Origin of the sequence: Hahella sp. HN01, assembly GCF_018986435.1 — a bacterium.
Classification (GTDB): Bacteria; Pseudomonadota; Gammaproteobacteria; order Pseudomonadales; family Oleiphilaceae; genus Hahella.
The window spans coordinates 1-57,671 of the sequence record NZ_JAHMIN010000014.1 but is presented as its reverse complement, the minus strand read 5'-3'; the positions used below and the strand labels follow the sequence as shown (position 1 = coordinate 57,671).

General features: G+C 53.4%; 53 protein-coding genes (1 of these 53 running past the window's edge). 35 read left to right on the top strand and 18 right to left on the bottom strand.

What is annotated here, in order from left to right; translation table 11 throughout:
- Positions 1-348, bottom strand: the 5' portion of a protein-coding gene (pyrE, locus tag KP814_RS14970; protein ID WP_011400040.1) for an orotate phosphoribosyltransferase. It extends 300 nt beyond the left edge of the window; the window shows 348 of its 648 coding nt (coding positions 1-348); the start codon lies at positions 346-348; the stop codon falls past the left edge of the window.
- 81 nt (positions 349-429) lie between these two features.
- On the opposite strand from pyrE, the gene KP814_RS14965 reads away from it, so the two are divergent.
- Entirely contained in the window at positions 430-1,203 is a 774-nt protein-coding gene (locus tag KP814_RS14965) for an exodeoxyribonuclease III (protein WP_216737522.1), read from the top strand.
- Between the two features lie 88 nt (positions 1,204-1,291).
- Here KP814_RS14965 and rph read toward each other — a convergent pair whose 3' ends face one another.
- The gene (gene rph / locus KP814_RS14960) at positions 1,292-2,008 is read right to left on the bottom strand and encodes a ribonuclease PH (RefSeq protein ID WP_216737521.1); all 717 of its coding nucleotides are present in this window, start codon (positions 2,006-2,008) and stop codon (positions 1,292-1,294) included.
- 281 nt (positions 2,009-2,289) lie between these two features.
- On the opposite strand from rph, the gene KP814_RS14955 reads away from it, so the two are divergent.
- From KP814_RS14955 to zapE, 4 genes are all read left to right on the top strand, one after another.
- On the top strand, positions 2,290-2,670 hold the full coding sequence (locus tag KP814_RS14955) for a hypothetical protein (protein ID WP_216737520.1): 381 nt from the start codon (positions 2,290-2,292) through the stop codon (positions 2,668-2,670).
- Between the two features lie 260 nt (positions 2,671-2,930).
- The gene (locus KP814_RS14950; RefSeq protein ID WP_216737519.1) at positions 2,931-3,797 is read left to right on the top strand and encodes a YicC/YloC family endoribonuclease; all 867 of its coding nucleotides are present in this window, start codon (positions 2,931-2,933) and stop codon (positions 3,795-3,797) included.
- A gap of 154 nt (positions 3,798-3,951) precedes the next feature.
- Complete coding sequence (locus KP814_RS14945; protein ID WP_216737518.1) at positions 3,952-4,845, top strand: GIY-YIG nuclease family protein; 894 nt, start codon at positions 3,952-3,954, stop codon at positions 4,843-4,845.
- Positions 4,846-4,916: 71 nt separating this feature from the next.
- Positions 4,917-6,104 carry a cell division protein ZapE gene (zapE, locus tag KP814_RS14940; protein ID WP_216737517.1) on the top strand — a complete coding sequence of 396 codons (1,188 nt, stop codon included), beginning with the start codon at positions 4,917-4,919 and terminating at the stop codon, positions 6,102-6,104.
- Between the two features lie 12 nt (positions 6,105-6,116).
- On the opposite strand, the gene KP814_RS14935 is transcribed toward zapE, so the two are convergent.
- Complete coding sequence (locus tag KP814_RS14935; RefSeq protein ID WP_216737516.1) at positions 6,117-6,590, bottom strand: hypothetical protein; 474 nt, start codon at positions 6,588-6,590, stop codon at positions 6,117-6,119.
- 266 nt (positions 6,591-6,856) lie between these two features.
- Between KP814_RS14935 and eat the strand changes: the two genes are divergently transcribed.
- From eat to KP814_RS14910, 5 genes are all read left to right on the top strand, one after another.
- Positions 6,857-8,335: an ethanolamine permease gene (gene eat, locus KP814_RS14930; protein ID WP_253938396.1), complete on the top strand. Its 1,479-nt coding sequence runs from the start codon at positions 6,857-6,859 to the stop codon at positions 8,333-8,335.
- Between the two features lie 92 nt (positions 8,336-8,427).
- Positions 8,428-9,807, top strand: a complete 1,380-nt coding sequence (locus KP814_RS14925; RefSeq protein ID WP_216737515.1) for a glutamine synthetase family protein — start codon at positions 8,428-8,430, stop codon at positions 9,805-9,807.
- Positions 9,808-9,871: 64 nt separating this feature from the next.
- A complete protein-coding gene (locus tag KP814_RS14920; RefSeq protein WP_216737514.1) occupies positions 9,872-11,260 on the top strand; it encodes an aldehyde dehydrogenase family protein in 1,389 nt (462 codons plus the stop codon).
- Positions 11,261-11,319: 59 nt separating this feature from the next.
- A complete protein-coding gene (locus KP814_RS14915) occupies positions 11,320-12,483 on the top strand; it encodes an iron-containing alcohol dehydrogenase (RefSeq protein WP_216737513.1) in 1,164 nt (387 codons plus the stop codon).
- A 16-nt stretch (positions 12,484-12,499) separates the two neighbouring features.
- Positions 12,500-13,216 carry a GMP synthase gene (locus KP814_RS14910; protein WP_216737512.1) on the top strand — a complete coding sequence of 239 codons (717 nt, stop codon included), beginning with the start codon at positions 12,500-12,502 and terminating at the stop codon, positions 13,214-13,216.
- 158 nt (positions 13,217-13,374) lie between these two features.
- Here KP814_RS14910 and KP814_RS14905 read toward each other — a convergent pair whose 3' ends face one another.
- Positions 13,375-14,334: a LysR family transcriptional regulator gene (locus tag KP814_RS14905; RefSeq protein WP_216737511.1), complete on the bottom strand. Its 960-nt coding sequence runs from the start codon at positions 14,332-14,334 to the stop codon at positions 13,375-13,377.
- A 228-nt stretch (positions 14,335-14,562) separates the two neighbouring features.
- Between KP814_RS14905 and gmk the strand changes: the two genes are divergently transcribed.
- The 4 genes from gmk to KP814_RS14885 all read left to right on the top strand — a co-directional run bounded on the left by gmk (position 14,563) and on the right by KP814_RS14885 (position 18,310).
- The gene (gene gmk, locus KP814_RS14900) at positions 14,563-15,189 is read left to right on the top strand and encodes a guanylate kinase (RefSeq protein WP_216737510.1); all 627 of its coding nucleotides are present in this window, start codon (positions 14,563-14,565) and stop codon (positions 15,187-15,189) included.
- A 49-nt stretch (positions 15,190-15,238) separates the two neighbouring features.
- Positions 15,239-15,448 (top strand): DNA-directed RNA polymerase subunit omega, encoded by a 210-nt coding sequence (gene rpoZ / locus KP814_RS14895; protein WP_011400017.1) that lies wholly within the window; start codon positions 15,239-15,241, stop codon positions 15,446-15,448.
- A 161-nt stretch (positions 15,449-15,609) separates the two neighbouring features.
- Entirely contained in the window at positions 15,610-17,739 is a 2,130-nt protein-coding gene (locus KP814_RS14890; protein ID WP_216737509.1) for a RelA/SpoT family protein, read from the top strand.
- Positions 17,740-17,923: 184 nt separating this feature from the next.
- Complete coding sequence (locus KP814_RS14885) at positions 17,924-18,310, top strand: RidA family protein (RefSeq protein ID WP_216737508.1); 387 nt, start codon at positions 17,924-17,926, stop codon at positions 18,308-18,310.
- A 65-nt stretch (positions 18,311-18,375) separates the two neighbouring features.
- Here the strand turns inward: KP814_RS14885 and KP814_RS14880 are convergent, their stop codons facing one another.
- A complete protein-coding gene (locus KP814_RS14880; protein ID WP_216737507.1) occupies positions 18,376-19,257 on the bottom strand; it encodes a sugar nucleotide-binding protein in 882 nt (293 codons plus the stop codon).
- Between the two features lie 314 nt (positions 19,258-19,571).
- Here KP814_RS14880 and KP814_RS14875 point away from each other — a divergent pair, with 314 nt between their 5' ends.
- The 4 genes from KP814_RS14875 to KP814_RS14860 all read left to right on the top strand — a co-directional run bounded on the left by KP814_RS14875 (position 19,572) and on the right by KP814_RS14860 (position 24,652).
- A complete protein-coding gene (locus KP814_RS14875) occupies positions 19,572-20,510 on the top strand; it encodes a hydrogen peroxide-inducible genes activator (protein WP_216737506.1) in 939 nt (312 codons plus the stop codon).
- A gap of 27 nt (positions 20,511-20,537) precedes the next feature.
- On the top strand, positions 20,538-22,604 hold the full coding sequence (recG, locus tag KP814_RS14870) for an ATP-dependent DNA helicase RecG (protein WP_216737505.1): 2,067 nt from the start codon (positions 20,538-20,540) through the stop codon (positions 22,602-22,604).
- 160 nt (positions 22,605-22,764) lie between these two features.
- The gene (locus tag KP814_RS14865) at positions 22,765-24,171 is read left to right on the top strand and encodes an HDOD domain-containing protein (RefSeq protein ID WP_216737504.1); all 1,407 of its coding nucleotides are present in this window, start codon (positions 22,765-22,767) and stop codon (positions 24,169-24,171) included.
- Between the two features lie 229 nt (positions 24,172-24,400).
- Complete coding sequence (locus tag KP814_RS14860) at positions 24,401-24,652, top strand: hypothetical protein (protein WP_011400010.1); 252 nt, start codon at positions 24,401-24,403, stop codon at positions 24,650-24,652.
- A 74-nt stretch (positions 24,653-24,726) separates the two neighbouring features.
- Here KP814_RS14860 and KP814_RS14855 read toward each other — a convergent pair whose 3' ends face one another.
- Entirely contained in the window at positions 24,727-25,182 is a 456-nt protein-coding gene (locus tag KP814_RS14855) for a DUF2489 domain-containing protein (protein WP_216737503.1), read from the bottom strand.
- A 181-nt stretch (positions 25,183-25,363) separates the two neighbouring features.
- The gene (locus KP814_RS14850) at positions 25,364-25,558 is read right to left on the bottom strand and encodes a DUF6316 family protein (protein WP_216737502.1); all 195 of its coding nucleotides are present in this window, start codon (positions 25,556-25,558) and stop codon (positions 25,364-25,366) included.
- Positions 25,559-25,978: 420 nt separating this feature from the next.
- On the opposite strand from KP814_RS14850, the gene egtB reads away from it, so the two are divergent.
- Positions 25,979-27,274, top strand: coding sequence for an ergothioneine biosynthesis protein EgtB (gene egtB, locus KP814_RS14845; RefSeq protein WP_216737501.1), 1,296 nt, complete (start codon positions 25,979-25,981; stop codon positions 27,272-27,274).
- The gene (gene egtD, locus KP814_RS14840) at positions 27,267-28,247 is read left to right on the top strand and encodes an L-histidine N(alpha)-methyltransferase (protein ID WP_216737500.1); all 981 of its coding nucleotides are present in this window, start codon (positions 27,267-27,269) and stop codon (positions 28,245-28,247) included. The genes egtB and egtD overlap by 8 nt, the downstream gene beginning before the upstream one ends.
- Positions 28,248-28,283: 36 nt before the next feature.
- Here the strand turns inward: egtD and KP814_RS14835 are convergent, their stop codons facing one another.
- Positions 28,284-29,075 carry an RMD1 family protein gene (locus KP814_RS14835; RefSeq protein WP_164887397.1) on the bottom strand — a complete coding sequence of 264 codons (792 nt, stop codon included), beginning with the start codon at positions 29,073-29,075 and terminating at the stop codon, positions 28,284-28,286.
- 203 nt (positions 29,076-29,278) lie between these two features.
- Here KP814_RS14835 and KP814_RS14830 point away from each other — a divergent pair, with 203 nt between their 5' ends.
- Both KP814_RS14830 and KP814_RS33415 read left to right on the top strand, forming a co-directional pair.
- Entirely contained in the window at positions 29,279-30,172 is an 894-nt protein-coding gene (locus tag KP814_RS14830; RefSeq protein WP_216737499.1) for a M23 family metallopeptidase, read from the top strand.
- A gap of 417 nt (positions 30,173-30,589) precedes the next feature.
- Complete coding sequence (locus tag KP814_RS33415) at positions 30,590-30,697, top strand: PEP-CTERM sorting domain-containing protein (RefSeq protein ID WP_127973780.1); 108 nt, start codon at positions 30,590-30,592, stop codon at positions 30,695-30,697.
- A gap of 116 nt (positions 30,698-30,813) precedes the next feature.
- Here KP814_RS33415 and KP814_RS14820 read toward each other — a convergent pair whose 3' ends face one another.
- The 6 genes from KP814_RS14820 to KP814_RS14795 form a co-directional block, all read right to left on the bottom strand.
- The gene (locus KP814_RS14820) at positions 30,814-32,439 is read right to left on the bottom strand and encodes a methyl-accepting chemotaxis protein (protein WP_216737498.1); all 1,626 of its coding nucleotides are present in this window, start codon (positions 32,437-32,439) and stop codon (positions 30,814-30,816) included.
- 162 nt (positions 32,440-32,601) lie between these two features.
- A complete protein-coding gene (locus KP814_RS14815) occupies positions 32,602-35,274 on the bottom strand; it encodes a response regulator (protein WP_216737497.1) in 2,673 nt (890 codons plus the stop codon).
- A 327-nt stretch (positions 35,275-35,601) separates the two neighbouring features.
- Positions 35,602-36,072 carry a hypothetical protein gene (locus KP814_RS14810; RefSeq protein ID WP_216737496.1) on the bottom strand — a complete coding sequence of 157 codons (471 nt, stop codon included), beginning with the start codon at positions 36,070-36,072 and terminating at the stop codon, positions 35,602-35,604.
- Between the two features lie 119 nt (positions 36,073-36,191).
- On the bottom strand, positions 36,192-36,761 hold the full coding sequence (locus KP814_RS14805; protein ID WP_216737495.1) for a DUF924 family protein: 570 nt from the start codon (positions 36,759-36,761) through the stop codon (positions 36,192-36,194).
- The gene (locus KP814_RS14800; RefSeq protein ID WP_216737494.1) at positions 36,754-37,011 is read right to left on the bottom strand and encodes a hypothetical protein; all 258 of its coding nucleotides are present in this window, start codon (positions 37,009-37,011) and stop codon (positions 36,754-36,756) included. Before KP814_RS14800 ends, KP814_RS14805 begins: the two co-directional genes overlap by 8 nt.
- A gap of 98 nt (positions 37,012-37,109) precedes the next feature.
- Positions 37,110-37,898, bottom strand: a complete 789-nt coding sequence (locus KP814_RS14795) for an SDR family oxidoreductase (RefSeq protein ID WP_216737493.1) — start codon at positions 37,896-37,898, stop codon at positions 37,110-37,112.
- Positions 37,899-38,031: 133 nt separating this feature from the next.
- Between KP814_RS14795 and KP814_RS14790 the strand changes: the two genes are divergently transcribed.
- Both KP814_RS14790 and KP814_RS14785 read left to right on the top strand, forming a co-directional pair.
- On the top strand, positions 38,032-38,931 hold the full coding sequence (locus KP814_RS14790; protein WP_216737492.1) for a LysR family transcriptional regulator: 900 nt from the start codon (positions 38,032-38,034) through the stop codon (positions 38,929-38,931).
- 207 nt (positions 38,932-39,138) lie between these two features.
- Positions 39,139-41,112 carry a choline BCCT transporter BetT gene (locus KP814_RS14785; RefSeq protein WP_216737491.1) on the top strand — a complete coding sequence of 658 codons (1,974 nt, stop codon included), beginning with the start codon at positions 39,139-39,141 and terminating at the stop codon, positions 41,110-41,112.
- A gap of 26 nt (positions 41,113-41,138) precedes the next feature.
- Here the strand turns inward: KP814_RS14785 and KP814_RS14780 are convergent, their stop codons facing one another.
- The 3 genes from KP814_RS14780 to KP814_RS14770 form a co-directional block, all read right to left on the bottom strand.
- Positions 41,139-42,440 (bottom strand): amidohydrolase, encoded by a 1,302-nt coding sequence (locus KP814_RS14780; RefSeq protein ID WP_216737490.1) that lies wholly within the window; start codon positions 42,438-42,440, stop codon positions 41,139-41,141.
- 35 nt (positions 42,441-42,475) lie between these two features.
- Positions 42,476-43,903 carry an aldehyde dehydrogenase family protein gene (locus KP814_RS14775; protein ID WP_216737489.1) on the bottom strand — a complete coding sequence of 476 codons (1,428 nt, stop codon included), beginning with the start codon at positions 43,901-43,903 and terminating at the stop codon, positions 42,476-42,478.
- A gap of 187 nt (positions 43,904-44,090) precedes the next feature.
- The gene (locus KP814_RS14770) at positions 44,091-45,365 is read right to left on the bottom strand and encodes a Xaa-Pro peptidase family protein (protein ID WP_253938395.1); all 1,275 of its coding nucleotides are present in this window, start codon (positions 45,363-45,365) and stop codon (positions 44,091-44,093) included.
- Positions 45,366-45,576: 211 nt separating this feature from the next.
- Here KP814_RS14770 and KP814_RS14765 point away from each other — a divergent pair, with 211 nt between their 5' ends.
- A complete protein-coding gene (locus KP814_RS14765; RefSeq protein ID WP_216737488.1) occupies positions 45,577-47,013 on the top strand; it encodes a right-handed parallel beta-helix repeat-containing protein in 1,437 nt (478 codons plus the stop codon).
- Positions 47,014-47,033: 20 nt separating this feature from the next.
- Here KP814_RS14765 and KP814_RS14760 read toward each other — a convergent pair whose 3' ends face one another.
- The gene (locus KP814_RS14760) at positions 47,034-47,723 is read right to left on the bottom strand and encodes an AraC family transcriptional regulator (RefSeq protein ID WP_216737487.1); all 690 of its coding nucleotides are present in this window, start codon (positions 47,721-47,723) and stop codon (positions 47,034-47,036) included.
- Positions 47,724-47,787: 64 nt separating this feature from the next.
- Here KP814_RS14760 and KP814_RS14755 point away from each other — a divergent pair, with 64 nt between their 5' ends.
- The 10 genes from KP814_RS14755 to KP814_RS14710 all read left to right on the top strand — a co-directional run bounded on the left by KP814_RS14755 (position 47,788) and on the right by KP814_RS14710 (position 57,437).
- Positions 47,788-47,925: a hypothetical protein gene (locus KP814_RS14755; protein ID WP_216737486.1), complete on the top strand. Its 138-nt coding sequence runs from the start codon at positions 47,788-47,790 to the stop codon at positions 47,923-47,925.
- Between the two features lie 119 nt (positions 47,926-48,044).
- Complete coding sequence (locus KP814_RS14750) at positions 48,045-48,710, top strand: glutathione S-transferase family protein (RefSeq protein ID WP_216737485.1); 666 nt, start codon at positions 48,045-48,047, stop codon at positions 48,708-48,710.
- Between the two features lie 191 nt (positions 48,711-48,901).
- Positions 48,902-49,633 carry an ion transporter gene (locus KP814_RS14745; RefSeq protein ID WP_216737484.1) on the top strand — a complete coding sequence of 244 codons (732 nt, stop codon included), beginning with the start codon at positions 48,902-48,904 and terminating at the stop codon, positions 49,631-49,633.
- 184 nt (positions 49,634-49,817) lie between these two features.
- Entirely contained in the window at positions 49,818-50,042 is a 225-nt protein-coding gene (locus KP814_RS14740; protein ID WP_216737483.1) for a hypothetical protein, read from the top strand.
- A gap of 553 nt (positions 50,043-50,595) precedes the next feature.
- Complete coding sequence (locus KP814_RS14735) at positions 50,596-50,835, top strand: transcription factor (RefSeq protein WP_216737482.1); 240 nt, start codon at positions 50,596-50,598, stop codon at positions 50,833-50,835.
- A 56-nt stretch (positions 50,836-50,891) separates the two neighbouring features.
- Complete coding sequence (locus KP814_RS14730; protein WP_216737481.1) at positions 50,892-51,890, top strand: DNA adenine methylase; 999 nt, start codon at positions 50,892-50,894, stop codon at positions 51,888-51,890.
- Positions 51,891-51,914: 24 nt separating this feature from the next.
- The gene (locus KP814_RS14725; protein WP_216737480.1) at positions 51,915-54,077 is read left to right on the top strand and encodes a helicase HerA domain-containing protein; all 2,163 of its coding nucleotides are present in this window, start codon (positions 51,915-51,917) and stop codon (positions 54,075-54,077) included.
- Positions 54,077-55,474 (top strand): DNA double-strand break repair nuclease NurA, encoded by a 1,398-nt coding sequence (locus tag KP814_RS14720; protein WP_216737479.1) that lies wholly within the window; start codon positions 54,077-54,079, stop codon positions 55,472-55,474. Before KP814_RS14725 ends, KP814_RS14720 begins: the two co-directional genes overlap by 1 nt.
- Positions 55,475-55,523: 49 nt before the next feature.
- On the top strand, positions 55,524-56,501 hold the full coding sequence (locus KP814_RS14715) for a DGQHR domain-containing protein (protein ID WP_216737478.1): 978 nt from the start codon (positions 55,524-55,526) through the stop codon (positions 56,499-56,501).
- Between the two features lie 3 nt (positions 56,502-56,504).
- Entirely contained in the window at positions 56,505-57,437 is a 933-nt protein-coding gene (locus tag KP814_RS14710; protein WP_216737477.1) for a hypothetical protein, read from the top strand.
- Positions 57,438-57,671: the final 234 nt, after the last annotated feature.

Here is a 57,671-nt window from a genome sequence, read left to right as displayed (position 1 = left end):
CAGCGGAGCGCCAACGATGACGCCGCCTTCGCCATGGGCTTTGGCTTCTTTGCGGTTAAAGGCGTAGGGAACGTCCATGCTTTTTTCGTTGGCCAACGTAACGGCGAGAGCGGAAACCAGGGGAATGCCCTTGTAAGCCGGCCCGAACAGCATGTCGTATTGCAATGGGCTGGAAGTTAAGGCCGCCGCATAAAAGTGCCCGATTTGCGCTAACGTTGTGGATGTATTGAATAATCCGGCGTTAAAAAAGTACGGGCTGCTGCGGCCGGATTTAAGTGTAAATTGGCCGAATTTCAGCACTTCACGCTGAATGGCGAACTCAATAAACGCTTTTTGATAGTCGTGCATAAGAGTTTCTTTAGCCCTTGGATTCTTTTGCAGTAAATATGAATTAGGTATCATACACGCAAATTTTTATAGGTAACATCTATGAGGGTAGTAACAATCAGCGTAAACGGACTGAAGCGCGCAGTCGGAGAGGGATTCTTCGAGTGGATGGCGCGCCAGGACGCTGACGTCGTTTGCGTGCAGGACCACAGGATGCGGGTTTATGAGTTGGACGAAGACAAATATCGTCCTGAAGGCTATGAGCCCTATTTTCTGGATGCGGAAAAGCTTGAAGACGGTGGGGTCGGCATTTATACCCGACAGATTCCCAAAGCCATCATGATGGGCTTTTCCTATGCTCCGGCGGATATGAACGGCGCTTTTATTCAGGCCGACTTTGACGCTGTCAGCATTGCTTCTTTGATGGTTCCCTGCGCATTGATGGACGACGAAAAACAACAGGCTAAAGAAGAGTATCTGGAAGCTTTCGGCAATCATCTGCAGAAAACGTTGCGTAAGCGCCGGCAGTTTATATTCTGCGGTAATCTCCAGACTGCTCACCTGGTGACGGACGCCAATCCCCGCTATCACCGCTTGGAAGTGTCCGGCTTTCTGCCGCAGGAACGGGCCTGGTTTGATCAGGTGTTTGATGAAATGCAGTACGTAGACGCATTTCGCAAGATCAACCGGGAAAAGAACCAATACACGTGGTGGCCGGAATCAGCGGAAGGCTGGCGTAAGCATTCAGGCTGGCGAGTAGACTATCAGATCGCCACGCAAGGGCTACGCAGCTCTATCAAACGCGCCTGGATCGATACCGAAACCCGGTTCTCTGATCACGCGCCATTGATCGTCGATTACGACGTAGACTTCTAGGGCGGGCTTTGTCGGAGCCTTGCCCCGCTTATCTGGCGGGACGCGGTCAAGCAGTCGGCGTTGCGGCGCCGTCCGCCCTTTTCTCTATTTAGCTTTGTAGCACTTCTTCCTGGGCTACAAACAACTGGCGAATGCCCTTGCCAGCCAGATCCAGCATTGCCGTCAGCTCCGCGCTTGAAAATGGCGCAGCTTCCGCAGTTCCCTGCACTTCAATAAATCCATCCTGATCCGTCATGACGACGTTCATGTCCGTTTCCGCCTTGGAATCTTCATCATAATCAAGATCCACAACGGGGACGCCTTCGTAAACGCCTACGGAAATAGCGGCGACTTTGTGCAGAATCGGATTGTTTTTCAGCTGGCCTTTGGCGATTAGGTTGTTGATGGCGTCCGCCATCGCGACGAATCCGCCAGTAATGGAAGCAGTGCGGGTGCCGCCGTCAGCTTGTATGACGTCGCAGTCGATAGTGATGGAAATCTCCGGCATTTTCTTCAGGTCTACCGCTGCGCGCAGGGAGCGACCTATCAAACGTTGGATTTCCAGGGTGCGACCGCCCTGTTTGCCTCTGGCGGCTTCACGTTGGTTTCGAGTGCCTGTGGCGCGGGGCAGCATGCCGTATTCTGCGGTCACCCAGCCTTGGTCTTCACCGCGCAGGAAACGGGGAACGCCGTTTTCTACCGTGGCGGTGCAGATGACTTTGGTGTCGCCGAACTCGACCAGCACGGAGCCTTCCGCATGTTTCGTGTAGTTCTTGGTGATCTTGATGTCGCGAGTCTGGTCGGGCTGTCTTCCGCTGGGTCTCATAATGCATTGGCTCTCATTGATTCATGTGGGGGCGGATTGTAGCACGATAGGCCTATATGAATAAGTGAACGACATGGTTAGCAAGCCATTAAACAACGCCTGTTTTGGCTGGGAATCGAGCCCGGAGGCGCGTTGAAAAATAGTTGCGCCAGAGCCAATAAGCGCATGAATGGGGGCTGGATCTTGTGCTATTGTGATTGAGGAGGCGCCAAGTTTTTCATCTATTCCGTGGCGATTTTCCATTCCGAAAGATTCATTGAGTTAACCTTTCAGGAGGTTATATGCCGGTAGTTAAAATTAAGTCGCTACCGTTAGCTCATGACACTGATTTGCCGAGGGTGCTGGAGGGAATTAGTAAGGAGTTTGCGGAAAGCGTAAATATCAACGTCGATAATGTGTACATTACCTGGGAATATCTTTCGCCAGGACACTACGCTCATCAAGGCAGGGTGGCCGGTCTACAGGAAACCCACAGCCATCCAGTTCAGGTTCAGCTGCTGACGGCGGACATGATCGATACAGGTAAAGTTCACCAAATGTTCGAAGCGCTGGCGGAAGCGATCAGCAAGCGCACTCACGTTTATCGGGAAAATATATTTATTTGGCATTCGTCGGTGGCTAGCGGTAAGGTATTCGACAGGGGGCAGGTAGATAACTGGTAATCTGGTTTGCGCTAAAACGCCGCATATTCATTGCGGTCCGGCAGGATCGCCATCTCTGACTATCTGCATCTAACTTAAACGACTATTATTCAATGAGGCCGGCTCAGGCTCCGCGACGGCGTAAGGCGTCATGCCGTTCACCTATAGCTGCAGCAACCTGAACCGCCGAAAATAATATACCTGCCGCCGGCTGTATTGCTCATCACGGAAAGTCGGCGCGCCGTCTTTTTCAACATTCAGGAATCGCGATTGGAGACTTTATGATTCGTAGTATGACTGCTTATGCACGGCAGGAATCCAGAGGAGAATGGGGCGTGCTCACCTGGGAGGTGCGCTCAGTAAACCACCGTTATCTGGAGCCCATGTTTCGAATCCCTGAAGTCTTACGGGAAATTGAGCCCGCTCTGCGGGAAGCGATGCGTCAGTATGTGCAGAGAGGCAAACTGGAGTGTCAGCTTAAATTCCAACAGGAATCTCAGGCCACCCCTTCTTATCAGGTGAACCTTGGTCTCGCCAATGAGCTGAATCAGGCGGTCAATCAGATCAACCGCATCCTGGATAATCCCGCGCACATCAATGCTTTCGACTTTCTCAATTGGCCTGGCGTGCTGGTCTCTGAGGAGACGGATCTGGAGCCGGTGAGAGAAGAAGCCGTGAGTCTGTTCGAACAGACGCTGGAAAGCCTGGTGAAGACCCGTGAACGAGAAGGCGATCGCATTCGTCCCATGTTGGAAGACCGCTTAACCGCCATCACGGACATTGTTGGCCGCGTGCGTCAGAGAATGCCCATCATCCTGGAGCGCCAAAACGAGGCCCTGAAGGCCCGCTTCGAAGAGTTGGAGCTGGCGGTGGATAGCGCCCGTCTGGAGCAGGAACTGGTGATTGTTTCCCAGAAAGCGGATGTAGCGGAAGAACTGGATCGCCTTGACGCCCATGTCCATGAAGTGCGTGAAGTCCTCGGCAAAAAAGAACCGATGGGCCGCCGCCTGGACTTCCTGATGCAGGAACTCAACCGCGAAGCCAACACCCTCTCCTCAAAATCCCTGGTAACCGAAACCACTCAGTTCGCTGTAGAGCTGAAGGTGCTGATCGAGCAGATGCGAGAGCAGGTGCAGAACGTCGAGTAAAACGACGTCGGACAGGACTAATGCCAGAAAACCCTGTGAATACAGGGTTTTTTATTGCCCGAATAGAGTAGAAAATTCCTATGGCGAAGAGCCGCCTTTCAGTTAGGATTGCTGCATTTCTGTGGGTTGTAGAGGCACAGGATTAAGGAAAGCCATGTACGCGAAGAAGTATGGAAAGACGATAAAGCTGTTTTTGATGGACGCTGATCCGGAAGGCAGGATGGTGTGTGAAATATCCAACTGGACGGGTAAGGCCTATCGTATCCCGAGAGCCAAAGTAAAAGATTGTGCTGACCGCAGCGACCTGAAAGGAACCGCTGTGTATATACTTTTCGGTCGCGCAGACTCTCCCACCGCTAAACCCAAAGCCTATGTGGGAGAAACTGAGAATGCCTATGAGCGTCTCGTAAAGCATGTGTCAGACAAAGAGTTCTGGAATGAGTCGGTGGTATTCACCAGCAAAGACGAGAATTTAAATAAGGCGCACATCAAGTACCTTGAATCCAGACTCTGCGATATTGCCAAAACAGCTGGCCGGTTTGATATTCAAAATGGCAATACGCCCACTCGAAGCGCCATTTCAGAGTCTGACCAAGCGGAGATGGAAGAGTTTATTGAGTATATAAAAATCCTCGTCAACACGATGGGATTTAGGGTGTTTGAGCCTTTAGTGAAAGTGAATGACGCATCGGCACAATCACCAGATATTTTTTATGTGAAAGGCGCCAGAGGAGCTAGTGGTCGGGGGCAGCGCACGAATGATGGATTTGTTGTGTTCGCTGGCTCTGAAGCCGCCACAAGTACTGTGCCGTCCTTTCCTAAAGGCTTCAACGCTCTTAGGGAAGAGCTTATGGAAGCCGGGGTATTAGGCATATCGGGCGAAAAGTTACTTTTCAACACAGACTATCTCTTTAGTAGTCCTTCGGCTGCGGCGGCTGTCATCATGGGGCGAAGCGCCAATGGACTTGTCGAGTGGAAGGATGAGACAGGCAAGGATCTGAAGTCGGCGGAAGAACAAGAGATATCCAAAGCGGAAAAGGCGAGATAGTCCCGAGCATTGCAATTGCATAGATCATCTTCTGATGACCCTTTAACTTTAGAATTCACTACTACGTTGAGATGTACACAACTCCCATAAGCCCCAAACAACGCTACGATTCTTTGCTCAACGCAGGTGAGATTCAGGCTGATCCGTCGCAGGCGATGGCTTTGAATGCGTTGCAGGATTTGTATGAGCGGTTGGCTGGCGCTGGCGATCGTCCCAAGTGGTTGGTGGGGCGGTCGGAGTATGTGTCGGGGTTGTATCTGTGGGGCAAAGTGGGGCGGGGCAAGACGTTTTTAATGGATCTTTTTGTCGCCAGCCTCAATCCAGAACAGGTTTTGCGCCAGCATTTTCATCATTTTATGGCGTCCGTGCATCGGCAGTTGCAGGCGTTGAGTGGAACCCCTGAGCCGTTGCGGCGGATCGCCAGAGACTTCAGCCGTCGCTATTCCGTACTTTGCTTTGATGAGTTTTTCGTCTCGGATATTGGCGACGCCATGCTGCTGGGCGGGCTGTTGCAGTCGCTGTTTGAGTTCGATGTGACGCTGGTGGCGACGAGTAATACGCCGCCGGAAAGACTGTATTGGGATGGCTTGCAGCGTTCTCGCTTTCTGCCTGCTATCGCTGCGATTCAGGCGCATACGCAAACTTTGCATATGGATGGCGGACTGGATCACCGTGAACGCGCATTGCAGCCGGAAGCTATTTATTTTGTCGAGCGTAACCAGTCTGAGTTGTCTGATGTCGAGGGCGACTTGCTGCAGCGTTTTGAGTTAGTGGCGGAAAGAGACAAGTCGTGTACGCTGAAGGTGCTGTCCCGCGATATCACATATGTGGCTCGCGTCGGACGGAGGATTGCTTTCGATTTTGCGGCTCTTTGCGAAGGACCGCGCAGTCATCTGGATTACGTTGATCTCGCTGAACGCTTCGATCTGATTATTCTTCTCAATATCCCGCACCTAAGCGGCGAGGCGTACGAGAGGATCAAGGCGCGGGGAACGGAAGACGGCAGCGTCGGTTCCGGCGCAACCGGGGAAAGGGCCGTGGTGTTGTCGCGAAGTGATGACGCGGCGCGGCGATTTATTGCGCTGGTGGACGAGTTGTACGAGCGCAAAGTGCGGCTTTATATGACCGCCTTAGCGCCTCTGGCGGAACTCTATACTCGCGGCGCGCTGACTTTCGAATTTGAGCGGGCGCGCAGCCGATTGATGGAAATGGGGTCTTTGGAGTATCAGCATCTGCGCGAGCCGTCGGAACTGGCCTGACTTGATGTCGGGCTACAGGTTCCTGATGACATATTCAGGAATATCAAAGGCGTCGACTTTCGCGCCGTAGCGCTTATCCAGATCATAGGCCATGATCTCCAAAGGGGCGTTTGCATAACCGCAGGTCAGAATTTCCTTCATATAACGCTGGATAAAGTTCAACGCGCCCAGCTCACGCCACTGCACTACGTGAACCAGCTCATGAAAGTGCACTCGCAACTCGGAAACTGCTGAAGACCTTATGTAGTAAGTGTCTTTATAGGTCGTGCCGTTGACGGGCATATCGATAAATTCGCCGAATCCCATTTGGCGCAGTTCTGGAAAGTCAGGTCTGGGAATATCGTCAGTCACCACGAAATAGGCGCTGGCCAGGAACTCCGATGAGTAAAAGCCGGCGAATGCCTGGGCGAACTCCGTGCAGGCGTGGCGGCGATCGTAGTTCTTACGGTTGGTGTCGTCGATCCAGGCGTTTATCTTTTCCAGCACAATGCCTCCTTTTGGCCCCGTTTTGCTGTAAATCTTCTCCCGGCAGTTTATTTCAATTCCCCTTTCAGGGCATGCGGATAACGCGCCCGGCGCGTCATTTCAGCGCACTATAAGTTTCCCTAATACTAGCTTTTCGACGAAAGTGATTGTATTTGCTGGGTTTTTTGGGGCCTCCTAGAATCGGTTGGTGTTTGAAGCCTGCGCGCTCATCTCTGTGGAGATAGGGCGTCGTCCTAGTAAACAACAATAAACAGGGGGATAAACCCATGGCCGAAACGTCCGCTGCCACAGCGTCTGACAACAGCATTGCGCCTTCAGTTGCTCATGTCGGAACGGTGGATTATGAGAATGTATCCAATGATTATCTGGAAAAACGTCAATTAAAAAAGGGAGCGGCGGGATGGATTCTGCTGGCCAGTCTTGGCGTCTCTTATGTTATCTCCGGTGATTTCGCCGGCTGGAACTTTGGCCTGGAGCAGGGCGGTTTCGGCGGCATGTTTATCGCCACGATTCTGATGGCCGCGATGTACACCTTCATGGTGTTCGGCCTGGCGGAGCTCTCTTCCGCTATTCCCACCGCCGGCGGCGGTTATGGCTTCGCGCGCCGCGCCATGGGCCCGCTTGGAGGCTTTCTGACCGGCACAGCCATTCTGCTCGAATACGCTATCGCGCCTGCGGCCATCGCCATTTTTATTGGCGGCTATGTGGGGGAGATGTTCGGTCTGAACGGCCCCTTGGTCTACGCCGCTTTCTATATCATTTTTGTGGGCATTCACCTGTGGGGCGCCGGCGAAGCGTTGAAGATCATGCTGGTCATCACCGCCATTGCGGCGGCGGCGCTGCTGGTGTTTATCCTGGGGATGCTGCCTGAGTTTGAACTGGCCAACCTGACGGATATCGCCGTTAACGAATCCGCCGTGGGCGCAAGCGCTTTCCTGCCGCAGGGCTACTTTGGGATATGGGCGGCGATTCCTTTCGCCATGTGGCTGTTCCTGGCGGTGGAAGGGGTGCCTTTAGCCGCGGAAGAAACCAAAAACCCGGCCCAGGACATGCCTAAAGGCATTATCACCGCCATGGTGATTCTGCTGATTTTCGGCGGATTGGTGCTATTCCTCGCTCCGGGCGGTTCCAGCGCTGAGTTGATGAAAGACCACAGCGCGCCGTTAGTGGGCGCTCTGCAGCATGCATACGGCGAAAGTTCAGCGATGGCCACCTTTGTGAATCTGGTGGGTCTGGCGGGTCTGATCGCCAGCTTCTTCTCCATTATCTTCGCGTACTCCCGTCAGGTGTTCGCCTTGTCCCGCGCAGGTTACCTGCCGCGCTGGCTGTCCTTAACCGGCAATCGCAAAGTGCCGACAATGGCGCTGGTCGTGCCGGGCGTGATCGGGTTTCTGCTGTCATTGACCGGAGAAGGAGACTTGATGATCACCATGGCGGTGTTTGGCGCCACGATCTCTTACGCCATGATGATGCTGTCGCACATCATTTTGCGAGTTAAAGAGCCCAATATGCACCGTCCTTATCGTACGCCAGGGGGCATATTGACGACCGGGATCGCGCTGCTTCTATCTGTCGCCGCGTTCATCAGCACGTTCCTGGTCAGCCAAGAGGCCGCGATGTGGTCAGCCGTGTTCTATGCGGTGATGGTGGCGTATTTCGCCTTCTATAGTCGACATCACCTGGTGGCGAAAGCCCCTGAGGAAGAGTTTGAGGCCATCGCCAAGGCCGAGGCTGAATTGAGTTAATTGGCTTAAAGGGATTGCGGGGCCGGCGCGCCGGCTCCAGGATCATTATCTGCAACAGGACTGAACAAGAATCACAACAAGGCGGATTAGAAATGATAAAGACAAGAGACGTAAAAACTATCGCCGACGCCAAACGGATTGTGGAAGAGCGCAATCTGACCCATGTGAAGGTCGGGTTGTTTGATAACGATGGCGTTATGCGCGGCAAGTACATGAGTAAGGAGAAGTTTTTTTCCTCACTGGAAAGCGGCTTCGCCTTCTGTGACGTGGTGTTGGGCTGGGACTCACAAGACCAGCTTTATGAAAATGTCGGCGTTAAATATACCGGCTGGCATACAGGCTACCCGGACGCTCCGGTGAAAATTCTGCCCGAGAGCTGCCGCGACATCCCCTTTGAGCCGGGCATGCTGCTGTTTTTGTGTGATTTTGATGGACCCGCTGCGCGTATCTGTCCGCGTAATGTGTTGTCGCGGGTACTGCGTCGTGCGGAAGACATGGGGCTGGACGCCTACGCCGCCTTTGAATATGAGTTCTTCATGTTCAACGAAACGCCGCATTCCGCCCGCGCCAAGGGATATCGCAACCTGGAGCCGATCACGCCGGGCTTCTTTGGCTATTCCATGCTGCGTAACTCCGTGCACGCGGAGCTTTATCACGAGCTGTTGGACCTGTGCGAAAAAATGGACTTCCCTCTGGAAGGACTGCACACCGAAACCGGACCTGGCGTACTGGAAGCGGCATTGACGGTGGATTCGGCCTGCGCAGCGGCGGATAAGGCGGCTTTATTCAAGACCTTCACCAAAGTATGGGCGCAGCGCAAGAACATGATGGCCACGTTCATGGCCAAGTGGTCCAACGACTATCCCGGCCAATCCGGGCACATCCATATGTCGTTGCGCCATAAAGAAAGCGGCAAGTCGGCCTTCTATGAAGCCGGTCAGCCCATGAACATGAGCAAGATGCAGCGTCACTTTATCGCCGGTCAGCAAAAGCTGATGCCGGAAATGCTGGCGATGATGGCGCAAACCGTGAACGCCTATTCCCGCTTGGTGCCGGGCTTCTGGGCTCCGACCGATGCGACCTGGGGCTGCGAAAACCGCACCACCGCGCTGCGGGTCATTCCCGGATCGGACAAGTCGCAGCGGGTCGAATATCGACTGGGCTCCGCCGACGCCAATCCCTATATCGCTCTGGCGGCGTCTCTCGGCTCGGGTCTTTACGGTATTGAACACGAACTGGAGCCGGAGGAGATGGTGTCTGGTAACGCCTACGATCAGGAGCATCCCAAGCAGCTGGCGTTGCCGTCCACGTTGGTGGACGCCGCGGCGGCTTTGCGTCGCTCGGAAGCGGCGCGGGAGCTGTTTGGTAATGAGTTTGTTGAACATTACGCCGCCACTCGTGATTGGGAAGGCCGCGAATTCCGTCGCCATATCACGGATTGGGAGCTGGAGCGCTATTTCGAGATTATCTAGCGCGACGATCAGAATGACCTTCAGTCCCATGACTATCCTTTAAGTAAAGGTAAGAGAATCGAAGATGAGCACTATGCAGAAGACTTGGTCCCCTGTGGACGGATCTCTCTATGTTGAGCGTCCCTACGCTGATCAAGCGGCCATCGCCGCCGCCACGGCTAAAGCGGCGCAAGCCCAGCGCGAGTGGAAGGGCGCCACGTTAGCGCAGCGGCGGGATATCTGTCGCAAGATGGTGGACGCCTTTGTCGCCAAGCGCGAGGAGATCGCGACAGAGTTGTGTTGGCAAATGGGGCGGCCCATTCGCTACGCGGCGGGAGAGGTGGGCGGATTTGAAGAGCGCGCCCGTTTTATGATCGATGTCGCGGAAGAAGCGCTGGCGCCGATAGAGTTGGATGAGAAGCCGGGCTTTCGCCGCTATATCAAACGTGAGCCCGTGGGCGTGGCCTTTGTCATTGCGCCCTGGAACTACCCTTATTTGACGGCGGTCAACGCTATTGTGCCGGCGATCCTGGCCGGCAACGCCGTGCTGCTCAAGCATTCCGCGCAAACGCCGTTGTGCGCGGAGCGCATTGACGAAGCTTTCCGTGAAGCAGGCTTGCCTGACGGCGTATTCCAATACCTGCATTTGAATCATGCGGATACGGAAGCGCTGATCGGCTCGCCGGACATTCACTACGTCGCGTTTACCGGCTCCGTCCCAGGCGGAGCCATGGTCGAGCGCGCCGCCGCAGGCCGTTTTATCGGCGTAGGTCTGGAACTGGGCGGCAAAGACCCCGCCTATGTACGTGCGGACGCGGATATTGATCACGCTGTGGAAACCACCATTGATGGCGCTTTCTTCAACTCGGGGCAGTCCTGCTGCGGCATTGAGCGTATCTATGTGCATGAATCCGTTTACGACGCTTTTGTGGAGAAGGCCGTCGCCCTGGTCAGAAGTTATCGTTTGGGGCGCTCCGATGACCCCAACACTACCTTGGGGCCGCTGGTGCGGGCTTCTGCGGCGGAATTCGTGCGGGGACAGGTGCGCGAAGCCGTGGAGCAGGGGGCCGTCGCCCATATCAATCCCGCGGACTTTGAGATGGATAAAGAGGGAACGCCTTATCTGGCTCCACAGGTGCTGACCAATGTTGATCACGGAATGCGGGTAATGACCGAAGAATCCTTCGGTCCGGTTGTCGGCATCCAGAAAGTGGCGTCCGATGAGGAAGCCGTGGCGCTAATGAACGACAGCGAATTCGGCCTGACCGCGTCTATTTTTACGCGGGATCTGGATGCAGGCGTGGCGCTGGGCGAGCAGGTTGAGACCGGCACTTTTTTTATCAACCGCTGCGATTATCTGGACCCTGCGTTGGCCTGGACCGGCGTGAAGAACTCCGGGCGGGGCTGCACTTTGTCCAAGCTGGGCTATGAATCCCTGACCCGGCCCAAGTCTTTCCATATCAAGATGCTGTAACGCCACTCATAGACAATGGCGAAACAAAAACTTTAACGAGCGTATTAAAGAGACTGTACATGAGCGCACTACAAGCCAATTGGAATTATCCGACCGCCATCCGCACCGGCGCCGGACGTATCCGGGAACTGCCGGAACTCTGTCGTAATCTCGGCATGCGGTCGCCTCTGCTGATAACCGACCCAGGTCTGAAATCCTTGCCGATGGTGCAGGACACCGTCGCTCTCTGCCGTGACGCCGGGCTGCAATGCGGGCTATTTGCGGACATTCAAGGCAATCCCACGGGGGAAAATGTGGAAGCGGGTGTCGCTGCCTATCGCGCTGGCGGCCATGATGGCGTCATCGCCTTTGGCGGCGGTTCTGCGCTGGACGCCGCCAAAGCGGTGGCGCTGATGGTTGGACAGGATCGTCCGTTATGGGATTTTGAAGATGTCGGCGACAACTGGACGCGTGTCAACGAAGCTGGCATGGCCCCAGTGGTCGCCGTGCCCACGACGGCGGGAACAGGTTCGGAAGTCGGGCGGGCCTCGGTGATCACGGACGCCGCCAAGCACGTCAAAAAGATTATCTTCCATCCGCGTATGCTGCCAGCGCTGGTGATTCTGGACCCAGAGTTAACCGTCGGCCTGCCGCCGCCCATCACGGCTGCGACGGGGATGGACGCGCTTTCCCATAATCTGGAAGCCTTGTGTTCGCCTTTTTATCACCCCCTGGCGGAAGGCATTGCGGTGGAAGGCATCCGTCTGGTGAAAGACTATCTGCCCCGCGCTGTCGCGGACGGCGCTGATATCGAAGCGCGCACGCAGATGCTGGTCGCCTCCAGCATGGGCGCTACAGCGTTCCAGAAAGGCCTTGGCGGCATGCACGCCCTGGCGCATCCGCTGGGCGCTTTGTACAACGCGCATCATGGCCTGCTCAACGCGATTCTCATGCCATACGTGCTCAAGGCGAACCGCGAGGCGATTGAAGAGCGCATTACTCGTCTGGTGCGTTATCTGGACTTGTCGGAGCAAGGGTTCGACGGCTTCCTGAACTGGGTGCTGGCGCTGCGTGAAAGCCTGGGTATTCCACATGCTTTGTCAGCGATCGGCATTGATGACAGTGATGCGGAGCGAGTCGGCGCCATGGCGGTGGAAGACCCCTCCGCCGGCGGCAACCCGGTTGCATTCGATGCCGGCCAGTACGCCGAACTCTTCAGAAATGCAGTACACGGACGTCTTTGAAGGCAGGGAGAGGCGGATGAGAATTGGCATTTTGCAGTGTGACGACGTTATGGAGGAATTACAGCCGGAATTCGGGAATTATCCGGCGATGTTTGAAGCGGCGTTGGGAGAGCTGGCGCCGCAATGGACTTTCGTCACCTATCGGGCGATGGACGGCGAACTGCCGGACTCCGTCGACGCCTGCGACGGCTACATCACCACCGGCAGTCGCCATGGCGTGAATGACGGCGCGCAGTGGATCGAAAAGCTGGAGAGTTTTGTGCTGGCGGTCGCTACGGCGGGGAAAAAGTTTGTGGGCATCTGCTTTGGCCATCAATTATTGGCCAAAGCGCTGGGAGGCCAGGTGGAGAAGTCCAATCGCGGCTGGGGCGTGGGCATGTCCTTCAATCAGATTGGCGTGCGCAAAAACTGGATGGAGCCTTATCAGCCTTCCCTGGACCTGGTGGTCAGCCATCAAGATCAGATCACGCAGTTGCCGGAAGGCGCGGAAGTGCTGGCGAGCAGTACCTTCTGTCCCTTCTACCTGTTGCAGTACGGCTCTGATCTGATGACGGTGCAGGGGCATCCTGAATTCAGCAAGGCATACTCCAGCGCCTTGATGGACAAACGGACGGATCGCATTCCAGCGCCGCGCATTCGCGAAGGCAAGACGTCTCTATCGGCGCCGGTGGATGATCGTTTGATGATGCAGTGGATCATCAACTTTTTCGCAGGAGGACGGCTGACCCGTTAAGCCCTCTCTGCTCTTTTTATCGGGCGCACTGTTTATATCGGTGCACTGTATCGGACATATTGTATCGGACACACGCAGAGTCGAGCTCTGCGCGTTCCCCCTCAACCCTCTTTGGCTGCGCTAGCGTCCCATGGGGCGACGCCAGACGCGGCCGTTTTTTAATCCCCTAAAGTCAGATATTCCATCATCCAGGGGTGTTCCGTCGCCATTAACGACAGGAAATCCTGCTTCAATATAGCGATACAGTCCTGGGCGACTTCCCGGGGCAGGTCCCCCAGCTCTCCCTTGCGGGCAGTCAGAGTAATCGAGCGGAACAGCTGTTCGCCGGGCAAGCGGCGGATTTGTACGTGATGCTGCTTGATGCCGCTTTGGAATAAACACAGAGGCGTGGTGATCGTCCAGCCCATGCCCGCCGACACGGCGGAGACAATGGCGTAGGAGTTATCCAGTTGCAGTCTGTCTGGAGCCTCCACCCGCACCGCGCGCAAATGCCGCTCGATACCCCGAGCGATGAGGGAGTGAGCGCCGTAACGGACAAAGTCCAACTCCGCCGCCAGTTTGTTGAGGTCGTCGGCGGGGCCATTGTAGTCGTTGGGAAGGGCCAGAATGAACGGTTCCCGCAGGATGCGGTAACGGGACAGATCAGCGTAATCCTCTAAGGCGTCATCAGAAATAATAATATCGGTGTTGCGCGATAGCAGGGAATGGCCGTGCAGATGCGATAGCCCTGTGCTGATCGACCAGTCATGGGCGCGTTTTTTCACCGCATCCAGCAGCGATCGTCCCACCGAGGTGACGATGGAGTCGGTTAACGCGATCTTTATGAGGCGCAGTTGCGCGAAATCCGATTGCAGAATGGCCTGACTGGTCTGCTCCGCTTCCTGCAACAGGGCGGTGCTGCGGTCGTACAGGAAGCGCCCGGCGCTGGTCAGCTCCATGGGACGGACCGTGCGATCGAACAGCCGGGTCTGCAGCGATTCCTCCAGCTTGGACAAGGCCTGGGAGATCGAACTTTGCGTCATTCCCAGCTGCTCAGCGGAGTGGCTCATATTCCCGGTCTTGGCGACGTGGGCGAAAATACTCAGAGCGCGGAGGTCGAAACCGAAACGTGTTGCCATAACTTCTACGAATCAGGGTTGTATGCATGGGCGTTTATCGCCTGTTGCAGGATTGCACGGAGCGGCCTCTGAATGCAAAGGTCCGCTACAACCCATCACAACTCTGGTACTATTGTTGATTAACTAGAGCGTGTTGGTTAACTGGAATTCGTTGGTTAACTTGATTTGTTAACTGTCCGGATTACTTAATCATTTTTCGCCAGCACCCAGAATAACGAAGGATATCTCATGGCCAGAGGTCAGTTATATATTATTTCAGCGCCCTCCGGGGCGGGTAAGACCAGTTTGGTGTCGGCTTTACTCAAAGAAGATAAACTGGCGCAAGTCTCCATCTCCCACACGACCCGTCAGGTGCGTCCGGGCGAACAGGATGGGGTGAATTACTTTTTCATCTCCCGCGAAGAGTTTCTGGCGCAGGCGCAGGCGGGAGATTTCCTGGAGCACGCGGAAGTGTTCGGCAATTTCTACGGCACGTCTCAGGTCTGGGTGGAATCGACCCTGGCGAAAGGCGTTGACGTTATCCTGGAAATTGACTGGCAGGGCGCGCAACAGGTGCGCAAACTGCGCCCGGAAGCCAAATCCATCTTCATCCTGCCTCCTTCTCTGGAAGCCTTGCAGCAGCGTCTGGAGTCTCGCGGCCAGGACAGCGCCGAAGTAATTCAGCGTCGTTTGCAGGAAGCGGCGAATGAAATTTCCCATTATCCGGAATACGACTATCTTGTATTCAACGATGACTTCGATCACGCACTGGCGGATTTGAAGTCCGTTTTTCGGGCTGAGCGACTGCGTTTATCCGTACAGCAAGTGCGCTTCGAAGCCGAACTCCGCGGGATGTTGTCATCCCAGTCGAGTTAGCCTAAACTACGCGGTCATTTTCTGAACTGGCACTGGTAAAGGGTGTGTTATGGCGCGAGTAACCGTTGAAGACTGTCTGGATCATGTAGATAACCGTTTTGAGCTAGTCATGCTGGCTTCGAAGCGCGCTCGTCAGATCAGCCAGTATGGCAAAGACCCTAAGGTCGAGTGGGAAAATGATAAGCCCACTGTCGTCGCACTGCGCGAAATCGCTGCAGGCCTCATCACATCTGAGATGCTTGAGCAAGACGAAGACTAACGTCCGGGCCCCGCAAAGGGGCCTGACTTCACCCTCTCTTGAAATTCCCCTCTTTATCTTTATATTGATTTATACAGCTGTAAAAAATCTGGGCTGATTGTCCGGTTTTTTCATCTCCGCCATTTTTATTTTGTGTACCGCTTATGTTGTGAAGGTCCCTTGTGCCGACGATTGATGCGCTTGCTGAACGTTTAAAAACCTATTTGGATAACCACCATATCAATGTGGTGCGGCGAGCGTTTTACTACGCGGAGCAGGCGCATGAAGGGCAATACCGGCAAAGCGGGGAGCCTTACATCACCCATCCGCTGGCGGTGGCCAATCTCCTGGCCGATTTGCAATTGGATCATCAATGTCTGGCGGCGGCCATGCTGCATGACGTCATTGAAGACACCGGGATTCCCAAAGACGCGCTCAGCGGCCAGTTTGGAGAGAGCATCGCCGAATTGGTGGACGGCGTCAGTAAGCTGACCCAGATTGAATTTAAATCCAAAGCGGAAGCTCAGGCGGAAAACTTTCAAAAGATGACTTTGGCCATGGCCAAGGACATTCGCGTTATCCTGGTGAAGCTGGCGGACCGTCTGCACAACATGCGTACGCTGGGGCCGCTGAAGCCGGAGAAACGTCGTCGTATTGCGACGGAGACGCTGGATATCTACGCGCCGATCGCCAATCGTCTTGGCATCCACACCATGTGCGTGGAGCTTGAAGACCTCGGGTTTCAGGCCATGTTCCCGATGCGCGCCAAGTATATCCAGGAAGCGGTGCGCAAACTGCGCGGCACCCATTACGAGATCATCGAAGAGATCAAGCACAAGCTGGAAAGCAAACTTAAGGAGCGCGGTCTGTCCGTGCGCATTCAGGGCAGGGAGAAACACCTGCACAGCATTTACCAGAAGATGAAGGCCAAACGACGTTCATTCCATGACATCATGGACGTATACGCCTTCCGAATTATTACCGACTCCGTGGACAGCTGTTACCGAACGCTCGGGGTGGTCCACGGCATGTACAAACCGGTGCCGGGCCGCTTCAAAGACTATATCGCCCTGCCCAAGGCCAACGGTTATCAATCCATTCACACCACGCTGTTCGGCTCCCACGTCAATATCGAAATCCAAATCCGCACCGAAGAAATGGACAAAGTCGCCAACAGCGGCATTGCGGCGCATTGGGTTTACAAGAGCGCCACTTCCGACTTGGCGGATAACCAGCAGATGCGGGCGCAGAAGTGGGTGAAGGATTTGATGGAGCTGCGCGAGCGGGCGGACGACTCCCTGGAATTCATCGAGCACGTCAAAATCGACCTATTCCCGGACGAAATCTACATCTTTACGCCCAAGGGCCGCATCATGGAGCTGCCCGGCGGGGCGACTCCGGTGGACTTCGCCTATGCGATACACACGGATATCGGCAACTCCACGGTAGCCTGCCGCATTAACAAGCACTTGGCGTCACTCAGTATGCCGCTGAAGAGCGGGCAAACCGTGGAAATTATTACCGCGCCCGGCGCCAAGCCGAACCCGGCATGGCTCAACTTTGTCGTCACAGGCAAGGCGAAGAGCAACATCCGGCACTATCTGAAGCAGCAGCGTCAGAGCGAATCCCGCGAACTGGGGCGTCGCCTGCTGAAGAAAAACCTGCAGGCGTTCGGCAAACGACTTGACGACATCAGCGAGCAGCACAAAGAAAAAGTGCTCAAGCACAATCAGGCCAGCAGCTTCGACCGCCTGCTTGAGGAAATCGGACTGGGCAGCCGCATGGCGTATATCGTGGCCCGCCAACTGGTGTCTGACGGCGAGCCGACGGAAAGCCATGACATGGAATACCGCGAGGACGACAACAAGCCGTCCTTGATGGTGGAAGGCGCTGATGGCCAGGTGTTGAATCTGGCGCACTGTTGTAAGCCGATTCCCGGCGATCCTATCGTCGGCGTCATCAATCGCGGCGCAGGGTTGATGATTCACTCCGAAACCTGCGACAAGATCAAGAAATTCCTCCACGACCCCGAGCACTGCATCCATCTGACCTGGGCCAAGAACATCACTGATGAGTTCTCCGTGGCCTTGCGGGTCGAAGTGGAGCGCCAGCGGGGCGTCATCGCCGAAATCGCCAGCGCGGTCACCATGGCCGACGGCAATATCGAGAAAATCAATGTGGAAGAGCAAAACGCCCGTCTCAGCGTGGTGAGCCTGATCATTAAAGTTCAGGGCCGTATCCACCTGGCGCGAGTTATGCGACGCCTGCGTCATCTGCTGGCGGTGACTTCCATTTCCAGGGTGAAACACTAAGCGGCCGGGAACGCCGCGCCAACCTTATCCATCCTGTTAACTGATCCGTTTCCTGAGTACTGTCTGACAGTATTCGCAAACCGGAGAAATCCGGTAAGATGCCGTTCTTTCAACACAGTATCGGCGGTAACTATATCCAAGGCGGCGTTGTCCGCGGCGGAACGAGAATAATGAGGCAACAGATATGACTAATAAATCCGTTATCCAGACTGAAAATGCGCCCAAGGCGATCGGCACCTACTCCCAGGCTGTAAAAGCTGGTCAAACCGTATACTTGTCTGGTCAGATTCCATTGAATCCCGAGACGATGGAACTGGTGAGCGGCGATTTCGCTGAACAGACCAAGCAAGTATTCGATAACCTGCGCGCTGTATGCCGCGCCGCCGGCGGTGATCTGGGCGATATCGTCAAGCTGAATATCTATCTGACCGACCTGAGCAACTTCGCTACCGTCAACGAAATCATGGCGACTTACTTCAAAGAGCCTTATCCAGCTCGCGCCGCGATAGGCATTTCCCAGTTGCCGAAAGGCTCTCTGGTGGAAATGGACGGCATCATGGTGACTTCCTGATCCGCTGATTTCTTCTCCCCGGTCCGGCTCCGGACCGGGAAGCTTTCCCTGCTAGCGCCTGACCTTCACTCTTTTATATTCGCCTGACTGTTTTGGGCGATATAAGCCTCAATCATTTCCCTATAACCTTCTCGAAATGTGGGATAGCTGAACTGAAAACCACTGGCCAGTAGCCGTTGGTTGGCGCAGCGTTTACTGCCTGCGCGCCGTTTTTGCTGGGCTGGCGCGGCTTCCGGCGCGCACTCCACGCGGGAGCAAGCTTGTTCCCGAATCCACTGCGCCACGTCGTACATTCGCACGGGCTCGCAGTCGCTGGCCAGATAGCAGGGGTGCAGCGGCTTGGCCAAAGCGAGTTCCGCTAAATGACATAACACGCCTACGGCGTCCTGTTCATGGATGCGATTGGTATAGCCGCTGGGGCCTGAGAGCGCGACCTGCCCATCCAGCGCCTGCTGTAACAAGCGCGTGCGGCCAGCGCCATAGATGCCGGAAAAGCGCACCACGGTCGTCGCGATATCGGCGTCCGCCAGCAAGGCTTCCGCTTGCAGTAGTGTGGCGCCGGAGAAACTGGCAGGCGCCGTGGCGCTGTCTTCATCGACCCATTCGTCGTTTTCCTGGCCATACACGCTGGTGGAGGAAACAAACAACAATCGCTTGATTGAGCCGCTGCGCAGGCGGTGCAGAACGCGTTGCAGGCTTTTCACGTAAACGGCTTCATAGCCTTCCGGCGTAAAGGCGGAGGGCGTGAGACAATAAATGGCGACGTCGATATCGACGGGCAGGGCGTCCAAAGCATCCTGCTCCAGATCCAGCGCACAGTGAGTGACGCCTTCCGGTTGTTGTGGCGTGCGCGATACTGCGAGGATGTCAAAACGGTCTTGCAGACGCGCCGCCACTTGGCGATTCAGCGCTCCAAAACCGAGTAGCAGCAGGCGTGGTTGATGCATTGCGTCTATCTCCAATCAGGCTTATGCTAGCTCTTGGCTATTAAGTCGAAAAGTTCAATATGGTCAGACTATTAAGCCAAGTCTGCGAAGCGGTTTCTTAACCGGCGCGCCGGGCGTATAAATTGGCGCATTCGGAACCCTTGAAAACCAGTGATGCAGGGTAGAGTATTCCCTGGCGTTCTGAAATGTTTTTCCAGGGGAAAGCAGGAACTCCTGGTCCCTGAGACTGTCCATAAAAAGATTTGAGCCGATAAGTAGTCGTCCGGAAAGATGACTGGCGCTTAACGGATGGAAAACAACATAGTGAGAAACACATGACTCTGACTGAATTGCGTTACATTGTCACACTGGCTGAAGAGAAGCATTTCGGCCGCGCCGCTGAGCGCTGTTTCGTCAGTCAGCCCACCTTGAGCGTGGCGGTGAAAAAGCTGGAGGATGAACTGGGGGTCACCCTGTTCGAGCGCAGCAAGAGCCATATCACTGTCACTGACACAGGTAAGCGTGTCGTAGATCAGGCGTTGCGCGTGCTGGATCAGGTCAGTGTTATCAAGGATATCGCCCAGGCGGGTAAAGACCAGCTGTCTCAGCCGCTGCGCGTTGGCGCGATTTATACGATTGGGCCTTACCTGTTTCCCCATCTGATGCCTGAGTTGCACCGGGCGGCGCCGCAAATGCCGCTATATATAGAAGAGAACTACACCGCCGTATTGCGGGAGAAGCTGCGTCACTCCGAGCTGGACGCCATTATCGTGGCGCTGCCGTTCAATGAGCCGGAAGTCGTGACCCTGCCGCTGTATGACGAACCTTTTGTTGTGTTGATGCCGGAGGACCATCCGCTGTCTCAATACGACGAAATCGACAGCGAAATGCTGCCCGCACACGACCTGCTGTTGCTGGGACCGGGACACTGCTTCCGCGATCAGGTGCTGGACGCCTGCCCGGAACTGTTCAACCGTATGGGTAAAGAGCCGCCCCGCAGCGACCGGCCTGCGCATATCATCACGGAAGGCAGTTCGCTGGAAACCATCCGCCACATGGTCGCCTCCGGCCTTGGCATCACCGTTCTGCCTTTGTCCGCCGTGCGGGAAGACCGCTACGCCAGCGGTTTGCTGACGACGCGGCCATTCAAATCTCCAGCGCCCTATCGCACAGTAGGCCTGGCCTGGCGCGTCACCTTCCCGCGCCCGAAAGCGATCGATATGGTGGCGCTGGCGGCGGGACAGTGCAGGGTGGTTGAGAAGCGCGCCAGTTAAAGCAAGACGGAAAAGGATCGCCCTAGCGTGTCTATTGAACAGCCGTTGACCGAACTGAAAGGCGTCGGACCGGCCCTGGCGGAAAAGCTGGCGAAGCTGGGCCTGCACACGGTGCAGGACCTGCTGTTTCACTTACCCCTCCGTTATGAGGATCGCACCCGTGTGACGCCGGTTGCTCAGGTGAGAGTGGGCATGCCTGCACAAGTCGAAGCGACGGTGGTGGACTCTCGGGTCGAGCTGGGACGCAAACGCAGTCTGCTGGTGCGGGTGCGCGATGATAGCGGTGAGATCGGCCTGCGTTTTTACTACTTCACTGCGCAGCAGAAGAATCGCTTCAGCCCCGGTCGCAAGTTTCTGTGTTACGGCGAGGCGCGCCTCGGTCGTAGCGGGCTGGAAATGTATCACCCCGAAACCACGCAGGTGGACGAGTTAAAGCCGGCGGAAATGGAGCAACGTCTCACGCCCATTTACCCGACGACAGAAGGTCTGCTGCAGAAACGTCTGCGCGATTTGTGTCAACAGGCGCTGACGCTGATGCGTCGTTACCCCATCAAAGACTGGCTGCCCCAGGAATTACGCAGTCATTATCAGATGCCGGAGCTGAATACGGCGCTGGATTACCTGCATCATCCGCCAGTGGGCGCCAATGTGACGGCGCTGGCGGAAAGTCGTCATCCCAACCAACAGAGACTGGTGGCGGAAGAGCTGCTGGCGCACCATCTCAGCCTCTTGCAATTGCGGCAGGAAGTACAGTCGCAACCGGCCCCGGCTTTGCAGGCCGGCCCCTTGCAGCAGCGTTTTATCGAACAACTGCCGTTTGCTCTGACTGGCGCGCAGAAACGCGTTATCGGAGAAGTGGAGCAGGATGTGCGCGCCATGGTTCCCATGTTGCGTCTGGTGCAGGGAGACGTCGGCTCTGGCAAGACCGTCGTGGCGGCGGCGTCAGCGTTGTTCGCCATTGAAGCTGGTCATCAGGCGGCGTTGATGGCGCCGACGGAAATATTGTCAGAACAGCATTTCAAGACACTGAGTCAGTGGCTGGAGCCTCTGGGCGTCAGCGTGGTGTGGCTTAACGGCAAGCTTAAGGCCAGTGAGCGGCAAAAGGTGCTGGATGCGATTTCATCCGGCGCAGCGCAACTGGCTATCGGCACCCATGCGTTGTTTCAGGACCAAGTTGAGTTCGCCCGACTTGGCCTCGCTATTATCGACGAACAACACCGCTTTGGCGTGCATCAGCGGCTATCGCTGCGGGAGAAAGGCGCCCGTTCCGGGCAGGCTCCTCATCAGCTGATCATGACGGCGACGCCGATTCCCCGCACTTTGGCGATGAGCGCCTACGCGGATCTGGACACCTCGGTGATCGACGAATTACCGCCTGGACGCACGCCCGTGGTGACGGCGGTCATACCCGACGTCAAGCGGGATGATGTGGTGGAGCGAGTGCGCAAAGTGTGCCTGGAAGGGCGTCAGGCTTATTGGGTATGCACCCTAATTGAAGAGTCCGAAGTGCTGCAGTGTCAGGCTGCGGAAGCGACGGCGGCGAACTTGGCGGAAGCCCTGCCGGATTTGCGCGTAGGCCTGGTGCATGGGCGGATGAAAGCGGCGGAGAAAACCGCCGTCATGGAAGACTTCAAAAACAATCGTCTGCACTTGTTGGTGGCTACTACTGTTATCGAAGTCGGCGTGGACGTGCCCAACGCGAGCCTGATGATTATCGAAAACCCTGAGCGCCTGGGGCTGGCGCAACTGCATCAGCTACGCGGCCGGGTCGGGCGCGGCAGTCACGAAAGTTATTGCGTGCTGATGTATCACCCGCCGTTGTCTCTGGCCGGCAAGGCGCGCATGCAGGTCATGCGGGACAGCAACGACGGCTTTGTCATCGCAGAGAAGGATCTGGAGATCCGTGGGCCGGGAGAAGTGCTCGGCACCCGTCAAACCGGTTTGATTCAATTCCGCATCGCCGATCTGCAGCGGGACCGACAGTGGTTGCCGGTAGTGAAAGAAATGGCCCTGAGCGTCATCGATCAGGCGGACGTGACGGAAGCCCTCATCCGCCGCTGGATCGGCCACCGCGCGTTATACGGCAAGGTCTGAGCGGGCGCGCTTAGCAATCCCTTACCAATCATTACAAAAGATACCCTAAGCCAGCAGAACCCCCGAAACCTGCTAAGCTACAATTAAAGTAATGATGAAAAATCCCCCTGATATTAGAAGCCGGTTTATTTTATTTCTCCCATACGAGGCGATAAGAGATATGGCCGTTCCAGCAGCCGTTGCGCGTTTATTAGAGGACTACAGCACTCAAAGGAGCGACTTGGCGGAAGACGCCGCCAAGGTGCGGGAGGTAACGGGCAAAGACGCGCCGACGGAAGCGAGAGTGCGGGCGATTATGCTGCACGACGAGGCCGGCGTTCTGCAGGCGGTGATACCTGAAAGCACTATCCTTGATCTGGACCGGCTTAATGAGGGCGTTGGCCGCAACTTGCGGGCTTTGCCTCTGGCGGAACTGGATGAACTGCGCAAGCGCCTGCAATGGTATGAAGTGCCGGCGTTGCCGGATCTGACCGGCTGCGAAGCGGTGATTGACGCCCGCTTGAGCGCACTGGATGAGATTTTCCTGCCCTCCTCGGAAGAAGACAAATATCTGTGCATGAGCCGACGCCTGTTTGAGGCCGCCATGGGGACGGTCAAGAGCATGCAGATCAGCGTGCGCCTGCCTGAAATCGCCGTTAACCACAATCAGCCGGCGAAAGACATGGATCAGATCAACAAGGCGATTTCCAGCTTCACCAGTCTGCGTATTCAGCGCCGCCTGGAAGATACGCTGGAAATGCCGCCGTTGCCGGAAACCGCCCAACGCATCATCAAACTGCGCGTCGATCCGGAAGCGGGCATTTCCGAACTGGCCGATATTGTGGAAACCGACCCCAGCCTGTCGGCTCAGGTGGTCAGTTGGGCCAGCTCTTCGTTTTACGCCGCTCCAGGCAAGATCCGCTCCGTGCATGACGCCATCGTGCGGGTGCTGGGGTTTGATCTGGTTATGAACCTGTCTATGGGGCTGGCGCTGGGAAGGACGTTGGAAGTGCCTGAGGAACGCGGCGACGGTTTTACTCCCTACTGGGAGCAGGCGGTATGGACCGCTACGCTGTGCGGCGCGCTCACCACGGCGATACCGAAAGAGCGTCGTCCCGAATTTGGACTGGCGTATCTGGTTGGACTGTTGCACAACTTCGGCTATCTGGTGTTGGCCCATGTGTTTCCGCCGCACTTCTCGCTGATTGGCCGTTACAACGAAGCCAATCGACACGTCGACTCCGAGAACTGCGAACAGTTTCTGTTAGGCATCACCCGGGAGCAGATGGGCGGCAAGTTGATGGAAATGTGGAACATGCCGGAAGAAGTCTGCGTGGCGCTGCGTTATCAGAAAAACCCCTACTTCAACGGCGATTATGCGGTTTACAGCGCCTTGCTGTTCGTCGCCACCCAGCTGTTGCGTAAACACGGCATCGGCGAAGGTCCGGCGCAACCTGCGCCTCAGTCCATATGGGACGATCTCGGCCTGACCCGCGAGCGCGCCGAGGAAGTGCTGCAGGAATTGCTCAGTATGTCCGAAGATATGAAGAGTCTGGCGGACAATCTGGCGGACGCCACACGCAGCTGATCGGTGCCAAGGATTAAGCTCCTCTTCGTGGTTACTTTATGTAAGCGGGAATTAAAAAATAATGTGACAGGTTTCACATTATTTCAAAACTGTGTCTATAGTTAAGTTGTAAGCTCTTTAAGAACCATCAACCAACCGATCCACTCGCAACGCCTGCCATATAAGGCCTGCAGACGGACATAATCATCACCGAAGGCGCTTAACAAACTTTACCGACAGGAGGGCTGTCATGGGCGCGCTTATTTTCAATCAAGCCAGCATTTATCACTTGCAGCAGTTGGAGTATCAGTTCCGCCGTCGATTCGGCGAACGTTACCGGCTTTCCGAAGAAAGTTCGCGCATGGAGCTTATAACCAAGTCATCGCAATCGTCTGACATCATCATCCAGAAATATTTCCGGAAGTTCGCACATGAACTGGAGCCGGAACTGATCAAAGAACTTGTGTCCCGAGGAGTGGTTCCTCCGAAGCTCTGGAATTGATTTTTTGTGTAAACCCCAGAGACTTTAGTCCTTTTGCCCCGTTCTGCGGGGCCTTTATTGACGGACGCCAGTCCTTAGAATGAATGCTCCAGAATCGCCTTGGAAGCATCAATAATCTGCTCCCGATATTTTTCCTCCAGGTCCCAGCGTTGCTTGTCCAGCTTGAATAGAAAGCGCTTGTCCACTTCCTTGCGGGCGCCATGTGTAGGCATGTGCTCAGTTTCTTTGTAGATCTTACTGAAGATGGCGTAGGGCTCCCGCTCATGCAGGCTGGGGTCGACGGCGTCGAGCAACACTTTGATGCGAATGCTGCCCTCGGACAATTCTACCTGGTCAGACAGGATACAGCGGGCAAGCACCGTGATGCTTTCAATGGCGTGGGCGCGATTCGCTTCTGTGCGGCTTTGCTGCTCCGCCTCCAGTCGGCGGTGTTCTTGCAAAGTGCGGAGTTGGCGACGGATAAAAAATCCCAGAAACAGACAGACGGCCAAACCGACCAAAATAAGAATCCATTGTAAGTAAGCAGGCATTGGGGCATTTCCGGTAGGTATTCAATTCGCGCGGACGCCGGCCTCGCGCCGACATGATCATGGTGCAGATTATTGGCGATCCGGCGGCAAAATGATACCCGCGCCGCAATGCCCGGGCCGGGGACATGATTCTGTCACACTGGCGCGGCAGGATTGAGGGGAAAGTCGCCCGGAAGCTGGCTCAGGCGTTGGAGAACTGGTCTGCCTGAATCGTCATGCGGATATACATGGCCAGTTCGTTTTCAGCTTCGGTGATGGATTGGTATGGGCCTTCCTGGGTGTTTTCCCGGGTCATGAAATACCACCCGTCGGAAGTATGGATGAATCGCTCACTACGGAACCAGGAGCGATCAGATTCGCCTGCGCGTACTTTCATAGCCTGCTACCTCTTACTGCTTGGACTACGAGGGGATGGCCATAAGAACCTATTTTAAGCTTAGGTTGTTTTTTGATCTATTATTAGACTGATTGGCTATAAAAAAGCCTGTCAGTCAGATTTCGCGAGTATAAACGCGTGATCAGGGTCAGTAGAGGGAACGCTTTGCTTCCTTCTGGACGCATTGAAATTTAAAGGCGTCAGAGTCTGTAAGCCCGGCCCCATGGGCTTTGGCGGGTCATTCAGCCGCCGTACGGGAGAGCATTAATTGATCAGGCATTTGTGAAATTTGTCTGCTATGGTGATGTGAGAGCTCGCAGTACCCGAACTTCCGCTGTGAACCGGGCGGCGCCAGCCGTCTTCTGATCCGCCGTTCGGGCAGCCTACGTCAAACCCCATCAAGAACAAGGAATAGAACCTATGGCGGTGACGAAGGAGACTCTGGCCGAATTTTTTTCGGCCGTCAGAGGCGCCTCCCATGAGCTGATCCAGGGATTAAGCGTTGAGGACATGCTGCTGCAGTCCATGAACGACGCCAGCCCTATCAAGTGGCATCTCGCCCACACAAGCTGGTTTTTCGAAGAACTGATTCTCGCCCCGTTCATGAGCGGTTATGAGCGCATGAACGATGGCTTTCGCTATTACTTCAATTCCTATTATGAAGCATTGGGGGAGAGGCATCCCCGGGCGCGACGAGGCATGCTGAGCCGGCCTTCTTTGGAAGAGGCGCTGGCGTACCGCGAGCATGTCGATCGCCATATCCTCGCTCTGTTGAGTAAGCCTGACCCGGACCCGCAATTACTGCAGCGAGTGGAACTGGGGTTGCATCACGAAATGCAGCATCAGGAACTCATGATCACCGATATGCTGCATGCTCTCAGCTTCAACCCCGCCTATCCCGCCTGGAAGCCGCCGCTTCCTCCTTATACAGAATCCAAGTCCGCCGCCCCTCTGGAATGGTTCGACAGCGACGGCGGTTTATTTGAAATCGGCGCGCTCAGCAAAGGCTTCAGCTACGACTGCGAAGGTCCCCGTCACAAGGTGTTTCAGGAGCCCTTTCGTCTCGCTTCCCGGCCTGTGACCAATGGCGAATGGCTGGCGTTTATGGACGCCGGCGGCTATGAAGACCCACAACTTTGGCTTTCCGACGGTTGGGCGGCGCGGTTGCAGGAAGACTGGCGTGCTCCCTTGTACTGGATCAAACGTGACGGCGGCTGGCTGCGATTCACTCCTCACGGTCTGACGCCTCTCAATCCTGACGAGCCCGTGTGCCATGTGAACTATTTCGAGGCGGACGCCTACGCCCGCTGGGCTCAGGCGCGTTTACCCAGTGAAGCCGAATGGGAAATCGCCGCTCGCAGCTACCTGGCGGGCATAGCCAAAGACGGGGACTCAGGCGGCGTGGCGCCTGGTCGCTTTATGGAACAGGGGCGCTGGACCCCCTCTGTCAGCCGGCCTCAGCAGGGGCAGGCGCTGGCGGATATGTTCGGCAACGTATGGGAATGGACACAGAGCGCCTATTCCTCTTACCCAGGCTTCAAGCCGTTGGAGGGAGCCCTGGGAGAATATAACGGCAAGTTCATGTGTGGTCAGTTTGTGTTGCGCGGGGGCGCTTTTACCTCTCCGCGGCGGTTGTTGCGGGCCAGCTATCGCAATTTCTTTTATCCCCATCAACGTTGGCAGGCGACAGGAGTGAGGTTGGCGCGAGATGATTGAACCAGTCATTAAGGATCTATGTGAACACGAAGTTATTGATGAGGCGTTTTTAGCGGACGTGGTGCAGGGCCTGTCCGGCTGGCCGAAAACGCTGCCGTGTAAATACTTTTATGACCAGCGCGGTTCGGAGCTGTTCGAGCAGATATGTGACGTGGACGAGTATTATCTGACTCGTACGGAAATGGGCATGATCGATTACGTGGCCCGGGAAATGGCGCAGAGACTCCCGCATATCGGACAGATCGTGGAGTTTGGTTGTGGAAACTGCGAAAAGGTGCAGCGACTACTGGATGCGCATCCCCAGGTCGATGGATTCGTCGCCATTGATGTTTCAGAAACCTTTCTGTTGGATAGCGTTAAAAACCTGAGCCAGCGTTATCCTGCTTTAACGGTGACGCCGGTCGTGGGCGACTTCATGGAAGCGCAACCGCTGCCGGACACTACTGGGCCTCGCATGGGCTTCTTCCCCGGCTCCACGATCGGCAATCTGGAGGCGAAGGACGCAAGACGTTTTCTCTACCGGGTCGGGCGTACGCTGGGGGAAGGCGGGTATCTGCTGGTTGGCGTGGACACCCTGAAAGACCGCCGCATTCTGCTGCGCGCCTACGATGACGCCAGTGGCGTGACGCGAGAGTTTAATCTCAATCTGTTGCGCCGCATGCAGCAGGAGCTGGGAGCTGAGCTGACGCTGGAGCAGTTCGCCCATGAAGCCCGCTTCAATGAAACGAAGAGTCGCATAGAGATGCATTTACGCAGCCTGTGCGACCAATTCATCGCGGTGGGCGGCAAGTACTTCCATCTGTCGAAAGACGAAACCATCCATACGGAAAACTCTCACAAGTACACGGTGGAGCGGTTCCAGGATCTGGCGGCGTCGGCGGGTTGGCAGTCGCGCCGGGTATGGCTGGCGGAGGATGACATGTACAGCATGCATCTGCTGCAGTATGAAGGCGGCGTCAGAATGACGGATTGAAAAACGGGGCCAAAAGAGGCCCCGCGTTCGATTGAATCAGTGAGTGAAGAACAGCTCGTAGAGCGTCAGCAGTATCTCAAACACGATCAGAATGACGATATACCACTCCACCCGCAGACTGCGTTTGGCGGTAATGATGTCGAGTACGGTTTGCGAGGTGCGGGAAATGATTTCCATCTTGCGCTCAAGCGCCTTGTCCCGCTCCCGTATTTCAAACTCATCGGACAGACGCAGGTAGAAGCGCTCCAGCTCTGGAAAATCCCACAGCAGGTCCGGCTTCTCGCCCACTTCGACGCGGCCCACCATGATCTGCTGATTCAGCAGCACCTTACCGATTTGCTTAAGTAGTTCCTGCGTCTTGGCGCCGGTGCGGCCCTGAGAGTGCAGGAATTCCGCAAGGGGACTGATGCGCTCCAGGTTGCGGCTCTCCTCCAGCTCATAGAATTCCAGGATTACGGATTTCGCCATCGCGTCGGCGATGATCTGTAGCTTCTCCACGGTGGGCGCGAACACGCTGATGATATTGTCGGCTACGGTGTCGGACGGCGTGGTGGTGATGGAGAGTTCTGATTCTTCCACCACGGGTTTGTCCAGCGGGCGTTTGGTGTGCAGCATGATTTCCCGCATCAGCGCCGCCTCGTCCTGGGGTTTGACGTTGAACATCACCACTACGCCGTAGCGGAAGATAGTCACGTAGGCGGCTTCCTGCTCCACCATCAGTGTAAGTGGATTACGGGCGCAGGCTTTTACTTTTTCCAACTGTCGAACATCTATCTGGTCGCCAATATAAAGCGCCCGGATAAGCAATGAACTGATATCCTGAAACATCGAAGGTCCTGATTTAACAAAAAATGACGGTTCCCGAACTCCCGCTGAATAACGGGCGCAAAGCGGCGCCGTCTTCAATGAGCTTAGCACGAAAGTGAACAAGGTAGAGGACGGAAAAGCCCAGGATTGGTATATTTCCTAAGGATGTTCAGCTCAAGCTGTCATGCGTTCAGAAGCAGTTATCTACCCGGAGTCCCGCGCCTTTGAAATTCCTTCGTTACTTTTCCCTGGCGGCAGCCTGTCTGTGCGCTTTTTCCAGTGCGGCGCAGACCGTCTATAAGTATCAGGACGCCAGCGGTCGCTGGCATTTCACCGATAAGGCGCCGCAACAAGGTAAGCATGAACAGGTGAAACTGACCTCTTCCCGCGACTCCCAGGACAAGCCCGCCATCACTTCCAAAGTAGAGGATAACGTCACGATTCTGACGGCTACGAATCCGTGGCGAGGTCCTGTGCAGTTTTTGTTGCAGGTGCGGGACAAGGGGGAATATAAGCGGGACAGTATCCTAGTGGAGGCTGAGGCCACCCGCTATTTCAAGATTCAGGGCCAGGTGGACTACCAGTATTACTACATCCCTGGCGATCCTGAGGCCAAACCTGATTACAACGCGGTATACTCGCCGCCGTTCGCAGGGGGGGAGTCCTACGTCATTTCCCAGGGCTTTAACGGTCAGTTTTCGCATACTGAAGAACCCAACACCTATGCCGTGGATATCGCCATGCCGGTCGGCAGCTATATTCACGCCGCCCGGGGCGGTGTGGTGATGGCGGTGGAGGAGAATTACAGCATTGGCAGCGCGGCATTCGCCTATTTCCTGGATAAAGCCAACTTCGTCATGATTCTGCATGACGACGGCACTACAGGCATGTATGCGCATATTTTACAGGGGAGTTTACAGGTGCGTCCCGGTGACCGGGTGGAGCGCGGTCAGGCGCTGGCGCGTTCCGGCAGCACTGGCTTTTCCACTGGGCCGCATTTGCATTTTGTCGTGCGCAGAAATGTCGGACTGGATCTGCAGTCGCTACGCTTTCACATGCAGGACTCTGCGGGAAATGACTATCCCATTAGGGAGAGGACTCGCATGGTTGGCTGGTAGAGGCCTAAGCCCTGTCGAGATAAATGACGTCCCGACATAGATACAACCTGAGAGTGGACGCCAAGCGTCCATTTTTTTTACGCGTATTTCGGGCATAGGACAAAAGGCTGTCAACAAGCTGGCTTTGTCTATGGGGCTAGGCCGATAGGCTTACGCTGTTGTCTGGCGCAGAGGAGGGGGAGAAGACAAATTCAAGTGGAAAAGTGATTTAAAGCTGACCAATCGGCTATCTCTAGTCAGCAATTTTTACAGTTAATGGCTCATCCGCGACTTTTTTTCTCGAAATTCTCATGTGACGTAGTTCACCTTTCTTTTTTGTCTAAATAAGTTTTTGATATTTAATGTATTTTTATTTTATGGCCTCGGGTGTGCAGTATAAGGGGCAATAGTGTTATACGACAGTTGGGAGAATGAAGTATGCCTCCGATAGTAACTGTTCCCGAGCCTGCGACGTTGGCTCTCTATGGTATAGCGCTCTTGGCGATCATCCTCTACCGGGGCATGAAATCCAAGAAACACGGTTAAATTCATTGGCGGTGAATACCCCTCTTAGCGTTATGTTAAGAGGGTTTTTTTTTGCCCTGAAGAAAGTACGCCATAAACCTTCCCTGGTTTATGCATTCAATTCAAGATAGATCGGACTAGCGGCGCAGACGAGAAGAAAGTTCTGACGCGCGATCGGCGAGATGGCTCAGGCGACCGATTTTATCTTTGGCGGACGTCGCATTACGTGCGGATTCGTCAGTCAACTCTGACACTTCCTCCAGATTCTTGGCGATATCCTCAGATACCGACAATTGCTCGTCGGACGCGGTAGCCACTTCTGTATTCAAGGCGTTCACTTTGGCGATGGCTTCGCTGATGGAAGAGAGCTTTTCTGACGCGCTGGCGAAATAGCCGCTGCATTCGTCAGTGATGCGATTACTGGCCTCCATCACAGACACTGTGTTTTTGGCGCCGTTTTGCACGCTGTCGATGATGGACTCGATTTCCGCGGTGGAGTTCTGGGTTTTCTGCGCCAGGGAGCGTACTTCATCCGCCACTACCGCGAAGCCGCGCCCCTGTTCGCCCGCCCGGGCCGCTTCAATGGCGGCGTTCAATGCGAGCAGGTTGGTTTGTTCGGCGATGCCGCGAATCACATTTAACACGGTGCCCACATTTTTGGTGTCCTCCGCCAGCTTCTTCACGGTATCCGAGCTGCTCGACACCTGCTGTGACAGGCGCTTGATGGCGTCGTTGGCGCGCTTCATCGCCTCCATGCCGTCTTTGGCTGCGATATCGGTCTCATGGGCCACTTCCGCTGCGTTGCTGGCGTTCTGGGCGACCTGCTGAGAGGCGGCGGTCATCTCCTGCATGGCGGTGGCGACATGAATAGTGCGGCCATTGGAGTCCTGCGAACAGTTAACGATGTCGTCAGCGGCGCGGGTAATGATCGTGATGTTTTCGCCAAGGTCTACCGCTGTTTTGTCCATGGCGGTAGCGAAATCGTCAAGAAACTTCTGCAGTTCGGCGGCGGAGTTCGACAGGCGCCCCAGCTCGTCCTGGCGGTCAGAGGAGAAGTCATGCCCCATCTCGCCGTGGCTGAGCTTGCTGATCTTATCAATGATGTTGCGGGTAGGACGCACGATACGCACATTGATCAGCGATAGCACAATGATGGCCGACGCCAGGGTGACGGCGGCGAGAACGATGCTCCAGAAAGTGAAGCTGTTGCTGAATTCGTGGTGGGCGCGGGTGTAAGACTCGGTGACGTGCGCCTTGAGACTGTCCGCCAGATCCTGCAATAGTTTGGTGGGCTCTCTGTCGATGCCGGAGACCGCATTGTCGCCAGCCTGCGGATCGAAGTTCGCCTGTTTGAACTCCGCCAAACCCTCGCGATAGGCCTGTCCCATAATCTTATGGCGATTGATAAATTGGTCCAGCGTCGACTTCATGGACTCTTCCGGCAGCAGCGGGCGGATGGCGGTGACCTTTTCCTGCACCTTGGCTTCCATCTCTACGAAGCGATCCCAGTATTTTTTCAGGTTGTCCGGTTTTCCTCCGCGCAGCAGTACGTTCTTCCATTCCTGCACTTGAATTTTAAACAACGCGACGGACTCATTCGCTTCCTGCAGAAGATCTCCATTTCTGGCCAGGGACATTTCCAGCTCACTGATGCGGCGCTCGTTGGAGACGGCGCTGAAAATGCCTGCGGCCAGCGTCAGCAGTCCACTTAACACGACGACAGCTAACAGTTGATTAAACAAACTTCTGGATAACCATTGCATGATTGACTCCGGAACGGATCGGAACGAAGATTGGTATGTATCTATAAAGTAATAGCATATAAGAGGATTTTTGCTATTTATGGCGGGATTTYGCACGTTTGTTGCAGTTATATGACAGAACGCTGAACGTTGGCGGGAGAGCGAGTGTTTTTTGAGCTGGTCTCAGGTTTGGGGAGCGGTGACTGTGCAGTGTCCGAGCAGCTCCTGCAGCAACTGATCGAGTTGATTCCGGTCCAGAGGTTTGCCGAGATAACCTTGCGCGCCGGATTCCATGTAAGTGGCGATATCGGCGGGCTCGGTGTTGCCGGAAATGATGTAAACCGGTTGCGTGTATCCCTGGGCGCGCAAGGCGCGTAACGCCTCCAGACCATCCATGACCGGCATTTGGATGTCCATCAGGATCAGGTCGAAACTTTCCGCCAGCGCCGCCTCCAGCGCTTCCTGACCATTCTCGACGGTCACTACGGTCAGGGCGGGGCCGATGCGCTCAATCTGACGTTTGAACAGTAAGCGGTTGACGTCGTTGTCTTCCGCCACAAGGATGCGTCCGGTGAGATCTTCCGGCACTGTTGGCAGGTAAAGCCGCAGCTTTTGATAGAAATGCAGGCGGTCGACCGGTTTGGCGATGAAGTCGATAAAGCCCAACTGCCGGTATTCATCTAACTGATGGCGCATCACATTCGCGGTCAGCGCAATCACTGGCGGCGTCTGGCTTAATTCCCGTAAATGCTGGATGGCTTCATCCCCGCCCATTTCTGGCATCTGGATATCCAAAAGAATCAGGTCGAAGCGAGACGCGGACGCCGCTTCCACTGCTTGTTTGCCGTTGCTCGCCAAAGTCACGCTGAGGCCGGCTTCCACCAGGAAGCGATGAAACAGCGTCTGGTTGTCGAGGTTGTCTTCCGCCAGCAGCACTTTGCCGCGCAGACGGGGAGCGCTCCAGGCGGCGCCGTTCAGTTCCAGCCGCTGACGTGCTTTCTCGAACTCTTCCAGGCTGTTTATCCATGGCGTCTGGCTCAGGTCGCCGGCGTTGATGGTGACGCTGAAGCGACTGCCTTCGCCTTGGGAGCTATCCACTGTCAGTTCGCCGCCGAGCATGTGGGCTAATTGCCGGGAAATATAGAGTCCCAGTCCGGTGCCGCCGTATTGGCGAGTGGTGGAACTGTCCGCCTGCACGAAGGGTTCGAAGATCTTCTTCAGCTCGCCTGGTCCCAGGCCGATGCCCGTGTCAGTGACAGTGAAGCGCAGCAGGTTGGCGTCTTTCTCATAACTGACGCCGAAGTGAATGCTCCCCTTGTGAGTGAACTTGGTGGCGTTGGCGCCCAGATTGAACAGGATCTGTTTGAGACGTGTGGGGTCCGACTCGAAATGCGCGGGCAGCGGCAATTTCGGCGTGATGTCCAGGGTCAGGCCTTTTTCGTGCGCGCGCATGCCGATGTGGGAGCGCAGATCTTCAATCAGGTTAGGCAACGAGATCTGCATATGCTCGATTTCGATCTTTTCCGCCTCGATTTTCGACAAGTCGAGAATGTCGTTGATGATGGTGAGCAAATGACGACCGCTGCGCACGATAATGTCGATAAACTGGTTGCGCTCCTCGTGACTCAGATTGCTTTCCCGCAGCGATTCCGAGTAGCCGAGAATCGCCGTCATGGGTGTGCGTATTTCATGACTCATATTGGCGAGAAAGCGACTTTTGGCGGCTTCCGACACCTCCGCCGCGCGTTGGGCGTTAAGCGCCTGTTCTTTGGCTTGCCGGGCCTGTTCGAAAAGCTGGGCGTTGCGTACTGCAGTGCCGACCTGCACCAGATACTCGGCGATGGATTCAACGGCGGCGGCGTCCAGATCCAGGGGTTGGACGTAATTGACGAAGCCGAAGCCGCCAATGACTTTGTTATCTACATGCAGGGGAAAATAGGCGATGGAAATAGGCGCGCGAAAGTCGTAGAGACGTTTGTCCACTTTTGAGGTTGTGGCGTCAGGGGGAGGCACCCGGGGAATGAACAGCGGCTCGTCTTTCACCAAGGGGCGGACAAAGATGCTGTTCTCATCTTCGGGGAGGAAAAACGTGAACCCCTCCGACTGCTTGACCTCTTGCGCCGTCAGCGCGTCGCCATAGCTTTTCACCAGCACCAGACGCTCCATATTGTCTTCGAACAGCGTGATGTAAACCTGCTCGAACGGCTGGATACGGCGTAGAGCCTGCATGACCCGGCCCATGATCAGGTCCAGTTCGAGGTGGGTGTTGACCGCGTGAGCCAGTGAGCTGATGTCGATCAGCGACTCTTTCTGCTCCAGCAGGCGCAGCTTGGTTTGATTCAGCTTGAGGTTAATGCGATGCAGCAGCATGCCCAGGCTCATGGTGTAGCCGAACAGGCCGCCGGAGGCGATAAGGGTCGGCGTCAGCTCCAGGCTGGGACGGAAATAAAAATCAGTGATCAAGCCTGTCAGCAGGGCGCCGGTGATATTGGCGACAATGCCTTTAAAGAAGAATATAGCGCCGTCGGCGGCCAGATTGGTCATCCAGGCGCCGCAGATAAAAGCCAGCGTGATCAGGGGATTGAATCCCCACAGCGCAACACAGGCGCCATAGGCGAAGGAGTCGACGAGTATGTTATCCAGCTCATGCTGCTTGGATTCAGAGAAGAAATACGCCAGGTGAGGGTAAATCAGCGTGTGCAGGACGATCAGCCCCCACATCAGTGGATGGCCGGAAAATTTGAATATGGCGATGTGCAGGCACAAAACGATCATGCAGGCGATAACGCGCAACACATAACCATTGCGCACCTGGGTCGATTTCTGTGCGGACGGTAACTCGGCTTTCCTTTTCACTACTCACACGCGCGGTTGTTGTTTTTCGCCACGCCGGTTCAGGCGCAGCAGTGGCGACGCCGAAATGCTGACAGCCCTAAGTATAGCAAAGGCTGTCCTGCGCTCGGCCCCCATCGGCGCTGGCGATCAGCAGCAAACCTCTAACGCCCCAACGGGCGGATAAGCCTGACGCTTTATTCGCTACAGCATTTCCATACACGACTGTGCTGGTTAGTCTAGTCGACCGGAGGGCCTATGGATATTGTCCATCTGGCACTGCGGAAAGTACGGACTCTCCGCGGCGCCTTCGTTGCTAATCGTGGCAGCGGTTACGCAGCGGCGATGCGCCTACTTCATGGAGAGGCGCGAAGCCAGGCTGTTGTGAGTAACTTGGGCGGCGGTCAACAGCAGAATGACTGCGATTGCGCCAGTAAGGGCTTGTTGCCACAGGTCCGGCGTTTGCAGGATTTCCGGTAACAACAGGGCGGGAGTGACGATCACCGCCAGCAGGATGCCCACCAGCTTGAGCAGGGTGCGACTGACGCAGATGGTGCTCAGGCGCAACAATGAAGCCGCGGCGTTACGCTCACACTCTTGCGGGCTGAGTTCGTCGTCTAGTGCGCGCAATGATTCAAACACCCACTCGCGTCCCAGACGATGGCCCAGGAACATCAGCAGCAGGGGGCAGATGGCGATCATCAGTCCGCCTTTCACCAAGTCGCTGTGCACGACGCGGCTGCCTTCGATCATGATCGAAGCGGATAGAAAAACGGTTGAGCACTGAATGATGAGCAACAGCTTGGCGGGGGAAAGACGCATTGTGTACCGACCCTCTGCAGTGTTGTAGTGATAACCCGTGATGCTAATTAATGCTTCCGTCAATTTCAGTTGTTCTTTCTTAGCGGTCGGTAACTGTTTGCAACTTGCGTGGGGGGCTGTCAGCCGGCGAATCCGCCGGCGTCCAGAAAATATTGCTCAGTTTGGGTGGTGATGCGTCCCAGCATGGCGTTGCGATGAGGGAAGCGGCCGAAGCGCTGGATGATGCTGCGGTGACCGCGGGCGTGCGCGCTATAGTCAGCCCCCAATCGCGCATTCAGACGCACTGACAGATGCTGATCTTCCTCTTGTTCGGAGTGCGCGAAAGGAAGATAGAGGAACAATCGCAACGCTGGATCGACCCGTTTATCGAAGCCCTGCGCCAGCGCCGCCTTCGCGAACGCCAGCGCCAGTGCATCGGTGGCATACATGTGCGCGCTGCCGCGAAAGGCGTTACGTGGGAACTGGTCCAACAGGATCAACAACGCCAGCGCGCCATCCGGCGATTGCGCCCAATGGTCCAGTTCTCTTTTGGCGGCGCGCATATGCAACGCAAGAAATCGGTCGCGAAAGACGTCGTCAAAAGCGGGGTCTTTCGCGAACCAGCGTTGCGGACCGGCGTTTGACCAAAACGCGATAACGTCGGCGATTGCCTGCGCGGAATGTGTTGGCGGCGCATTAAGACTAGTCACGGGAAAGTCTCCACCAACAAAACAGGGCGACAGCAGAGGGGATGGCGAAGATGAGCAGGAATATAGGGGCTTCTTCCATAACCGAATAGCCGGCGCGAGAAACGCCAATCCACATATTGACGCCGGCCGCGACTGCCCAGACAGGAATGAAGATCAACGCCGCCAACGCCAGCGCGCTGAAATAGCGCCCAAGCATCAGACAGATCGCTAGCAGGACGAATCCCCCGAAGATCACAAGGAGTGTGTGCATGGTTATGGCTCCGCTATTTGTTGATTAAAAACGTAATCAGGACGGCTTCAGTCCCGGTTGCGAAATCGCGCCGCCGCCGGGATCTGCAAAAAGCTGGGCTACTTAGTGGTGTAGCCGCCATTAGCCAGAATGGTTTGTCCGGTAATCCACCAGCCTTCCGTCACCAGATAGCGCACCAGAGTGACGATATCCTGAGGATCGGTCAGTCCGGTGCGGGTGAAGGGGCTCAAGGCGGCCGCCGTCTGGTTGTAGTGAGCGGACTCTTGCGTTTCCTGGCCATAGAAGAACGGTGTTTCCATGGGACCCGGCGCTACGGCTGTGACGGAAATGCCGCGTTCGCCCAGCTCTTTGGCCGCTGCCCGGGTGAAGTGTTCTACGGGCGCCTTACTGCCGGCGTAAATAGAGTAGTAGCCTGTGAATGCTCCCAGCAGAGACGTGATGATCGTGCATAACTTGCCGCCGTCACTGAGCTTTTTGCCTGCTTCCTGCATGAAGAAAAATGCAGCTTTGGAGTTGATGGCTAAGATTTTGTCATAGTCAGACTCGCTGATTTCCGGTAACGGCTTTTTGATGACCATGCCAGTGGTGTTCACCGCTACGTCGATGCGGCCAAAGGCATCGACGGCGGCGTCGAACAGGCGGGCGACTTCAGATACCTGTGTCAGATCTCCCTGAATCATCAGCGCCTGAGCGCCGGCGGCTTTAACCGCCGCAAGCGTTTCTTCAGCCGCCTGGAGGGTGGCGTCGCTGTTGTAATGAATAACGACAGCGCTGGCGCCAGCTTCGGCAAAGTGGCGAGACAACAGGCCGCCCAGGTTTTTGGCGCCGCCGCCGATGAGGACGACTTTATCTTTGAGAGTGTGCGAGGTAAGGGATTGCGTACTCATGTCATGCTCCTCTGTTGATGAATGGATCAGACGAACGCCTGACCTGATTGCATTCTATCTGTGCGGATGTTTCGCATAATGGCCGCGCCGTTGCATAATCTATCCATGAATTGCGAATAATGGCGGGGTGGATATGGATAGGATCGACGCATTGCAGGTGTTCGCCCGGGTGGCGGAAACCGGCAGCTTTACCCGGGCGGCGGACTTGTGCGAGTTGCCTCGCTCCACCGTTTCTTCCGTAGTGCAGAAGCTGGAGGCCAGCTTGGGCGCGCGTCTGCTGCATCGCACCACTCGTCGCGTCAGCCTGACGCATGATGGGGCCGCTCTGTTGGAGCGCTGCCGTCATTTACTGACGGAGATCGAAGAGATTGAAAGCATGTTCCGCGAGCCCGGGGCGAAGGTGAGCGGGAAACTGAAAGTGGATGTTCCCAGTCGTTTTGGTTCCCGGGTGATTGCGCCGGCGTTGCCGGACTTCTTTGAGCGCTATCCGGATATTGAGCTGGAGCTGGGAGCGACGGATCGCACTATCGACCTGATTCAGGAAGGCGTCGACTGCGTGGTGCGAGTGGGCGATCCCGGCTCCGCCAGTCTGGTGGCCAAACCGTTTGGAAAAATGGAATTCGTAAACTGCGCCAGCCCTGCCTATATAGCGCGTTACGGCGCGCCGCAGACCCCGGACGATTTGAGGGCGCATCGGGCGGTCAGATTCGCGTCACCTAATACAGGGCGTGCTGAGCCCTGGGAATATGTGCAGGATGGGGAGCTGCATTATGTGGAGATGCGCAGCTGGGTGACGGTGAACAACGCGGAGACCTACGTGGCCTGCGCCCTGGCGGGAATGGGGCTGTTACAGGCGCCGGCGTATGACGTGAGGCATCTGCTGAAGTCCGGGGAACTGGTGGAAGTGCTGCCGGACGCCAAAGCGGAAGCCATGCAGATTTATGCGATGTATCCCCATCGGCGACAACTGTCTCGCCGGGTGCGCGTTTTCATCGAATGGGTGGGCGAACTGGTCAAGGTGGTCTGCGTCTGAGCATCGGCGCGCCCGATGAGGTATACTAGGCAGGCTAAAGCGCCTGTTTAGGCACGCGTAATTGGTTGTTGATCAACCTGTCTACATGATCGCGGGAGTCGTTGGGAATACTCTGACGCACTGCGATTGCTAGGTAACTCTAAGGCACGCCGGATGCGCATCCTGCGACCTTATCGAATCAAATGCACGACGACTTAAGGACACATTATGAATGGGAGCCCGAAAGCGCGTTTAAATCCCCCTGTCTTTTTTACCTCCTCTGGACTGATTGTATTGTTGGTGGCCTTTGCGGCGCTCTTTCCCAAGAAAGCCAGCGAGTTGTTCACTGAGCTGCAGGCGGCCATTGTCGCCAACGCCAGTTGGTTTTACGTGCTGACAGTGGCGATCATTTTGATCACTGTCTGCTTTCTTGGGTTGTCTCGTTATGGCGAGATCAAACTGGGCCCGGATCATTCCACGCCGGATTATTCCTACATCACCTGGTTCGCCATGTTGTTCTCCGCCGGTATGGGCATCGGCCTGATGTTCTTTGGCGTGGCGGAGCCGGTGATGCACTTTCTGTCGCCGCCGGTTGGCGATGGCGGTACCGTACAGGCGGCCCGCGAGGCCATGAAAATCACATTTTTCCACTGGGGCCTGCACGCCTGGGCGATCTACGCCATCGTGGCGCTGATCCTGGCGTTTTTCAGTTATCGACACGGTTTGCCGCTGACGCTGCGTTCCGCGCTGTATCCGTTGATAGGCGAGAAGATATACGGCCCTATCGGTCATGCGGTGGATATTTTCGCCGTCATCGGCACCCTGTTCGGCGTCGCCACCTCTTTAGGCTATGGCGTATTGCAGGTGAACTCCGGCTTGAATCACCTCTTTGATATTCCTGTGGGACTGACGACCCAGGTTATCTTGATCGTCTTTGTGACGTTTTTGGCGATACTTTCCGTCACCACTGGACTTGATAAAGGTATCCGCCGCCTGTCCGAATTGAACATGGCGCTGGCGGTGCTTCTGCTGGTCTTTGTGTTACTGGCGGGTCCGACGGTGTTCCTGTTGCAGGCGTTCGTACAGAACCTGGGCTCATATGCATCGGATATCGTGCGCAACACCTTTAATTTGTTCGCCTATGAGAAAACGGATTGGATAGGCGGTTGGACCATTCTGTACTGGGGCTGGTGGATGTCCTGGGCGCCTTTCGTGGGGCTGTTCATTGCGCGGGTGTCGCGAGGGCGGACGATTCGCGAATTCGCCATGGGCGTGTTGTTCGTGCCTACTGGCTTTACCCTGATGTGGATGACCTTTTTCGGCAACACCGCTATTAACATGATTCTGAATGATGGCCTGACTTCGTTGGGAGACACAGTCTCCAGCGACGTCACCATTGCCTTGTTCGCCTTCCTCGAGCAATTCCCGTTCTCCGGCGTGCTGTCGCTGCTGGCGACGGTGATGGTGATCGTGTTTTTCGTGACCTCTTCTGACTCCGGCTCCATGGTGGTGGACATGCTCTGTTCCAACGGCCGTGACGACACCCCCATGTGGCAGCGGGTTTACTGGGCTGGCGGCGAAGGCATTGTCGCCGCCGTATTGCTGGCCGCAGGCGGTCTTGGGGCGCTACAGACCATGACTATCGCCAGTGCGCTGCCATTCGCCGTCGTTTTGCTGATCGCCACCTATGGCTTGATTAAAGCCCTGCGCATCGATGCATTTAAACGGGACAGTCTACAGCTCAATGTGCAGCCGGCTGCGCCTATGGTGCATGACGAAAACTGGCGCGATCGCTTATCCAACATTGTCGACTATCCGGACAAAGATAACGTCAGCCGTTTTCTGGGAACTATCGCCAAGCCCGCCTGTGAGTCGGTTTGCAAAGAGTTGCGGGAACATGAGCTGGATGCGCATGTGGAAGAGGACCGAGAACGTCATCGGGTGCGACTGACGGTGATGTTGGGCAATGAGGTGGACTTCGTTTACGAGGTGCGTAGTCGTTCTCATGTGAAGCCGAACTTCATCCACCCGGAGGAATCCATCGAGGACGCCCCGGAAGAGGAGCGCTACTACCGCGCCGAAGTGCATTTGCGCGAAGGCGGGCAGGACTATGATGTGATGGGCTGGAGCAAAGTCGCGGTGATTAACGACATCATCGACCAGTACCACAAGCACATGCACTTCCTGCATCTGCTGCGCTAATCGCCGCCTCTGCGTCGACGGCGAGGTTACTTCACTTCGCCGTCGGCCACCATGCGATAGAACATCTCCACGCCCCAGGGCAATAAGCGTTCGTCAAAATCGAAAGCGCAGCTGTGGTGGCCGTCTCCGACTGGACATCCCAATATCAGGTGGGTGGCCAGTCCCCCCTGATCCCGCACTTGCCGCACCATATAGCCTGCGTCTTCGCTGGCCGGAACCAGATAAGGCCGCTGCAGCAATTCCTCCGGCAGTCCCAAATCGCGGGCGATTGTCTCCGCTTTCGCCGCCAGTTCAGGACTGTTAGGCCAGCCCGAGAATTCGGCGAAGATGGTTTTCTCATACTCCACGCCATTCATCATCGCAGCGCCAGCTAGGACTTGCTCCGCCTGCTGCGCCATATAATCGGCAACATCGTTGTTGGCGCCGCGCACTTCATATCGAAAACACACATCGTCAGCGATGACATTGTGGGCGTTGGCGGAATGGAAGCGACCGACGTTGATGCGTGATAAACCTCCGCTATGCCGGGGCAGGGCGTACAACCCCTGCACCGCCTGACAGGCGGCCAGCAAGGCGTTGCGTCCATCCTGCGGCGCGTTGCCGGCGTGGCTGGCGCGTCCCCGAAACCGGACGTCATAGATTTTGGCGCAAATCCAGGTGGCGTCGCAGATGATCTGGTAGGCGTCGACGATGCCCAGGTGCAGGGTCATGAAGCGTTCGACTTCATGCAACTGCGGCAGGTCTGCAAAGACGACTCCGCCTCCGCCGACTTCCTCCGCGGGCTGGAAAAACAGATGCACGCGTCCGCACCATTGTTCTCGCGTGGCGGCAAGGCGCTGTGCGAGTCCCAGTCCGATGGTGAGGTGTCCGTCGTGGCCACAGGCGTGCATGACGCCGGGGTTGTCCGAGGCGAACCCCTTCGCGGCGGGAGGATGCGAGGGTTCGCGGCTTTCCTGAATGGGCAGGGCGTCGATATCAAAACGGAATCCCCACACCGGACCAGGGCGTCCACTGTCCAGTGTCGCGCAAAGCCCGGTAAGATTGCCCGCCATGGCGGCGAGGTGCGGATCGTTCCTGCCCAGAGCGGCCTCCGCACGGGCGTAAGCCTGCCGAGTGACCTCCGCTTCGGGTGGGTTGGGTGGCTTGCGTTCGCCATAGAGCGCTTTGCCGTAAAGCACGTCGAAGCCAAGTTCAGACAGTTCTGCGCACAGCCGGGCGCTGGTGCGAAACTCGGTCCAGGACAGCTCGGGTTCGCGATGAAAACTTTGTCGTATTGCGCTTAACGTTGACTGCTGCGCCGCATCGGGAAAATCGGGAAAGCCGCTCATAGGGTCCTCATTAGCGATAGATAAAGTCGGTGGCGTCAGCGCAACTTACTGGGGTCCAGGTTAACGGATTTACGCGCGCTAAACGCCTGCAATCCTTCCGGCGCCAGCGCCAGAGAACCGTTGCCGGAACTGCGCTGACCAATCCAGCCCAGTCGCGCGTCCACGAAATTACAGCGATTGACGAAAACCGTGCCGGATTCCATGGCGGCGATATACTGCTCGGCGCGCTGTCGGGACGCCGTGAAGATAGAAGAGGTCAGACCATAGGCGCTATTCAGCGCTTGTTCAATGGCTTCATCATCATTGCGGACAGACATCACCGGTAAAACCGGGCCAAAGGTTTCTTCCTGCAAGACGCGCATGCCGGGTTTTACATCGGCCAGCAAGGTGGGTCTTAGGAAGTCGACCACGCCGATACGCTCCGTAGTTCCGCCGCACAGCAGGCGGGCGCCGTCCCGCTGCGCCTCCTGCGTCATCGACAGCAAATTGTTCACCACTGACTTGCCGCCATGCAGAGGGCCCAGGGTGGTTGACTCTTCCATGGGGTCGCCGTTTTTCTGTTCTTCCATGACGGCCTGCGCTTTATCCAGAAAGGCGTCGTAGATGCTGGCGTGGGCATAAATGCGTTTAACGGCGCAGCAGGACTGTCCCGAATTGTGCAGTCGCCCGATCCTCACCGCCCAGAACGCGGCGTCCTCAAGGTCAGCGTCTTCGGCGATATAGGCGGCGTCGCTGCCGCCCAACTCCAGGGAACTGGCGATAAACGGGTCCGCTACGGCGTTGAAGGTGCGCTTGGCCACACTTTGCTGAATGGCTCGGCCGCCTTTCACTGAACCGGTGAACACCACATGATTGATGTCGGCTTCTTCAATGATGCGCGCGGAGACATCGAAGTCCACGGTCACATTGGTGAGCAGATTTTCGATGTCGGCCATAACCCCGAAGGCGTTTTCGAAATGCGCGCCGACGGAGGGTGTCGTGGTGTGCTTGAGCACGACGGCGCTGCCGCTCAACAACGCGCAGATCGTGCCATTGATGGCGCAGAACAGGGGATAGTTCCAAGGGGTAATGATATAGACGACGCCCTTGGCGCGGCATTCGATGCGCCCCTCAAAACTGGGGTCGTCATACTCGGGGTGACGACTTGGGCGCAGGGCGCCGTCTTTGGCGAAGCGACACAGATACTCCGCACGTTCAAGCATGAAATCCAGCTCTTCTCCAGCCGCTTTCAGAGGTTTGCCTACCTCCCGGGTGACGCCCTGCGCGATATCCGGGCGATGATGGCGGAAATAATCCAATGCTTTCATGACATGCTCGGCGCGCTCTTCGGGCTTCAATCTGCGCCAGTAATAGGAGGCGTCCTGGGCGTCATTGATTCGCAAGTTGACGGACTCGAATGTCTGAGAGGGCTGGGAGAATTCCAGCTCGCGGGTGAAAGGATTGTAGACGTCGATTTGACTCATAGTGAGGCCTCCTGCTGTGTGGGTCGACCGCGGTCTTCGATGACGCGGTGGATAGCTGTGTGGGTGATTTTTAAAATGAGAGTGCGCTAAGCTCCTGACGTGTTTGGAATGGTAGAAAAAGATCTTTTATGAGACGCCGGGCGCGGCGTCTATGTTGGCGTACGCTACAGGGCTTTGTGTTACCAGGCTAACGATACAGCACTTCCCGGTTCACGGTGGTTAAAAACTCGCAGCCATTGGCGGTGACTTCCACTGTATCGGATAAGAAGGCGTCGCCAATGCCGGAATTGAGCAGCCAGCTCATCAAGTGAAACGTCATGCCTTCGCGTAACTGCAAATCAGAATTGCGGCGCAGTCCCACGGGAACGCCACTACCGGACCAGCTGGGAGGATAGCCGATACCGATGGAGTAACCGCAATGATGACGGGAATAGTGGGCCAGATTATTGCGGTCCAGCACCGCCTGCCAGGTCTCGTACACATCGCCCGCCCTTACGCCGGGTTTGATGGCGTCGGCGGCGGCCAGCATGGCTTCCTTGCATATCGTATTGACCCGCTGCGCTTCCGAGGGCGCTTCGCCAACAAACACAAAACGGCCGATAGGCGCATGATAACGACGCACGCAGCCCGCCATTTCCAGAAACAACAGGTCGCCCCGTTCCAGCGCCATGTCCTCCCAGGTGCCGTGTTCGTGAGCGAGGGTGCGGGTGGATCGCACCAAAGGCACGAAACCGGGGTAGGTGCCGCCGCGTCGGAACATAGCGTCGTAAATAGCGGCCATGATTTCCCGGGCGTTTACTCCAGGGCCGGCCGTGGCGATGGCGGAGAGCATCATGGAGTCGGAGATGGCGGCGGCTTCCCGCGTGAGTTCTAATTCCGCAGGGGATTGAACGATGCGAACGTCGTCCACCAGGTTGTCCAATTGGCGCCACTCCGCGTCTGGAACGCCATTCATGATCCCTTCGGCGACGGAGTAGGGGAGAAAGGTGCTGTTCATGTCGATGCCGATTATGCCTTTGCCTAACCCGGCGTCATGCAAGGCTTTCACTGTTTCACGCGCAGCGGCGGTAGGCGTGAGGCTCGGACGTTTGCGAGTGGCGTCGCGGGTCGGCGCGCCCATGGTCATCGACCAGGTGTCTTCAGAGATGGCGACATCGTCCTCGCCAGGCGGCGGCTCGCTGCCGTCGCTGTAACCGATATGAAGAACATCCGGCGCCTGATCCCGCACGGTGGCTTTTTCCATCGCGCGAGTGATGAGAATTGGCTGGCCGCTGGAAGGTAAAATCAGTAGTTGGCTGGCGAAGTAACCCTGATGGTCCAGGCCGGTGAGGTAGTAAATATTTTCAGGACTGGCGATCAGGCAGGCGTCCAACCCCCGCGTCGACATCCCGGCTCTCACCTGCGTTCGGCGACGCTGGTACTCGGCGTCCTTAAAATAGCGACCACTGACGTTATCCATCATAGCTCCTCCTCCCAAATCTATGACTCAGGTTCGCGCCTGCTTAGCCTTTCCTCCGGCATACCTCTTACCCCCACTGTAGAAGCCAATGGGTGAGAATTCAATTTAAGGACCGAGACTTACCGGACGATCAGCCTAGATCCTATCTACTATTCGAAGGGGATAGGGGATTCAGTAGACTGGCCCTCTAATGGAGTACGAATGGGAAAGTCTGATGAAGAATAAAACGCTATGCATAACGGCCCTGGCATGCCTCACATTGAGCGGCTGCGGCGGAGGAAGCGACGCGACTGGCGACGCCTCGAATGGTGGGAGCGATACTGGCGACAACGAGTTGGAGATCGTTGCTGGAGCGCTGTATGTCAGTCCAGATGGCGATGACGCTAACGATGGCCACTTAACATCGGAGGGCGGAACAGGCCCCTGGAAAACGCTGCAAAAAGCGGCTTCCACAGCGGTTGCGGGAGAGGTGGTTTATGTACGCTCTGGTGAGTACAAAGAACCGGGGCCGATAGCCGGCAGCGATAAACTCTGGGGCGTGCGAGTGCTAAACGATGGCGAAGAAGGGAAACCTATCGTATTCGTCGGTTACCCAAAGGACGACGCGAAGCCTGCCGTGGACATGGATTATGAAGCACCTTGTTTTACCCTTTATGGCCGTCAGCATGTCGTCATCAAAGGCTTTGAGATGCGTGAGTGTCGCGGCGCAGGCGTCTGGGTGATGAGCGGCAGCGGCCGGGATAATCTCTATCTCTCCATTGCGAATAATTATATTCATCACATCGACGGCGGCGCAGGAACGAATGTGGCTGGCGTGCGGATGGATACGGTCGGCTATGGCGTCATCGCCAATAACCGCATTCACCATATACGCGTCGATGGCGTGGACAACGGTAACGCCGCCGGGGTGCTGAGTTACCGCATGTATGAAACCACCATCAATAACAATGAGTTTTATGACGCTCACTCAGGTGTGTTTCATAAAGCCCCGGACTACGAAGGACGTAAAGGCGGCGTATTCAGAAACAATCTGATTCATGACGTTTCCAAGGCGTTTTATTTCAACACTAATACCAGCGTTCCCGCCCCCGGGGCCCATGTGAATACGGAAATCAGGCAGAATGTGGTGTATGGCGTCGAGACCTTCATTTACGACTGGACGTTTGGCTCCAACACCCAGAATAAAGGGCTGAAGGTGTATAACAATACGGTTATCGGCGCCAATCTGAATGTTCGCGGCTTCACTGAGTTTGAGTTTCACCACAACATTCTGTTCGGCGGAGCCAACATCACTACGACTTATCAGGAAGATGTTTTCACCAACGACCAGAAGTTTCCCCCGGGTCTGAAAACCGTCGATTACAACCTGTATTCGGAGGACTTCACCGCCACGTTGGGACGCTACAGCTCGGAAACGATCAACTATGCTTCGCTGGCGGAATGGCAAGTGGCGGGAGCGACCTTTGATAAGTTTTCTCTGAACGTTCCCAATGGAACGCCGGATATCAACAGCGCAACCACTAGTGACCCGAAATTCCAGAATGCAGGCGGCCATGACTATCGACTCAAACCAGAGTCACCTGCTTTGCATCCAGACGGAAATATCGGCGCTTACATCAAAAATACTGAGCAGATTGGACCCGATTGGTGATCAGGCTTGAGACAGGGGAGCTACTTAATGACTTCCCTGTCTGGCCGTTGTCCCGCCGCACCCCGGATAGCCGTGGGTGAAAAGCCGAAGCGCTGCTTGAATCTCACCGAGAAACGCGAAGCCGACTCATATCCAACCTGATAGGCGACACTGGCGATAGCTGCGTCTGTTGACTGTAGCAAAGCCAAGGCTAAGGACATCCTGACATCCACAAGAATCTCACTGAATGTTTGCCCCTCTTTGGCGAGCTTGCGTCGAAACGTCGCCTCGCTCATAGCCAACGATCCGGCAATATCTTGCGAGCTCCACTTCCTGTCCGGCTCCGCGCCGATGAGCAGACGCACTTTTCGTTGAAGGTCCGCTCGCTCATCAGACCTGAAGACATATCCCGTGTTCGCCAGCCAGAGTAAAAGTTCGCAGACACGATGCTCTGCGACCAGCTGCGGGATTGCCTTCGGCTCCCTGATGGCTTGAAGGCCCCGTTCGAAGGCGAGGTTGAACTCTGTTCCCAGCCCTTGCATGGAAACGATGCCTTGTACGGCTCTGCGTCCTGGAAAATCGGGTTCCACTTTGCGAATGAGCGCCCGAGGGCAAACTATCCAGTCAGCCTCAAACTGACCGTCATCGGTTTCATTTTCGACATCGCAGGCCGCGCCCGCCCCGATGGCGACAGCGTCGCCGGGAAGCAGAACGACTCGTCGCTCACCCATGAGCAAAGCCTTTTTCCCGCGTCTAACCAAGATCAGCGTTGGGTAATCGGTGACGAATTTGCCTATGAACAAATCATTGCGCGTCAGTATAGACGCGGTGGTTCCAACGCCTTCTCTGGAGATAACTGCCCGTTTGATTGAAGTCTCTGAGTTCATTCGTCGTTTCAGGGTGAGTCTTTATAAATCTGCGCCCAAGCGTTAAGACGCATTGATCGCATCAGCACAGCTTATGAGCGTCTCGGCGCAGGACGCGCAAATACACTTATGTATCATTGGATTAGGTTTATCTCAACAGACAGAAAGGGAAACGAAAGAATCATTATGCTGACCGTTCATCACTTGGGGCGCTCTCAGTCGGAGAGAATCGTCTGGCTTTGCGAAGAACTTGGAATCGACTACGAACTCAAATGCTATAAGCGCCGGACGGACAACAAAATGGCTCCGCCGGAATATAAAAAACTGCATCCTCTAGGCGCTGCGCCGGTCATTACTGACGGCGACCTCGTGCTCGGCGAGTCTGGCTCCATCATAGAATATTTGGTTGCGGTGTACGGCTGTGGCCGCATGACGATCAAGCCAGAAGCACCCGGCTACACCGACTACCTGTACTGGCTTCACTTCGCCAATGGGACATTTCAGCCGTTGCTACTAAGAATGCTTTCACTGGAGCGCGTCGACGCCTCGGACAACAACGCCCCTCTGACGATGGCCAAAGAACGCATCCAACTGATGCTATCCATGATGGAAAAGAAACTGGGCGAATCAGACTATCTTGCCGGAGACACACTGAGCGCCGCAGATATCATGATCATCTTCTCACTCACCACGATGAGACTGTTTAAACCCTACAATCTCTCACAATGCCCGAACATCCTGGCCTACCTGCAACGCATCGGCGCACGGCCAGCATACCAGCGAGCTATGCAAAAAGCAGAGCCTGGCTTGATTCCTGTTCTGGGCGCTGAATCGTCAGTAACTGTGTTTTAGGAGCTAAATGACCTCGGTATTAGTGAGGCAGGCAATGTATGGTTTGGTCGACATACATTATACTCGCGCTGCAATGGGGGCCTGCCTTATGCCTATCTGGCCTTACAACACACATATCTTTTAAATGTCTTAAAAAATTGAAGCTGACGCCCAGCATAAGGAAACGGGAATGCCTAAAACTATTGGACCCTATGCGTAACGCTGTCCGTGCTACTAGAGCCAGACTAGAGCCTATTGTCCTTGGGGACAAAACTCTTACAGGCCGGCTGTTTGATTATGCTGTTCAAGCATTGATCATAGTTTCACTGATCTGTTTCTCGATAGAAACACTCCCGAACAATTCTACGAGCACTAAGGAATGGCTTGGAATAATTGAGGCTTTCTCGGTAGCTTTGTTCACCTTTGAATATGTTCTTCGGGCTTGGGTAACTCAGCCAACCAGAAAGTACATTTTCTCTTTCTTTGGAATTATCGATTTTCTGGCTATAGCCCCTTTTTATGTAACTATGGGGCTCGACTTGAGAGTGATAAGAGCCTTCAGGCTATTACGTCTTGTCCGAATTCTAAAGTTGGCGAGATACAGCCAGGCCGCTAAAAGATTTCACTATGCATTCTTAATAGCAAAAGAAGAGTTGATACTGTTTTCTTCGCTCACACTAATCCTAATATATCTAGCTGGAGTTGGGATTTATTACTTTGAAAACCCTGTTCAACCCGAAGCCTTTCAGTCCATATTTCATAGTTTGTGGTGGGCTGTCGCTACACTAACCACAGTGGGATATGGTGACATTTATCCGCTCACAGCTGGCGGAAAGATATTTACATTTTTTGTCCTGATAATCGGCTTAGGCATCGTAGCGATACCAGCCGGAATCATTGCTTCAGCATTGGGGAAAGCGAGGGAAATGGAGAATAGAGACTGATAGATCATGGGGGCGAAGTAAACTCTTAATGTCCTCTCTTGGCCGAAATCGGTTTATTAATACTTGATAGTGTCAAAAAAGGAGACACTTACTCCCTTTTATGCGCCTTAGATCCTCCTTCGCTTAGCTGCCTTCACGCCAACGTATGCATCAGACGCTAGTTCAGAAAAATAGGAGTAAATGTATGTCATTTGAGCAAGATGTTGTAGTGGTATTAAAAGAGCAATTGAGAGATGGCGAAATTGAGATTCTAACGCGGCGCAGTGAAGATGGATCTATTGACTCAGACGTTAAGGTGATCCATAAACCGAGTGGTATTGAAGTGGTTTATGATACCCAATCATCACAGATTAAAAATTTAGCATTTGCATTAGTAAGCTTGCTTGGACAGCTAAAACAATCCAGATGACTGTGAATCTGTGTAAGCGTAGAGTACTGGCAGGTCGACGCCTGAACAGGCTCACGGCAATAGATGGGGAAGGGGCTTTGTGGCGACAACGCTAAACTGATTGCGTTGACGCATGGATAGTAACAGGCTGGAATTAGCCCTTATTTAAAAAGGCTTTCTCGCATGCCGCTGTGGGATAAAGCATAACTTGTCAGGGCGGTTAAGCATAAGCAGTCAATACTTGTGTTTTGAGCGGTTAGTGGCTGAGGAGGCATTTTGGCTATCTTAGCATCTTGTTTCAGCTTAATTGATCAAGCAGTGATCGCCTGTTGTTACTGGAGAATTTTGGTGGTAAATGGTTGAATATAAAAGAAAGTTGAGTGCCGTCTTGACAGAATGTATACGCCGAGATTTGAGCCAGAATATGTAATTTCAGACAACGGATGTCGATGTGGGATTGCTACCCCCCCCCACCAGCATTTTCCCTTGGTTCACTAGATATGTAAGAAAAGGCTTGCGCAATTTATATAAATTATCTAATTTATATAAATTGCGATGAGTTGAGGTTTGTATTGTGACTGAGCAAGAGATATTTGACTCGATTAGGCGCTCAATTGATTCTGCTCCTCGAAACCAGTATACGGTCGAGTTGCATTTGCAAATGATTAAATATGCTGATGATTTGCAGCACATAACAGCGAAGGAGTTTTGTGAGGGAGTGGGGCTGCGTCAAAGTTTTGGAGCAGAATTCAGCAAAATGAGGAATTTGGTAACCAGATTGAAAAAGGCCAGCCTCGATACTTCTTTGATCTGACCTTAGTGTAAAAACATACTGGTTACACAAATATATGCGGCCTTCATTGGAATAACATGAATAATACAATCTTAAAAATATCAAAGAAGGTAAATTTAAGTCCACTCAGGTATCCAGGGGGAAAAAGAAAGCTAGCCCCATTGATAGCGGATATTTTTGCACGCCACGGAGAACCTATTCAATTGCTTGTAGAGCCTTTTGCAGGGGGAGCAAGTACCTCTATATCATTTCTAGAGTCAAATCTGGCACAAGAAATTGCACTATCTGATCGAGATCAACTAGTAGCTACTTTCTGGAAAGTGGTTTTCTCCCCCGAAGCTGAGGCGTTAGCTGATTTAGTAGCCACCTGCAATGTATCGTTACGAACATGGAAGGCATTAAAGGAAGAGGTTCCTGGTGACGATATAGGCATTGCATTTAAATGCTTATTTATGAATAGAACGAATTTCAGTGGTATTTTACATGAAAATGCCGGGCCGATTGGGGGTATCGCTCAATCAGGTTCATATAAACTAGATTGTAGGTTCAATCAAGAGTCATTGGCTATAAGAATTCTTGAGTTATCGCGCTTAAGGAATAGGGTTAGGTTTGTGAGATGTCAAAGCTACAAAAAAACAATTTCAGATGTTAAGCGCATGAATATATCTAAGGGGTATGCTGAGAAACTATTTTGGTATTTAGACCCCCCCTTCTTTGAAAAAGCGAATTATTTATACAGAGTATCGTTTTCTGAGATTGACCACGTTGAGCTAAAAAATATTCTTATACATGACTCCATTCCTGGGCAGTGGCTATTGTCTTACGATGATGTTAAAGCTGCAAGGAGCTTTTATAGTAATCACAAAGGTTTCTCTCGGGTTAATTTGTCTTATAACGCGAGAATAGATAGCTTTGAACGACTTAGAAAAAGCGAAATTATTGTTTCAAATATAATAGAGAAATTGAGAATAAATCGGGTTCCCGGTATTCCTGCGATGGGAAAGATAATTCCCTTGCATGGATTTTCTGCGCGAACTGAAAAAATGACTGAAAGTAAAGTCATTAATTATATTTAGATTGGCACGTAGGGGCAGAATAAAATGGGAATGGAATTTCTTTCTAAGTCAGTCGGCCAGAAAAATAAGTTGTCGTCATTGATTGATTCACCACAAGAAACCCATGTCGGCTACATAGTTCGAATGCAATATGACTCAGTTGATATTTTGACTAACGATTTTTTTAAAGAGCGTGTAGGTGGGATCCCCCAGAACAGCTTTCTACTGGCGGCATCTTTTGATCCGGAAGATTTTGGAAATGCTCTCGATGTGGACAAAGTAGTGCTACTGCTTAGGGTTCAAGAGCCTGTGAAACTTCCACAAGACGACTCGAATCTTGTAACCATTATTGAACACCTGCAAGGAAAAGAAGAAATTACTAGGGCGGATGAGCGTGATGGAATTGAACCTATTACCCACTCGCTTTTGCAATTTGGTGGTCTTAAGTGCAACTGTCTCGGTTCATTTTTTTTAGATGACTCTGGCCAGCTTTTGCTCGGCGCAGATATAGAAGACTTTCAGTCGGTCGCACATTTACGTGTATATAAGCCAACGCCAGGTGCCCTGTCTAAAATAGTTAATTACATTGATCCAATTAGACAGCGAAAAACGGAAGAAGATTCTAAAGCTCTCGGATTTGGCGCTATGCCAGAGCCCTTCAGTATAGGAACTGTCCGATATACATCGACAAATCGGCTCCAGAAATCTAATGGTACATCGGAAGTAGTAGTAACAGTGCAACCTACAGACTTTTTGGCAAGACGTACGGCCGTATTAGGCATGACTAGAACTGGGAAGTCTAACACTATAAAAACAACTGTATCTGCTGTTGCGCTCGCTGCGGCTAGGGCGCAAGTATTAGTAGGTCAATTAATATTTGATATGAATGGCGAATATGCTAATGCAAATGGACAGGATGACGGATCCTCGATCTCCGAGGTGTTTGAAAACAACGTTGTTCGCTATAGAGGGCTTGATGCAAAAGGGTTCTATGACTTAAGAGACAACTTCTATAAATCTCTAGAAAATGGTCTCAACCTTCTGCAGAACGCACTTTCGGACAGTGTTGGCTCAAGTGTCGGGCAAGATCTTCAGGGATTTTTAAGTTTGTCATTAGAGGAGCCTGATGATCCACAAAAAATGAATAGATGGAGAAAAACTGTTGCAATATATAAGGCCTTACTAAAGGAATCCAATTTTCCGCATACCAAATCAGACGATGTGGTTAAATTTAGTGTCGGGGAACAAGTGCTAGACCAGATTTTTTCTGAAGTTTTTGCAGAACATGCTGAGGAGGAAGGGGCACCAAGAAAAAATCGCGGAGATAGAGTGAGTTATGTTAAACAAAAGCTTGGTGATCCTAAGCTAGGCTTATCTTTACAGCAAGCTGTTGACTTCTTCAAAGCAGTTCGTGATGCAGACAGGAATATACGAGAATCAAACTCTCGATCCCCCGGACTAGAAAGCAGCACTAAAGGTAAATCATGGTTAGATCCGCATGATCGAAGCTTACTGAATCTAATGGCGGGTAAAAATGATAACGACAGGCCAATTCGATCAACAAGAGTTATTAATTCATGTGGCTTGGCCTTCCATAGCAGTAAAGGAAGTGAAAATATCTCAAGAGACATATATTCACACTTGGAGAATGGTCGCATTGTTATTGTCGATCTCTCAGTCGGAACTCAAAGTGTACGTGAAAATATGTCATTGCAGATAGCAAGATATGTGTTGGATGAGTCCTTTAAACGATTTACATCAAATGAAAGGCAGCCACCTTGTGTCGTAATATATGTGGAAGAGGCCCATAATCTAATTGGGAAGAATGCAGACTTTAATACGACTTGGCCTAGAATCGCTAAAGAAGGTGCTAAGGCAAAAATATCGCTGGTATATGCAACACAAGAGCCATCTTCTGTCCATCCTAATATTTTGGCAAATACAGAGAATTTTTTCGTCACTCATTTAAATAATGATGATGAGTTGCGAGCATTGAGTAAATACTATGATTTTTCTGACTTTTCCCAATCCCTTAAAAAATCACAAGACGTTGGGTTTGCAAGAATAAAGACCTTAAGTTCTCCCTTTGTTGTGCCCTCTCAAATTTTAAAGTTCGAACCAAAAATATTAAAGCAAGAATATAATTCTATTGCTGCCCGTCCTGATTTCAAGCCAGCGCCGCGCCCAAATGAAATAGAGGAATTTTGATGCCATACAAGGGGGAGGTAGCAAGTAAACATGGGCATTCGGAAATTTTGTCCAATCCTGACGTAAAGAATTTCTTAAATTCTTGTATTGATGTGCCGAAGCCTTCGATTGAGGAATTAAACGCGCATTTCAGGAGTGCAAAACAGTTAGACGGTTATGATATTTTGTTGCCTGACTTAATTCTTGCAATGGATGGGTCGAGCTATGAGTCACCAGTTGACGGTAGGTACCCAAGTAGAATGATTGGCTATCTAAAAATAAGTACTGTACTTCTTGATATGGCCAAGTATGAAAACGTTAAAAGGTCGACCACAAGATTTATTGACCCGATTCATGTCGCGAAATTACAAAAAGAAACTGGAGCGATCAGTTTGGCTCTACCAGGAGCATTTGTGCAAGATCCGAATTGTGGTTCAGTGAAAGAAAGTTATAGATGTGCCGTTCAAAATTATTTGCGTAGTCCCGAGACAGAGCTTGGGGGGCGCACACTATACAACACCTTAGTTCAGCTTGTCCGTTATTTAGGAAGAGTCAGCCTGGTCGATAGTGTCGAATGCATTGCATTTAAAACTTGTGTCAACAAAGTTTGCAGCGAAGAAACACCAAAAAATCCTATCTTTGTTGGTGTAGATAGTGGGGTTGGTTCGTGCAGTTTATGCGGGGAAAAGGTTTATGCTTGTGATGTGTTGCGAACGCATGAAGCTTTTGTAGAAAGCGGTTCAAATATTGAGGCGTATAATCGTTTAATGACCGCAATTGAGCATTTACTCAATGCCCACTATTTATACTATCTATGGAAAGAGAATCCGGACTATTTGTCAAGAATGTGTATTTTGATGGATGGGCCTTTGGCAATATTTGGGCAAAGCGCACATTTACACAGAGCCATAATGCTTTTACTCGATGATATCCGTAAAGATCTGTTTAGAAGAGGTCTGCATGAGCCTGTCATCATGGGAGTTACAAAAACTGGTCGAGTTTGCGAGCATTTTTCTCAAATAGATTATTTAGTCCCAAGAAATACCGTTTTCCCTATTTCAGATGAATACAGGTATAAATTTATTGAGCCGACGAAGTTGGGTTCCGAAAAAAACTTTGGGGATGAGACATATTATGGGCAAGATATTTTCGTTAAGACAAATAAAGGAAGGCAGTTTAATTTATGCCTTTCATACCCATTCGCTAGTAAAAGGATTGACAAATTTAGAGATGAAAAAGTGAATTTGAAAAATTATGCTCAACTACGAAGGGCACTCTCGGTGATACAGACGCTAGAGTCGGAGCTTTACGAAAACTCTATGATACCTGTAGTTTTAGCTCACAGGCATGCTTCAATAAGCTTAAAGCCAGGCGGAAAAGTTCTGGATGTGTTATCGAGAGGGGCATTTAGTTCATGATGCCTAGAGCGAATGTTGCAATTTATACTCATATTGAGAATTAATCGAGATGTCTTCCACTAAAACTATATCAGTAACTCTAATAACCCAGGGTGAACATCGTTTTTACTCAGGAACAATGGAAATTGAAGTTATTGCTAGCTCTTGCTCGACTAATCCGCGTGCATCGCATCCTGAAGAAGGCTTTCAGCGAACGCTTGATGAAAATAGAGCAAATGCAATTGCTGAATATATACGAAGTGGTGGAACCATTCCGTCAAGTATAATTCTGTCCGCACAGCCGCAGGCCGAAATGTCATATAGCAGTAAAAAGAGAAGTATAACGTTTACAATTGATTCATCGGCATTTTTGATATTGGATGGACAACATCGAGTTTATGGCTTTAAAAAGCTTCTAAATGAAGGTGTAAAATATCGTATCCCAGTAATTGTTTATAATGATTTATCGCCTATTCAAGAGGCGAGGCTGTTTATAGATATAAATACGCTGCAAAAACCGGTTCCTAAGGAATTATTGCTGGACATAAAGAGGCTGGCTGACAGGGAGACGGAAAGTGAAAAGCTTCTTGATGAATTGTTTTCTGATTTCGAAAATGAAGCAGATAGCTATTTATTGAATAAACTTAGTCGAATTGATAAGAAGCCAGGAAAAATATCTAAGGTAACCTTTTACGACTCAATGAAAGCAATAGTCAAAGAGTTTGAAATTGAGAATGTAGATAAGTTATACCAAATCATGAACGCATATTTCCATGCTGCTGGTGACTTATATAAAGAAAACGGACTGAATTTGTCTAAAATAATCGCCAAAGCAACAGTTTTTAAAATTTTAGTATCACATTCAAAGTCCGTTATATCTATGATATTTGATTACAATCCAGAGAATATCGAAAAGATAAGTGAGTATAAGAAGTATTTGTCTAGGTCGCTACCTGGTTCATTTGACGATATTTCAGCATCTCGAGCATATGCTAGGACAACCGAAGCTCTTGACAGAAAGCTTCTTAAAAGAACGGTTAGGATTTGAGATGTGCAAAAGCTTTCGAGACTTGTGCTGCCAAATCTAGTGTCCGGTATTGTTTCTGCAAGACGTTCGGCACATGACCGACTTTTTGAGAGTCTAAGTGATTTGGATTTCATTACTAGAAAGATTGATAATGTTGGTCAGTCTTGCACCGTAGAATTGCAGATTCTTTCCGAGCCTCCGTTTTTTAACCTTCTAGCTGGCGAGGCACACCGCTTTTTTTTGGCGTCAGTAATTAGCAAGCAAAGATCTTTTCAACAACAAGAAAATAACGCAGCTTGGCAAGTGATTGAACATTACTATGCTGCTTACTACGCAATCCACTATCTTATTCGCGTCTCTGGAATTGGGTTGTGTAATCTAGATGCCAGCTCAGTTTCAAAGATTGAACAATGTTGCTACGGAGCTAGTTCTGGAATAAATGGAACTCCTGTACGGGGTTTATATGTCATTAGATACAATGCAGACACTCAGGTCATTACGATGAAAAAGCCTCAGGCAAGGTCGGGTGGGTCTCATGTTGACGCATGGAAACTGTGGATTGAGTTTATAGATAGACTCATGGCAAATTCTGAACAAGATATGAGTGAGTATGCATCTGAGGCTCTCCTTCTCAGTTTACATAAACGTTTTGTTCAAAGATCAGTTGGGCATTTCAACCCGCCAATTCTACGGGGAGAGATAAATTATCAATTTAAAGGAGGTGTTTGGCCATTTGAACGAAGTTCGGCAAATAGTATTCGATCATTAAAGAATTCAATTTTGGCACCACTAAACAGCTCTCTTGAATCTTTAACGCCATGGGAAGGCCTAGTGGAAAACAATAAAATAATAATGGAATTAGCTGTTAGAACTTTCGATCATGCCGCAGAAAATTATCCGCAAAGTATTTGTCGGAGTTTAAAAAATAAATATAAAAAGTTTCTAGAGTATGCATAATCTTACGACAGCAAACCCCGATGCAAGTTTTCATACATGCTTGCGATTGTGAAATATCGTAATATTCTTCATTCACTCAAGCGAAGTTACTAATCCGAAACAAAGTAGGCGAACACAGAAATAGTCTATATTCAAGCATGTCATGGACCCGACTTTAGATAAAGAGAGTGGATGCTATGCCCTCAAATGATGGAAGAAAGCTTGATCATAAAACACTAGAAGTCATTCGCATTC

Excerpts from the sequence above, each read along its gene's own strand:
- KP814_RS14965 (WP_216737522.1), top strand. The coding sequence starts at position 430 with ATGAGGGTAGTAACAATCAGCGTAAACGGACTGAAGCGCGCAGTCGGA.
- rph (WP_216737521.1), bottom strand. The coding sequence starts at position 2,008 with ATGAGACCCAGCGGAAGACAGCCCGACCAGACTCGCGACATCAAGATC.
- KP814_RS14955 (WP_216737520.1), top strand. The coding sequence starts at position 2,290 with ATGCCGGTAGTTAAAATTAAGTCGCTACCGTTAGCTCATGACACTGAT.
- KP814_RS14950 (WP_216737519.1), top strand. The coding sequence starts at position 2,931 with ATGATTCGTAGTATGACTGCTTATGCACGGCAGGAATCCAGAGGAGAA.
- KP814_RS14945 (WP_216737518.1), top strand. The coding sequence starts at position 3,952 with ATGTACGCGAAGAAGTATGGAAAGACGATAAAGCTGTTTTTGATGGAC.
- zapE (WP_216737517.1), top strand. The coding sequence starts at position 4,917 with ATGTACACAACTCCCATAAGCCCCAAACAACGCTACGATTCTTTGCTC.
- eat (WP_253938396.1), top strand. The coding sequence starts at position 6,857 with ATGGCCGAAACGTCCGCTGCCACAGCGTCTGACAACAGCATTGCGCCT.
- KP814_RS14925 (WP_216737515.1), top strand. The coding sequence starts at position 8,428 with ATGATAAAGACAAGAGACGTAAAAACTATCGCCGACGCCAAACGGATT.
- KP814_RS14920 (WP_216737514.1), top strand. The coding sequence starts at position 9,872 with ATGAGCACTATGCAGAAGACTTGGTCCCCTGTGGACGGATCTCTCTAT.
- KP814_RS14915 (WP_216737513.1), top strand. The coding sequence starts at position 11,320 with ATGAGCGCACTACAAGCCAATTGGAATTATCCGACCGCCATCCGCACC.
- KP814_RS14910 (WP_216737512.1), top strand. The coding sequence starts at position 12,500 with ATGAGAATTGGCATTTTGCAGTGTGACGACGTTATGGAGGAATTACAG.
- KP814_RS14905 (WP_216737511.1), bottom strand. The coding sequence starts at position 14,334 with ATGGCAACACGTTTCGGTTTCGACCTCCGCGCTCTGAGTATTTTCGCC.
- gmk (WP_216737510.1), top strand. The coding sequence starts at position 14,563 with ATGGCCAGAGGTCAGTTATATATTATTTCAGCGCCCTCCGGGGCGGGT.
- rpoZ (WP_011400017.1), top strand. The coding sequence starts at position 15,239 with ATGGCGCGAGTAACCGTTGAAGACTGTCTGGATCATGTAGATAACCGT.
- KP814_RS14885 (WP_216737508.1), top strand. The coding sequence starts at position 17,924 with ATGACTAATAAATCCGTTATCCAGACTGAAAATGCGCCCAAGGCGATC.
- KP814_RS14880 (WP_216737507.1), bottom strand. The coding sequence starts at position 19,257 with ATGCATCAACCACGCCTGCTGCTACTCGGTTTTGGAGCGCTGAATCGC.
- KP814_RS14875 (WP_216737506.1), top strand. The coding sequence starts at position 19,572 with ATGACTCTGACTGAATTGCGTTACATTGTCACACTGGCTGAAGAGAAG.
- KP814_RS14865 (WP_216737504.1), top strand. The coding sequence starts at position 22,765 with ATGGCCGTTCCAGCAGCCGTTGCGCGTTTATTAGAGGACTACAGCACT.
- KP814_RS14860 (WP_011400010.1), top strand. The coding sequence starts at position 24,401 with ATGGGCGCGCTTATTTTCAATCAAGCCAGCATTTATCACTTGCAGCAG.
- KP814_RS14855 (WP_216737503.1), bottom strand. The coding sequence starts at position 25,182 with ATGCCTGCTTACTTACAATGGATTCTTATTTTGGTCGGTTTGGCCGTC.
- KP814_RS14850 (WP_216737502.1), bottom strand. The coding sequence starts at position 25,558 with ATGAAAGTACGCGCAGGCGAATCTGATCGCTCCTGGTTCCGTAGTGAG.
- egtB (WP_216737501.1), top strand. The coding sequence starts at position 25,979 with ATGGCGGTGACGAAGGAGACTCTGGCCGAATTTTTTTCGGCCGTCAGA.
- egtD (WP_216737500.1), top strand. The coding sequence starts at position 27,267 with ATGATTGAACCAGTCATTAAGGATCTATGTGAACACGAAGTTATTGAT.
- KP814_RS14835 (WP_164887397.1), bottom strand. The coding sequence starts at position 29,075 with ATGTTTCAGGATATCAGTTCATTGCTTATCCGGGCGCTTTATATTGGC.
- KP814_RS33415 (WP_127973780.1), top strand. The coding sequence starts at position 30,590 with ATGCCTCCGATAGTAACTGTTCCCGAGCCTGCGACGTTGGCTCTCTAT.
- KP814_RS14820 (WP_216737498.1), bottom strand. The coding sequence starts at position 32,439 with ATGCAATGGTTATCCAGAAGTTTGTTTAATCAACTGTTAGCTGTCGTC.
- KP814_RS14810 (WP_216737496.1), bottom strand. The coding sequence starts at position 36,072 with ATGCGTCTTTCCCCCGCCAAGCTGTTGCTCATCATTCAGTGCTCAACC.
- KP814_RS14800 (WP_216737494.1), bottom strand. The coding sequence starts at position 37,011 with ATGCACACACTCCTTGTGATCTTCGGGGGATTCGTCCTGCTAGCGATC.
- KP814_RS14795 (WP_216737493.1), bottom strand. The coding sequence starts at position 37,898 with ATGAGTACGCAATCCCTTACCTCGCACACTCTCAAAGATAAAGTCGTC.
- KP814_RS14790 (WP_216737492.1), top strand. The coding sequence starts at position 38,032 with ATGGATAGGATCGACGCATTGCAGGTGTTCGCCCGGGTGGCGGAAACC.
- KP814_RS14785 (WP_216737491.1), top strand. The coding sequence starts at position 39,139 with ATGAATGGGAGCCCGAAAGCGCGTTTAAATCCCCCTGTCTTTTTTACC.
- KP814_RS14780 (WP_216737490.1), bottom strand. The coding sequence starts at position 42,440 with ATGAGCGGCTTTCCCGATTTTCCCGATGCGGCGCAGCAGTCAACGTTA.
- KP814_RS14775 (WP_216737489.1), bottom strand. The coding sequence starts at position 43,903 with ATGAGTCAAATCGACGTCTACAATCCTTTCACCCGCGAGCTGGAATTC.
- KP814_RS14770 (WP_253938395.1), bottom strand. The coding sequence starts at position 45,365 with ATGATGGATAACGTCAGTGGTCGCTATTTTAAGGACGCCGAGTACCAG.
- KP814_RS14765 (WP_216737488.1), top strand. The coding sequence starts at position 45,577 with ATGAAGAATAAAACGCTATGCATAACGGCCCTGGCATGCCTCACATTG.
- KP814_RS14760 (WP_216737487.1), bottom strand. The coding sequence starts at position 47,723 with ATGGGTGAGCGACGAGTCGTTCTGCTTCCCGGCGACGCTGTCGCCATC.
- KP814_RS14755 (WP_216737486.1), top strand. The coding sequence starts at position 47,788 with ATGAACAAATCATTGCGCGTCAGTATAGACGCGGTGGTTCCAACGCCT.
- KP814_RS14750 (WP_216737485.1), top strand. The coding sequence starts at position 48,045 with ATGCTGACCGTTCATCACTTGGGGCGCTCTCAGTCGGAGAGAATCGTC.
- KP814_RS14745 (WP_216737484.1), top strand. The coding sequence starts at position 48,902 with ATGCGTAACGCTGTCCGTGCTACTAGAGCCAGACTAGAGCCTATTGTC.
- KP814_RS14740 (WP_216737483.1), top strand. The coding sequence starts at position 49,818 with ATGTCATTTGAGCAAGATGTTGTAGTGGTATTAAAAGAGCAATTGAGA.
- KP814_RS14730 (WP_216737481.1), top strand. The coding sequence starts at position 50,892 with ATGAATAATACAATCTTAAAAATATCAAAGAAGGTAAATTTAAGTCCA.
- KP814_RS14725 (WP_216737480.1), top strand. The coding sequence starts at position 51,915 with ATGGGAATGGAATTTCTTTCTAAGTCAGTCGGCCAGAAAAATAAGTTG.
- KP814_RS14720 (WP_216737479.1), top strand. The coding sequence starts at position 54,077 with ATGCCATACAAGGGGGAGGTAGCAAGTAAACATGGGCATTCGGAAATT.
- KP814_RS14715 (WP_216737478.1), top strand. The coding sequence starts at position 55,524 with ATGTCTTCCACTAAAACTATATCAGTAACTCTAATAACCCAGGGTGAA.